The sequence below is a fragment of the Nitratireductor alexandrii genome (assembly GCF_004000215.1).
In the GTDB taxonomy this organism is placed as follows: domain Bacteria; phylum Pseudomonadota; class Alphaproteobacteria; order Rhizobiales; family Rhizobiaceae; genus Mangrovimarina; species Mangrovimarina alexandrii.
On the sequence record NZ_RBVY01000006.1, the window covers coordinates 1 to 57,671 of the forward strand.

Annotated in this window: 53 protein-coding genes and 2 pseudogenes (1 of these 55 running past the window's edge); 19 read left to right on the forward strand and 36 right to left on the reverse strand. The window is 61.6% G+C overall.

Going from position 1 to position 57,671, the window contains the following annotated elements:
* The 4 genes from EP380_RS23600 to EP380_RS14550 form a co-directional block, all read left to right on the forward strand.
* Positions 1-651, forward strand: a 651-nt coding sequence (locus tag EP380_RS23600; RefSeq protein WP_164749862.1) for a hypothetical protein, incomplete at its 5' end; no start/stop codon positions are given.
* Positions 641-3,529, forward strand: coding sequence for a site-specific DNA-methyltransferase (locus EP380_RS14540; protein ID WP_127599117.1), 2,889 nt, complete (start codon positions 641-643; stop codon positions 3,527-3,529). The genes EP380_RS23600 and EP380_RS14540, both read left to right, overlap by 11 nt.
* Positions 3,530-3,783: 254 nt before the next feature.
* A complete protein-coding gene (locus EP380_RS14545; protein WP_127599118.1) occupies positions 3,784-4,131 on the forward strand; it encodes a DUF4357 domain-containing protein in 348 nt (115 codons plus the stop codon).
* Positions 4,074-6,158: a UvrD-helicase domain-containing protein gene (locus EP380_RS14550; RefSeq protein WP_238719873.1), complete on the forward strand. Its 2,085-nt coding sequence runs from the start codon at positions 4,074-4,076 to the stop codon at positions 6,156-6,158. The genes EP380_RS14545 and EP380_RS14550 overlap by 58 nt, the downstream gene beginning before the upstream one ends.
* 48 nt (positions 6,159-6,206) lie before the next feature.
* On the opposite strand, the gene EP380_RS14555 is transcribed toward EP380_RS14550, so the two are convergent.
* On the reverse strand, positions 6,207-6,731 hold the full coding sequence (locus EP380_RS14555; protein ID WP_127599119.1) for a hypothetical protein: 525 nt from the start codon (positions 6,729-6,731) through the stop codon (positions 6,207-6,209).
* Positions 6,732-7,207: 476 nt separating this feature from the next.
* Here EP380_RS14555 and EP380_RS24005 point away from each other — a divergent pair, with 476 nt between their 5' ends.
* From EP380_RS24005 to EP380_RS23765, 4 genes are all read left to right on the forward strand, one after another.
* A complete protein-coding gene (locus EP380_RS24005; protein ID WP_476739143.1) occupies positions 7,208-7,555 on the forward strand; it encodes a helix-turn-helix domain-containing protein in 348 nt (115 codons plus the stop codon).
* Between the two features lie 56 nt (positions 7,556-7,611).
* Positions 7,612-8,382, forward strand: a complete 771-nt coding sequence (locus tag EP380_RS14565; protein ID WP_164749863.1) for a tyrosine-type recombinase/integrase — start codon at positions 7,612-7,614, stop codon at positions 8,380-8,382.
* A 600-nt stretch (positions 8,383-8,982) separates the two neighbouring features.
* Positions 8,983-9,462, forward strand: a complete 480-nt coding sequence (locus EP380_RS23760) for a helix-turn-helix domain-containing protein (protein ID WP_238719874.1) — start codon at positions 8,983-8,985, stop codon at positions 9,460-9,462.
* Entirely contained in the window at positions 9,414-9,923 is a 510-nt protein-coding gene (locus EP380_RS23765; RefSeq protein ID WP_238719875.1) for an IS630 family transposase, read from the forward strand. The genes EP380_RS23760 and EP380_RS23765 overlap by 49 nt, the downstream gene beginning before the upstream one ends.
* A 173-nt stretch (positions 9,924-10,096) precedes the next feature.
* On the opposite strand, the gene EP380_RS14580 is transcribed toward EP380_RS23765, so the two are convergent.
* From EP380_RS14580 to EP380_RS14610, 7 genes are all read right to left on the reverse strand, one after another.
* Positions 10,097-10,546 carry a PaaI family thioesterase gene (locus EP380_RS14580; protein ID WP_127599121.1) on the reverse strand — a complete coding sequence of 150 codons (450 nt, stop codon included), beginning with the start codon at positions 10,544-10,546 and terminating at the stop codon, positions 10,097-10,099.
* Positions 10,547-10,676: 130 nt separating this feature from the next.
* The gene (locus EP380_RS14585) at positions 10,677-11,387 is read right to left on the reverse strand and encodes a TetR/AcrR family transcriptional regulator (protein WP_127599122.1); all 711 of its coding nucleotides are present in this window, start codon (positions 11,385-11,387) and stop codon (positions 10,677-10,679) included.
* Positions 11,388-11,535: 148 nt separating this feature from the next.
* Positions 11,536-12,699 carry an aromatic ring-hydroxylating oxygenase subunit alpha gene (locus EP380_RS14590; RefSeq protein WP_127599123.1) on the reverse strand — a complete coding sequence of 388 codons (1,164 nt, stop codon included), beginning with the start codon at positions 12,697-12,699 and terminating at the stop codon, positions 11,536-11,538.
* 156 nt (positions 12,700-12,855) lie between these two features.
* A complete protein-coding gene (locus EP380_RS14595) occupies positions 12,856-14,043 on the reverse strand; it encodes an ABC transporter substrate-binding protein (RefSeq protein ID WP_127599124.1) in 1,188 nt (395 codons plus the stop codon).
* A 41-nt stretch (positions 14,044-14,084) separates the two neighbouring features.
* Positions 14,085-15,935, reverse strand: coding sequence for an AMP-dependent synthetase/ligase (locus EP380_RS14600; protein ID WP_127599125.1), 1,851 nt, complete (start codon positions 15,933-15,935; stop codon positions 14,085-14,087).
* 201 nt (positions 15,936-16,136) lie between these two features.
* On the reverse strand, positions 16,137-17,651 hold the full coding sequence (locus tag EP380_RS14605) for an aldehyde dehydrogenase family protein (protein ID WP_127599126.1): 1,515 nt from the start codon (positions 17,649-17,651) through the stop codon (positions 16,137-16,139).
* Between the two features lie 24 nt (positions 17,652-17,675).
* Positions 17,676-18,434 (reverse strand): SDR family NAD(P)-dependent oxidoreductase, encoded by a 759-nt coding sequence (locus EP380_RS14610; RefSeq protein WP_164749864.1) that lies wholly within the window; start codon positions 18,432-18,434, stop codon positions 17,676-17,678.
* 393 nt (positions 18,435-18,827) lie between these two features.
* Here EP380_RS14610 and EP380_RS14615 point away from each other — a divergent pair, with 393 nt between their 5' ends.
* The 5 genes from EP380_RS14615 to EP380_RS14635 all read left to right on the forward strand — a co-directional run bounded on the left by EP380_RS14615 (position 18,828) and on the right by EP380_RS14635 (position 23,627).
* Entirely contained in the window at positions 18,828-19,700 is an 873-nt protein-coding gene (locus tag EP380_RS14615) for a branched-chain amino acid ABC transporter permease (protein WP_127599128.1), read from the forward strand.
* Position 19,701: 1 nt separating this feature from the next.
* Positions 19,702-20,778: a branched-chain amino acid ABC transporter permease gene (locus EP380_RS14620; RefSeq protein ID WP_127599129.1), complete on the forward strand. Its 1,077-nt coding sequence runs from the start codon at positions 19,702-19,704 to the stop codon at positions 20,776-20,778.
* Entirely contained in the window at positions 20,775-21,533 is a 759-nt protein-coding gene (locus tag EP380_RS14625; protein ID WP_127599130.1) for an ABC transporter ATP-binding protein, read from the forward strand. The genes EP380_RS14620 and EP380_RS14625 overlap by 4 nt, the downstream gene beginning before the upstream one ends.
* 3 nt (positions 21,534-21,536) lie before the next feature.
* A complete protein-coding gene (locus EP380_RS14630; RefSeq protein ID WP_127599131.1) occupies positions 21,537-22,307 on the forward strand; it encodes an ABC transporter ATP-binding protein in 771 nt (256 codons plus the stop codon).
* Between the two features lie 69 nt (positions 22,308-22,376).
* Positions 22,377-23,627, forward strand: coding sequence for an NAD(P)/FAD-dependent oxidoreductase (locus EP380_RS14635; RefSeq protein ID WP_127599132.1), 1,251 nt, complete (start codon positions 22,377-22,379; stop codon positions 23,625-23,627).
* Between the two features lie 404 nt (positions 23,628-24,031).
* On the opposite strand, the gene EP380_RS14640 is transcribed toward EP380_RS14635, so the two are convergent.
* The 7 genes from EP380_RS14640 to pcaC all read right to left on the reverse strand — a co-directional run bounded on the left by EP380_RS14640 (position 24,032) and on the right by pcaC (position 29,549).
* Complete coding sequence (locus EP380_RS14640; RefSeq protein WP_127599133.1) at positions 24,032-25,513, reverse strand: aldehyde dehydrogenase family protein; 1,482 nt, start codon at positions 25,511-25,513, stop codon at positions 24,032-24,034.
* A 75-nt stretch (positions 25,514-25,588) separates the two neighbouring features.
* A complete protein-coding gene (locus tag EP380_RS14645; protein WP_127599134.1) occupies positions 25,589-26,245 on the reverse strand; it encodes an HTD2 family dehydratase in 657 nt (218 codons plus the stop codon).
* A 36-nt stretch (positions 26,246-26,281) separates the two neighbouring features.
* Positions 26,282-27,187: an NAD(P)-dependent oxidoreductase gene (locus tag EP380_RS14650; protein ID WP_238719876.1), complete on the reverse strand. Its 906-nt coding sequence runs from the start codon at positions 27,185-27,187 to the stop codon at positions 26,282-26,284.
* Between the two features lie 81 nt (positions 27,188-27,268).
* Entirely contained in the window at positions 27,269-27,589 is a 321-nt protein-coding gene (locus EP380_RS14655) for a 2Fe-2S iron-sulfur cluster-binding protein (RefSeq protein ID WP_127599136.1), read from the reverse strand.
* Positions 27,590-27,628: 39 nt separating this feature from the next.
* On the reverse strand, positions 27,629-27,982 hold the full coding sequence (locus EP380_RS14660) for a Rieske (2Fe-2S) protein (protein ID WP_127599137.1): 354 nt from the start codon (positions 27,980-27,982) through the stop codon (positions 27,629-27,631).
* A gap of 18 nt (positions 27,983-28,000) precedes the next feature.
* Positions 28,001-29,101 (reverse strand): amidohydrolase family protein, encoded by a 1,101-nt coding sequence (locus EP380_RS14665; RefSeq protein ID WP_127599138.1) that lies wholly within the window; start codon positions 29,099-29,101, stop codon positions 28,001-28,003.
* A 67-nt stretch (positions 29,102-29,168) separates the two neighbouring features.
* Positions 29,169-29,549 carry a 4-carboxymuconolactone decarboxylase gene (gene pcaC, locus EP380_RS14670; RefSeq protein WP_127599139.1) on the reverse strand — a complete coding sequence of 127 codons (381 nt, stop codon included), beginning with the start codon at positions 29,547-29,549 and terminating at the stop codon, positions 29,169-29,171.
* A 173-nt stretch (positions 29,550-29,722) separates the two neighbouring features.
* Here pcaC and EP380_RS14675 point away from each other — a divergent pair, with 173 nt between their 5' ends.
* Positions 29,723-30,619: a LysR family transcriptional regulator gene (locus tag EP380_RS14675; RefSeq protein ID WP_127599140.1), complete on the forward strand. Its 897-nt coding sequence runs from the start codon at positions 29,723-29,725 to the stop codon at positions 30,617-30,619.
* 211 nt (positions 30,620-30,830) lie between these two features.
* Here the strand turns inward: EP380_RS14675 and EP380_RS23770 are convergent.
* Positions 30,831-31,052, reverse strand: a pseudogene (locus EP380_RS23770) (integrase core domain-containing protein); the annotation flags it as partial.
* A gap of 7 nt (positions 31,053-31,059) precedes the next feature.
* Here EP380_RS23770 and EP380_RS23775 point away from each other — a divergent pair.
* Positions 31,060-31,221: pseudogene (locus EP380_RS23775) on the forward strand (DMT family transporter); the annotation flags it as partial.
* Positions 31,222-31,430: 209 nt separating this feature from the next.
* Here the strand turns inward: EP380_RS23775 and EP380_RS14685 are convergent.
* From EP380_RS14685 to EP380_RS14730, 10 genes are all read right to left on the reverse strand, one after another.
* Positions 31,431-32,534, reverse strand: a complete 1,104-nt coding sequence (locus tag EP380_RS14685; RefSeq protein ID WP_127599141.1) for an NADH:flavin oxidoreductase/NADH oxidase — start codon at positions 32,532-32,534, stop codon at positions 31,431-31,433.
* Between the two features lie 42 nt (positions 32,535-32,576).
* A complete protein-coding gene (locus EP380_RS14690; protein WP_164749866.1) occupies positions 32,577-33,758 on the reverse strand; it encodes a M20 family metallopeptidase in 1,182 nt (393 codons plus the stop codon).
* Positions 33,759-33,807: 49 nt separating this feature from the next.
* Positions 33,808-34,545 carry an ABC transporter ATP-binding protein gene (locus EP380_RS14695; RefSeq protein WP_127599143.1) on the reverse strand — a complete coding sequence of 246 codons (738 nt, stop codon included), beginning with the start codon at positions 34,543-34,545 and terminating at the stop codon, positions 33,808-33,810.
* Positions 34,542-35,522 carry a branched-chain amino acid ABC transporter permease gene (locus EP380_RS14700; protein WP_127599144.1) on the reverse strand — a complete coding sequence of 327 codons (981 nt, stop codon included), beginning with the start codon at positions 35,520-35,522 and terminating at the stop codon, positions 34,542-34,544. The genes EP380_RS14695 and EP380_RS14700 overlap by 4 nt, the downstream gene beginning before the upstream one ends.
* The gene (locus EP380_RS14705; protein WP_106571866.1) at positions 35,519-36,397 is read right to left on the reverse strand and encodes a branched-chain amino acid ABC transporter permease; all 879 of its coding nucleotides are present in this window, start codon (positions 36,395-36,397) and stop codon (positions 35,519-35,521) included. Before EP380_RS14705 ends, EP380_RS14700 begins: the two co-directional genes overlap by 4 nt.
* A gap of 15 nt (positions 36,398-36,412) precedes the next feature.
* Positions 36,413-37,234, reverse strand: coding sequence for a polysaccharide deacetylase family protein (locus EP380_RS14710; protein WP_238719884.1), 822 nt, complete (start codon positions 37,232-37,234; stop codon positions 36,413-36,415).
* 21 nt (positions 37,235-37,255) lie between these two features.
* Complete coding sequence (locus EP380_RS14715) at positions 37,256-38,401, reverse strand: C45 family autoproteolytic acyltransferase/hydrolase (protein ID WP_127599145.1); 1,146 nt, start codon at positions 38,399-38,401, stop codon at positions 37,256-37,258.
* 85 nt (positions 38,402-38,486) lie between these two features.
* Entirely contained in the window at positions 38,487-39,710 is a 1,224-nt protein-coding gene (locus tag EP380_RS14720) for an amino acid ABC transporter substrate-binding protein (RefSeq protein ID WP_106571868.1), read from the reverse strand.
* A 29-nt stretch (positions 39,711-39,739) separates the two neighbouring features.
* The gene (locus tag EP380_RS14725) at positions 39,740-40,498 is read right to left on the reverse strand and encodes an ABC transporter ATP-binding protein (protein ID WP_238719877.1); all 759 of its coding nucleotides are present in this window, start codon (positions 40,496-40,498) and stop codon (positions 39,740-39,742) included.
* Between the two features lie 136 nt (positions 40,499-40,634).
* Positions 40,635-41,444, reverse strand: a complete 810-nt coding sequence (locus EP380_RS14730; protein WP_275069007.1) for an IclR family transcriptional regulator — start codon at positions 41,442-41,444, stop codon at positions 40,635-40,637.
* Positions 41,445-41,578: 134 nt separating this feature from the next.
* Between EP380_RS14730 and EP380_RS14735 the strand changes: the two genes are divergently transcribed.
* Entirely contained in the window at positions 41,579-42,742 is a 1,164-nt protein-coding gene (locus tag EP380_RS14735) for a M20/M25/M40 family metallo-hydrolase (RefSeq protein ID WP_106572083.1), read from the forward strand.
* A 40-nt stretch (positions 42,743-42,782) separates the two neighbouring features.
* Here the strand turns inward: EP380_RS14735 and EP380_RS14740 are convergent, their stop codons facing one another.
* From EP380_RS14740 to EP380_RS14780, 9 genes are all read right to left on the reverse strand, one after another.
* A complete protein-coding gene (locus EP380_RS14740; protein WP_127599147.1) occupies positions 42,783-44,303 on the reverse strand; it encodes a CehA/McbA family metallohydrolase domain-containing protein in 1,521 nt (506 codons plus the stop codon).
* A gap of 46 nt (positions 44,304-44,349) precedes the next feature.
* Entirely contained in the window at positions 44,350-45,330 is a 981-nt protein-coding gene (locus tag EP380_RS14745) for a glucokinase (protein WP_127599148.1), read from the reverse strand.
* Positions 45,327-46,325, reverse strand: a complete 999-nt coding sequence (locus EP380_RS14750) for an SIS domain-containing protein (RefSeq protein ID WP_127599301.1) — start codon at positions 46,323-46,325, stop codon at positions 45,327-45,329. Before EP380_RS14750 ends, EP380_RS14745 begins: the two co-directional genes overlap by 4 nt.
* A 5-nt stretch (positions 46,326-46,330) precedes the next feature.
* Positions 46,331-47,383 carry a Gfo/Idh/MocA family protein gene (locus EP380_RS14755; protein WP_127599149.1) on the reverse strand — a complete coding sequence of 351 codons (1,053 nt, stop codon included), beginning with the start codon at positions 47,381-47,383 and terminating at the stop codon, positions 46,331-46,333.
* On the reverse strand, positions 47,380-48,444 hold the full coding sequence (locus EP380_RS14760) for a Gfo/Idh/MocA family protein (protein WP_127599150.1): 1,065 nt from the start codon (positions 48,442-48,444) through the stop codon (positions 47,380-47,382). The genes EP380_RS14755 and EP380_RS14760 overlap by 4 nt, the downstream gene beginning before the upstream one ends.
* A 79-nt stretch (positions 48,445-48,523) precedes the next feature.
* The gene (locus EP380_RS14765) at positions 48,524-49,558 is read right to left on the reverse strand and encodes an ABC transporter substrate-binding protein (RefSeq protein WP_164749867.1); all 1,035 of its coding nucleotides are present in this window, start codon (positions 49,556-49,558) and stop codon (positions 48,524-48,526) included.
* Between the two features lie 40 nt (positions 49,559-49,598).
* Entirely contained in the window at positions 49,599-50,372 is a 774-nt protein-coding gene (locus tag EP380_RS14770; protein WP_127599152.1) for an ABC transporter permease, read from the reverse strand.
* A complete protein-coding gene (locus EP380_RS14775; RefSeq protein ID WP_164749868.1) occupies positions 50,369-51,163 on the reverse strand; it encodes an ABC transporter permease in 795 nt (264 codons plus the stop codon). The genes EP380_RS14770 and EP380_RS14775 overlap by 4 nt, the downstream gene beginning before the upstream one ends.
* Positions 51,160-51,840, reverse strand: a complete 681-nt coding sequence (locus EP380_RS14780) for an ABC transporter ATP-binding protein (protein ID WP_158264374.1) — start codon at positions 51,838-51,840, stop codon at positions 51,160-51,162. The genes EP380_RS14775 and EP380_RS14780 overlap by 4 nt, the downstream gene beginning before the upstream one ends.
* A gap of 373 nt (positions 51,841-52,213) precedes the next feature.
* On the opposite strand from EP380_RS14780, the gene EP380_RS14785 reads away from it, so the two are divergent.
* On the forward strand, positions 52,214-53,329 hold the full coding sequence (locus tag EP380_RS14785) for a substrate-binding domain-containing protein (RefSeq protein ID WP_164749869.1): 1,116 nt from the start codon (positions 52,214-52,216) through the stop codon (positions 53,327-53,329).
* Positions 53,330-53,400: 71 nt separating this feature from the next.
* On the opposite strand, the gene EP380_RS14790 is transcribed toward EP380_RS14785, so the two are convergent.
* Complete coding sequence (locus EP380_RS14790; RefSeq protein WP_238719879.1) at positions 53,401-53,880, reverse strand: MarR family winged helix-turn-helix transcriptional regulator; 480 nt, start codon at positions 53,878-53,880, stop codon at positions 53,401-53,403.
* 115 nt (positions 53,881-53,995) lie between these two features.
* Between EP380_RS14790 and EP380_RS14795 the strand changes: the two genes are divergently transcribed.
* Complete coding sequence (locus EP380_RS14795) at positions 53,996-56,068, forward strand: hydantoinase/oxoprolinase family protein (RefSeq protein WP_127599155.1); 2,073 nt, start codon at positions 53,996-53,998, stop codon at positions 56,066-56,068.
* Between the two features lie 14 nt (positions 56,069-56,082).
* Positions 56,083-57,671, forward strand: the 5' portion of a protein-coding gene (locus EP380_RS14800) for a hydantoinase B/oxoprolinase family protein (protein ID WP_127599156.1). 172 nt of this gene lie beyond the right edge of the window; the window shows 1,589 of its 1,761 coding nt (coding positions 1-1,589); it begins with the start codon at positions 56,083-56,085; its stop codon lies off the right edge, out of view.

The window sequence follows — 57,671 nt, forward strand, 5'->3', positions numbered from 1 at the left end:
GGTGGAAACGCCGGGTCAGTTCTCAGTGGCAATCAACACCCCAGGTTCCGCGAGCCGCATCTCTCGGCGATCCGCTGGCTCAACGAACATACAGCCGACGGCTTTTCCTTCTTTGCCGTGCGGCTGCGCGTCGTTCGCATCGGCGACAGCGCGCTCGCCCCTGTCTTTGAGGTCGTGGAAAAACCGAACGACTGGGACCGCCTCGTCACACGCGTCTCGGCACCACGCGGCGAGCAGACCGAGTTGGGTCAGTTCCGACGTGCGTTCTGGACGGCATTCTCGGAGCGTCATCCGCAGGACGCCGAAATCGGCATGGCACCGCATGCGGCGAGTTCGAGCTGGAGCGAAGTCGGCAACGTGGTCGTCGTGTCCTGGGTTGGCACCACCAGGGTGGGTGTTTTTGTCAGGGGCACACGCGGCTCGGATGCTGCCGATGTTCATGCTCACCTGCTGCCTTATGGCGAGACGCTCGCCAACAGGCTCAATGCCAGGCTCGGCTCGCCCGGCGGTTCTCTCCTGGGCCAGGAAAGGAAGTTCGACATGTCGGAGCGCGCCAACTGGCCCGCCGCGATCGACTGGCTGCACGATGAAATCCATCGCTATCGCGCGGTGCTGCAGGAAGTTCTGGGAGGCAACCCCGATGGCGAATGACCCCAAGACTTCCGTCGACATCATCACGCATGACGAGACGCGCGCCAACATCCCGCCGGCGGAACTGGAGCCGGTGCTGGAGGAGCAAGACAAGGCGCCAATCCGGGTTGCCTATGAGCGGCGCAACCGCGACCTCGACCCGCAGCTCGTCTGGCGCGGCAAGGACCCCGACCAGGCCGAATTGACGGTCGATGCGCCGCCGATCTACCGCCAGGAGCATGTTCACCCGAAAGCGCTGATCGACGATCTGCGCAACGGCCGCGAGAAGGCCGAGGATCTGTTCGGCCATTTCGGGCTGACGGAGGAGGACCGCGAGGCGGAGGTGGAGTTCTACCGGCACAGCGCCCGCTGGTCGAACCGCATGATCCTGGGCGACGCGCTGCAGGTCATGTCGTCGCTGGCCCAGCGCGAAGGGCTGAAGGGCCAAGTGCAGGCGATCTATATCGATCCGCCCTACGGCATCAAGTTCCAGTCCAACTTCCAATGGTCCACCACCTCGCGCGACGTGAAGGACGGCAAGCTCGACAATCTGACGCGCGAGCCCGAGCAGGTGAAGGCCTTTCGCGACACCTGGCGCGACGGCATCCATTCCTACCTTTCCTATCTTCGCGATCGGCTGACCGTGGCGCGCGAATTGCTGACCGAAAGCGGAAGCTGCTTCGTCCAGATCGGCGACGAAAACGTGCATCGTGTTCGCGCGCTGATGGATGAGGTGTTCGGGGAAGGGAATTTCGTCGCTGAAATAGCATTTAGGAAGACCGGATCCTTTGAAACATCAACGCTTCAAAGAAACTTCGACTTTGTCATCTGGTATGCCAGGAGGAAGGATTCTTTGAAGTTCAGGCGCCTTCTTAAGCAGGCTGAACCTGAACCGCGTGATGCGCAGTTCTATGACACGATCGTCGACGCGGATTTCTCGGCCCGTCGGCTCACTAAGGATGAAAAAGACGATCCGTCAAATATCCGGGAAAACCTTCGACTCGCATCACGGAACCCTCTCGCGTCGGACGGCGCAGCCAGCGAAGGAAACCGTCCGCATCTTCATGAGGGTGTTTCTTGGCGGATAGCAGACAACAACCACTGGAAGACGACCCATGAAGGCCTTGTTCGACTCGGTCGAGCCGGCCGGCTCATCCCGAAAGGGAAACGTATTCGATTTTTGCGATACTGGGACGATCACCCCGCAACCGGGATCACCTCAGTTTGGAACGACCTCGGAACGGGAGGTTTCGTAGGGGACGACAAGGTTTATGTAGTTCAAACTGATAGCCGCGTCATACAGCGTTGCCTACTCATGGCAACTGACCCCGGCGACCTCGTGCTAGACCCCACCTGCGGTTCGGGCACCACCGCAGATGTTGCCGAACAGTGGGGTAGGCGCTGGATTACCATCGAGACGTCACGCGTTGCGCTAGCGCTGGCCCGTGCGCGTGTAATGGGCGCCAAATATCCCTGGTATCTGCTGGCCGACAGCCCTGAAGGGCAGAGGCAGCAGGCGCAGGTGACACGCTCATCACCGGTAACGCAGTCAACATATAGCGATATCCGTCACGGCTTTGTCTACGAGCGCGTGCCACACATCATGCTCCGGGATGTTGCCAGGAACACCGAGATCGACGTGATCTGGGAGCGGATGCAGCCGGCGGTGGAGGCGGCGCGGGTAGCCCTCAACGCCGCGCTGGCCGGCCACCGCACCCCTTTCAAGATCGAGACTGGCGGCCGCGCCGGCAAGTCCATCGACTTCACCGCATCCGGAGAGGTCGAGTTGCCCTCAGGCGAGATGGCGCCGGCCAACGGCTTCACGGAATGGGAAATCCCGCGCGAGGCGCCCGATGGCTGGCCAGATGAGGCTCGCAAGGCGCTCGACGATTTCTGGGAGGCTCGCATCGCCCGGCAGAAGGAGATCGACGCCTCGATCGCCGCCAAGGCCGAGCACGAATATCTCTACGACAAGCCCTATTTCGACAACAAACGCATCCGCGTCGCCGGGCCCTTCACGGTCGAAAGTCTGTCTCCGCATCGCATGTCGGCCGTCGACGAGCACGGCGAGCTGATCGACGAGATCAACGCCGCCGAGGGCCAGCGCGCGCCCGAGGAGCGTGAGGCCGACAATTATCGCAAGGCGATCATGGAAAACCTCGCCAAGGCCGGGGTGCACCAGCAGGACAGGAACGACGCCATCAGCTTCGACACGCTCGCCGCCTGGCCGGGCGATTGGATCGCGGCAGAGGGTCGCTATCGTGAAGGAGAAGGCGACGACGCCGTCGAGCGTCGCGCCGGCATCTTCATCGGCCCGGAATACGGCACGGTCAGCCGCGCCGATCTCGTCGCCTGTGCGCGCGAGGCGGCAGACGCCGGCTTCGACATCGTGATCGCCTGCGCCTTCAACTTCGAGGCCCATGCCCAGGAGTTCCACCGGCTCGGCCGCATCCCGATCCTGCATGCGCGCATGAACGCCGACCTGCACATGGCCGGCGAGCTGAAGGCCGGCGGCGGCAACCTCTTCGTCGTCTTCGGCGAGCCCGACATCGAGCTGATCGAGGAAGACGACCGCTTGCAGGTTGCGCTCAAGGGCGTCGACATCTTCCGGCCGGCTTCCGGCGAGGTGGTATCGTCCGAGCCCGACGACATCGCCTGCTGGTTCATCGACACCGATTATTCGGGCGAGAGCTTCTTCGTGCGCCAGGCCTATTTCCCAGGCGCCGAGGTGCCCTACAAGGCGCTGCGCTCGACGCTGAAGGCCGACATCGACGAGGAGGCCTGGGATTCGCTCAAGCGCACCGTCTCACGGCCGTTCTCCAGGCCGAAGAGCGGGCGGATCGCGGTAAAGGTAATCAACCACCTCGGCGACGAGGTGATGAAGGTGCTCTCATGCTGATACGAAACTATGGTCTGTTTTGGAGGCGCGAGGACGCATTTTGGGGACGGAAGTAGAATGCGGACACCTCAAGGGCATACCTACAAACGTCACAAATGCGGAACCCACCGATTTTCGCGAACAAGTCGGCGTCTACGGGCTCTCACAATAGCAGGGTGGCCGATCTTGAATTGAAGCTACATCGAAATACAAATGGAATCGATCATAGCAAGTCGTCGCGCAAGCGCCTATCAAACAGGTAAGGACTGGTGCCTATGACCGCTATTTACACACTCCGCCGGCAAAAAGCGACCGCAACCGGATATCCTGCTTCTTCTTCCAAACGCCCGCGTTTTCTAGTTCAGGCAGGATCAACAGCAATGCGCAACGGCAGCCCTAAAATAAAAAGGAAGCGCTGGCTAACCACGGAACTCGTTGGAAAAGGAATCCTAGTTCCCGATCATACCAACAAGGATCTCTACAGATTTTCCCAAGACTATGAATTTACCAGTGCAACAGCGGCAGGAGATGTTATCAACGACGGGAATCTAAGTGCACCACAATATTGGATCAATACAACAACCGGCAAATCACTAAAGGAGGAGCTGGCCAAGTCGCCATGACCGTCCTCATCGCCTCCAGCTTCACGAAGTCGCTCGACAGGCTGACCGGGCAGGAACAGGCGGCCGCCAAAATCACCGCCTTCGACATCCAGAGCAACCCGGACAGCCCCGGCCTCTCGCTTCACCGCATCAACAATGCGCGCGATCCCGATTTCTGGTCGGCGCGCGTCAACCGCGATATTCGCATCGTGCTGCACAAGCGTGGCGGCGACACGCTGCTTGCCTATATCGGCCATCACGACGACGCCTATGCCTGGGCGGAACGCCGGCGCCTCGAGCGCCACCCGAAAACCGGGGCGGCGCAGATCGTCGAGGTGCGCGAGACGGTCCAGAAGATTGTCACCCAGCGCTATGTCGAGGAAGAAATCCGCAAGCCGGCGCTCTTCGCCTCGGAGAGCGACGAGACACTGTTGAGCTGGGGCGTGCCCGAGGATTGGCTGGAAACGGTGCGTGAGGCGACCGACGACACCGTGCTCGATATCGCCGGTCACCTGCCGGACGAGGCCCAGGAGGCTGTGCTCGCAGCCGCGGTCGGCGAAGCGCCTACGGTGCGCATCGTCGCCCAGGAAGGCAGCGGCTACGCCCACCCCGACGCACAGCGACGTTTCCGCGTCATCGGCGACCAGGCCGAACTCGAAGCTGCACTCGACGCACCGTTCGACGACTGGGCGGTGTTCCTGCACCCTGCCCAGCGCGAATTCGTCGACCGCGATTTCAACGGCGCGGCGCGCGTCATTGGCTCGGCCGGCACCGGCAAGACGGTCGTGGCGCTCCATCGCGCCGTCCGCCTGGCAGACGAGGCGGCCGACAATCGCGTGCTTTTGACCACTTTCTCACCGGACCTCGCGAAGGGCCTGTCCCGCAAGCTTGCACGCCTCACCGGCGGGCGTCCCGACCTCGCACGACGAATCACCGTCGATACCCTGCCCGAGATTGCGCGCGGGCTAGTCCCGGAAGATCTCTTCGGCAGGCCGGCAATTGCATCGGAAGAGGAAATGGAGGGCCTACTTGCGGATGCCGCTGAAAAGGAAGGCACCGATATCAGCCCGGGCTTCCTGGCCGAGGAATGGCGCCTGATCGTCGACGCCTGGGATGTGCGCGACCAGGAGACCTACCGCGAGTTGCCGCGTCTCGGCCGCAAGGTGCGCATGGCGGCCTCGCGTCGCGACGAGCTGTGGCGCGTCTTCGCGCGCATGCGCAATGCACTGGAGCAGTCCGGAAAGGAGACCGAGGCTGGCTTGATGCATCGTCTGGCGCGCGAGCTCGACCGGCCGCCCTTCACCCACGTCGTGGTCGACGAGGCGCAGGACATTTCGGTGCCGGAACTGCACTTTGTCGCGGCGCTGGCAGGCGATCGACCGAACGGACTGTTTTTCGCCGGCGATATAGGGCAGCGAATTTTCCGCTCACCCTTTCCCTGGAAGGCGGTCGGCGTCGACATTCAGGGGCGCTCGCGTAGCCTGAAGGTAAATTACCGCACCTCGCACCAGATCCGGTCGAAATCCGATCTGCTGCTGCCGCCGCGCCTGCTTGAGGTCGATGGTGGCGAGGATCGCAGGCTTGGTGTCTCCTCGGTTTTCCACGGCCCCACCCCCGAGCTCCACGTCTTCGATGACGAAGCCACCGAAAGCGCGCGCGTCGGCGGCTGGATCGATCGCTGTCTGAGTGACAAGATTGATTCAACGACCATCGCCGTGCTTGTCCGCTCCGCGGCCGAATTACCCCGCGCCCAGGCAGCGATCGCGGCAGCGTCCATGGACAGCGCGGATGTTCGTGTCGGGCTCATGCACGACGCCAAGGGCCGCGAGTTCCGCGCGGTAGCCGTCATGGCCTGCGATACCGACGTGCTGCCAAGCGAAGCACGCCTTCTGCAGGCCTCCGACGAGCGCGCACTAAAGGAGATCTACGACACCGAGCGGCACCTGCTCTATGTCGCCGCGACGCGCGCGCGTGAGAGGCTCTGGCTTTCGGCCTGCAAGCCGCCGTCGGAGTTCTTGGAAGACCTGCTGCGGGAGGCAGCGGACTAAGGGCAGCGCCTCCTGCAACGAAGTTCCTGAGCGGTATGTCAACCATGATCACGCCGCGTTTCGTCGTTCGGGATATTCTTCCTGGTCAGACAGATCGAGTTCTTCGATCTCCTCGTCTTCAAGCTCTGCTAGTTCTTGATCAAGGTTCTTCGCCACATCATTGGTATCATCCGGCAAGGTGTGTCGATTTCGTTCTGACGTCGCCGGGGTGCCCTTAGATTCGGTCTCGGCGACAGCAACCGGCTGGATGACCGCATGCGGGCTTGGGCTTGACGGACCCTCATTTGCGCGCTGCCTAGCGGGGTCATCATTCTCCGTGCCTTTGTCAGACAAGAGAATGTCGAGGACACGTGCCGATTCCTTGTCAAAGCGCAGGCGTTCCGCGCGCCGGCCGGGATCCATGCGCATAAGACGCATGGCACCCCGCATCCCCTCAGCGGCCAACTTGCTGAAGTCACGCCGGATGCGCGCGTAGACCTGCTTCTTCTGTTCCTGAAGAGCATCGATCTTATCCTCGAGGTTACCGAGTTCCACTGCCCAGCTGCGATATTGCTTGCTCGAAACGTTAGTCATCGTTCACTCCTGAATAGCTTTCAGCTGCTGCGACGGCCGCAACCCTTCAGGATATAGCGAGATGGCAGAGGCGAAGCAGAACTGTTTTTTCGCTCTGCCTCTTGAAACTCTTTCAGCCCATTTCCATACGCGCGCCGCGCATGAGGAGACCTGCGTCAAAGCGTTTTCGCCGCCCCGGTCGAGCTCTCAGGGCACTGCACCTGTGAGGTCGATCAAATCATGCTGCAGCTGAGGCCAGAGAACACCCTCGCAAGCAAATACAGCGACAGCGGCAGATCAGTCTGCGTAAGGAAGTAAGTCTGAAACATACATTCAACTTACGGCCAAGTTGAATAACATAAACGAGGACAAAAAATCTGGATTTTTTTGTCGATTCCTATGCTTCTCCGTCAGCAGGTCGCTATATAGCCCGGCAACTTGTCGTCACACGAGGTGCCTGATGAAAAACAATAGAGAAGCAGCGGCAGGGGATCATCATGTCGAACGACAACAATGATCCCAGCGCGCTCCCGCCCGTATTGACTCCAGCGATGGCAGCCGAGCGCTGGGGATGTTCGGAAAGGCACGTGCGGAACCTGATTAACAATGGCGACCTGGCGGCGTTCAAGGTGGGCAGCAAGCTTGTCCGGATCAGATCCCAGGCAATAGAGGCGTTCGAATGCCAGAATGGCGTATCACCCGACTCCGCGGAAAGTATTGTGTCACATGGAACGATGGCGCCACTCGACGCCGATACGGGCTCGGAACAGCAAGCCATGATGAGGCGACCCGCCGCGCCCCGGCTCTCTACGCCGAACTCACGCGCCCTCGTGGCACGACGATAGAGGATCTGTGGCATGCCTATTGTCTCGACATGGCCGGTCGAGCGATCGTCGGAACGATGAAATATTCCTGGCGCGCGCTCAGCGGCCGCTTCGCGAAGATGGACGCCATGTCCATCTCGATCGCTGATTGTCGCGCACATACTGAGGCAAGACGCGCCGCCGGGATCAAGGACGGGACCATCCATACCGAACTCGGCCACCTTCGCATGGTTCTCAAGTGGGCTGAGAAACATCAACTTATCGAACGGGCACTTCCCGTTGAACGGCCCTCGAAACCAGAGCCAAGGGACGGATATCTAACTCGTAGTGAGGTTGCTCGGCTGATCGGGGCAGCGAAAGCGCATCACATCGGCCTCGCAATTCGCCTGATGCTAGGAACTGGTGCGCGCTCCACAGCCGCCCTCCAGTTGACTTGGAACCGGGTCGATCTTCATCGCGGCATCGTCCAGCTGCGTGATCCCAATGACCAAGCGCGCCGCAAGGGCCGCGCTACCGTGCCGATCAACGCTGGGCTGCTTGAAGCACTTCGCAACGCAAAGGAGGGCGCATTGACGGACTACGTGATCGAATGGGCGGGCAAACCCGTGCGATCGGTCAGGCGTGGTCTGAAAGCAGCAGGCAACGCCATAGGACGGTCGGATGTCTCGCCGCATATGCTGCGTCATAGTGCTGCCGTGTGGCTCGCTGAGGACGGCCACAGCATGGACGAGATCGCTCAGTTTCTGGGACATGGCGACAGCAAGATAACGGCTCGCGTCTATGCGCGCTTCTCTCCGACGTATTTGCGAAAGCTGGCTTCATCGCTCGAAATACGTAGTGTCCCTTAGGTTCACCGAACCTAAAGAACTTCCAGCTGGCTACTTCAGGCGCCGAAAAGCCGAATTATTTAGTGGTCTTTTCGCGGAATTCTGCGCATTTCACGAGCGGCGACGACGTTGACATCGTAGGGGTCACAGGTTCAATCCCTGTCACGCCCACCATCGGCCCCAAGAAAATCAACAGTTTACAGCCGCCTTCCTTCCTCCCTCTATCACCCGAAGACCCTCACTTGCAGGAAAACAGGGGACGGCGGGTCCAACATCCACGGCCATCCGACCGCGCCTGCGCGGGGCGCCACCGCCCGTCCGGGGCCGCGCAACCGACGACGCTCGAAAAACCGCCGTCTCACCCCCAGATCCAAACCGAGCCCCTGCCCGCCGCGCGATCTGGCCACGCCCCGCCAATGACCGTCACGAACCCTCCGCCGACCGACGGCTTAACACTAGTCGCTTGGCAGGATCGGCGGCGCCTTTATCCCCACTGGCCGGGCCAATGTCCGCGTGGACAACCTTTTGAAAGCCCACACCTAAAGCGTGTCGCGGGTGAGCTGCTTCAGGGTTTCCATTGATGGTTGGTCGTGATTCATTGCTGTTCGAAGGAGAAGCGCGATGGGCAAGCCGCTGCCGATGGCGTTGCGTGAGCGAGTTGCTGCGTATGTCGATGAAGGTCACGGCCACCGGGAAGCGGCACGGCATTTTCGGGTTTCACCCCGCTTCGTGAACGAGCTCATGAAGCGTCGGCGGGAGACGGGCTCACTGGAGCCGCGCCGGCAGGGGCACGCGCCGGGCTGGGGCAAGCTGGCGCCTCACGTCGGCTTCGTGCGTGGTCGGATGGCGCATGCCGCAGACCTGACGCTGGACGAGCTGTGTGTCGAAGAGGCGCGCGGCTGCGTCGTGCATCGATCGAGCGTCGGTCGGCTTCTGCACCGCCTCGGGCTCAGCCACAAAAAACTCTACGCGCAAGCGAGCAGCTACGGCCTGACGTCAAGGCCGCGCGGGAACTCTGGACGACGGGCCGAAAGCCGTTCTTCGCCAAGGCCTTGCCGCGCCTCGTCTTCATCGACGCGACCTCGACCAACACCAAGCTGACCAAGCGCACCGGCTGGGCGCCGAAGGGGGAGCGTTGCCTGACGCACGCGCCCTTCGGGCTTTGGCGCACGCAGATCTTCGTGGCCGGCCTGCGCAGCCATGGTCTCATCGCGCCCTGGATCGTTGAGGGCGCGATGAACGGCGAGATTTTCGAACGCTATGCCGAGACGCAACTGGCGCCGGAATTGAGCCAGGGCGACGTGGTCATCCTCGACAATGTCGGCTTCCACAAGAGCGAACGCGCCGCCGAACTGGTGCGCGAGCGCGGCGCATGGCTCCTGTTCCTGCCGCTCTACTCCCCCGATCTCAACCCGATAGAGATGGCTTTCTCGAAGCTCAAAGCCTTGCTCAGAAAGGCCGCTGCGAGAACCGTTGACGAATTTGTGGTTATTCGTCGCCGATTGCCTCTCCGCCTTCACCGCCGAGGAATGCCGGCACTATTTCGANCAGAACACGGATGAATTGCGCGTCGGGCTCACGTCGACCGACATCTCATAGTCGATCGTACCGCTTCGTGCGGCGACCAACCTGGACAACCACAGTTTTCCGATCCGGCGCAAGGAACAGGCCACATTGCCGCACGCGAGCCACTACAGCGGTGCTCGCGGTAGAACTTAACTGCAGAGCCAGCGGCTCACGACGACCGTTTGCCTGACCGATTGAGGATCTTCCAAGTGCCGTGCGCTTGCAGCACAACCTTACTGCCTTGCGTGACCGAGCCTGACATGAAGACAAGCGCCGCAGTTTTGCGAATCACCACCGGCTCAATCTCCAGAAACGATCCGATCTTGGCTCCCGAAGCAAATTGGGCACTGAATTGAACCGTGGCACAGGGCGCCCCGTCAGCTGCAGCCCACGCCTCCAGACCCATGGCGCGATCCGCGAAAGTCATCAACATGCCACCCTGCACGACAGACAGCAAGTTGATGTGACGCGTTTCGGCACTGAAACCGTATTTGACGCGATTGTCTGTTGTGACCTTGCGCCAGAAAGGCCCGACCAGACTGATGAAGCCGTGATCCTCCTGGGCGATCCATCCACATGTCGACGGATCGAAATTCTGCAGATTCACGTTTGAAGCCATATGTGACTGTGTCCATCGTCAGTCGGACGCAGGGGGTGAATGCTCACCCCAGGCGCCGAAATATAATCCCTAATACAAAGCTCGAAGCACCCTGCAATCTGCATTCGCGCCTATTCAGGCGCGGCGCATATCACGGTCGTGTGTCCAATTTTTCGGCTTCCCTGTCGCCGTCTTTTGATTCAGGCGACGCAAATTCCTCGTTATACCAAAATCCGCCGCAAACTATGCGCATGTAAGCGCGGATGACGAAGTCGGGTATCTCCTTAGTAGATCCTTGCGCATGCACGTATCGCCTCGAGAGATACCGCCGCATGCCCATCAGCATATGGGCAATGGCCTCATATTCTTGCGGGTCGACTTCTCTGGCCTCACCGTCCGAGGACGCCCGCCTGAGTGTGCGCGCATAATTCTTTGCAATGAGGTCAATATGTTGCTGGAACGCCTCCGGCGCAAACTGCTCGGACTCATAAAGAATGCGATAGAATTCGGGACGCTCTGCCAGATAGGCGAAATAGGCTTCAAAGCTCCGCTTCTCCCGGTCTGCGTGCGATGTCGCCACCGATGCACGTTCTTTGATGAAAGCCAGCATATCATTACTCATGCTGGGGAGAAGTTGGTTAAAAAGATCCTGCCTTGATTCGAAATAATTGTAGAAAGTTCCTTGAGCTACACCGGCCCTCTTTGTAATAGTCGAAACCATAGCTGCAGAATAACCAACTTCTCCAACAATATTTGCCGCAGCATCCAACAAAGCTAGACGAATTTTCTTTTGCTTCGCCGCCCTTGTAAGCTTTTGAGGTCTAGACAGTTTTTTTACGAGCGCAATATTACGCGATTTCATAGTTTAGCTTACCCGATTAGACTGACTTTTAATGTCATTAGTTTGACATAGATTGCAGATAAATCACAACCAGATGCGTCAAATCGATTCAAGCTTACACCGGATTTCTGAATGACAGTCACCCCACCCCAAGTGATGTAAACAGGCATCACCTAGCGGGCGCCTCCTTCAAGCCGAGCGCCGAACGCATATTGTGGTGATAATGCGTCAATCCCGGTTCATTGCGACCAAAGGTGATGTAGCTCTGGGCGTTGGCCTCGAACCCACGCTGGATATCGAGACAAACCGGGAAGTCCTCATCCTCAACGGTCGCCATCAGCAACGCCATGTTCTTGTCCCAATGATTCCTGGCTTTGTCAGACGTAATTGGCGTAGGCGTATAGAATCCCGCCTCTGCGATGCACTCGTGCGTTGATAAGCCATCGGGGAACGAACGCCACGTCTCAATGTGATCGCCCTGCCAGACAATAAGCGTGTTTGGAAATAGCAGATAAATGATCGCCGAATGGGTCAACAGGTCCCATTCTTCCTCGGGCTTGTCTTGGAGCTCGAGAATGCTTCGCCGGGGTAGGATGAAGCGGCCGTTTCGCCCGAATGCGTCGAACACGTTGATATTGGGCTGAAAGATCGGCGCGACGGTCTGGCGATGCAGCGTCCCGATGTGCCAGGTTTCAAGAAAGGTATCGATCACGAGCTTCCAGTTCATCTTCTTGTGAAGCCTGGGCGTCTGGTAGTGGTGCATCGTCTCGAGCTTATATGATGCAAGCTCGGGCCCCAGGCCCTGGAAAAGATCATCTGTGTTGATCTCGCCGCCTGGCGTGACCTTGACCCAGACAATGCCATGTTTCTCGGCCGCGGGAAGGGAGACAAGGCTTGCATTATCGGCATCAATATCCGGAAACGCCTCATTGGACCCACGGTTTCGCAGCCGCCCGTCAAGGTCATAGGTCCAGGCGTGGTAAGGGCAAACAAAGAGCTTCTTGCCCTGACCGCAACCGCTCGCAACGGCCGCGCCACGGTGTCGGCAGACATTAAGGAACGCCCGAACCTGACCGTCCGAATTTCGGGTCACAAGAACCGGGACCCCAGACAGTTCGTCCGTGATGTAGTCACCGGGACTGGCAATCTGCGAGGAAAGGCACATCACCAACGGGTAATCGCGAAAAAAGTGCTTCTGCTCCAGCCGCAGTTGATCGGCACAGGTATAATCTGAAACAGGATTCCTGTATATTTTCTCTCCCATTGATGTTGACTTTGCTTCAAACAAAGCAAAGACACGCTTTATCAATTCCACTTGCGTCGAATGTTTCATTTCATTGCCTCATGCTGACGCCGCGAGCGGCACTCGATCTAGACCAGCTATGGATCGGGGTGCTTTACGTGGCAGCCTGGCCGAACGCGCAAATCGAGATAACAGCGCTTCCGATCTGCGCGCTCCTGCCCAACTCACCGGATTTGACGCCCGTTGTTATTTCGACGCGGCGTCCGCGTCGGCTATCCGAACCCAGCGTCCGTTCTCAACTCTGTAGATGACAGAGTCATGCGAAGAAACGTGGTTCGTAGCCGTGAAGCCCTGGGGCGGACCGTCAAAGATGTCTTGGTAGCCCGCGATCTTCTCCATACCCTGAACAAACGACTGCGTCGTCAAATCTTGCCCAGCGTTGTCAATCGCCTTCATCGTGAGATCGATGATTACCTGCCCGACCGCGGCCTGAATGGTCGGATCGACGTTGTAACGCGCCTTGTATTTTTCGATCCAGGCGGCCGCCGCAGGGCTGGCGGTATCCGGATAGGGAGCATCGAAGAACCCGACGGAATAGTAACCTTCCGCGAGGTCTCCCTGCACGCCAGAGATGGCCAGATCATAGCTAGCCGAGGTGCCGATCATGTCGACGTTCCACCCCATTTTGCGAGCCGTCGAATAAGGGATCAGGGTATCGCGAACGATCGTGCCCATGACGATCAGGTCGCAGTCTGCAGCACGCAGTTTGGTAAGCTGCGCTGTAAAATCCTGATCGGCGGGTTTGTGGGTTGTCACTTCCGCGAAAGCAAGCCCAAGCTCATCGAGTTCTTTTTTCGCGCCGTTGAAAATCTCAATGCCAAAATCAGTGTCCTGATGCATTGCACAAATGGTTTTCTTGCCCTTCTGCTTAACCATGTATCTGACACCTGACCGGATCTGGTCCGAGTAAGGCGCATAGATCGCGAACTTGAGTGGATGGAATGGCTGCGACATCGATTCCGCCCAGGAAATAGGGAACACATTCGGTACATGCGCCTTCAACTGGGCTGGAAGAACGGCGTTGTTCTGCGGAGTACCGAGATTGCCGATCATGGCGAATACACGATCGCGATTAATTAGTTTGTTGGCGGCCTGGACCGCTTTGGGAATTTGATAGTTGGTGTCTTCAACGACCAGGCGGATCTTACGGCCGTGAATTCCGCCGGCGGCATTTGTTTCGTCAATCTGCAGGCGAAACGAATTGACGACACCGACGCTGAACGTTGCCGCGACGCCGGACAGGTCTGCATGCACGCCAAGCACAATCTCATCTTCGGAGACACCCTGGGTTTTCCAAGATGTCTCCTGCGCAAAAACAGGCGCAGACATTGAAAGCAAGGCAATTGCTGAGTATTTCCAGAACACGGACTTCATTCTTTCCTCCCTTGAAATTTTGTCTTTCTTACCGAACTAAATCATTGATACATTCCGTCAATCAACTCTTTATATTTTTCATTGACGAATTTTCTTTTTAGTTTCATAGTTGGAGTTAGCTCATCATCTTCAGCAGATAGCAACTGATCTATAAGTGCGAATTTCTTTATCGTTTCAACTCTTGCAAAATTTTTGTTAACCTTAGAAATTTCGCTATCAATAAGATCTATAATCTCTTTTGCGGCACAAAGAGATGCATAATTAGTGAAAGGAACTGCTTTATCTTGCGCATATTTCAAAACATTTTCATGATCTATCATAATTAGGCAACTAAGATATTTTTTCTTGTCACCAATTACGACTGCGTCAGAAATATAAGGTGAGAATTTTAATTGGTTCTCTATTTCTGATGGCGTGATATTCTTTCCTCCTGCGGTGACGATGATGTCCTTCATCCGGTCGGTGATCTTGACGTAACCGTCTTCATCTATCGCGCCGACATCTCCCGTGTGCAGCCATCCATCGATGACGGTTTCATCGGTCCTGGTCTGGTTGTTGAGATAGCCAAGAAACACGTGAGGGCCGCGCACGATGATCTCGGACTGCGGGGAAAGCGCCACTTCGGTTCCTGGCAGCGCTGTACCGACAGTACCGAGCTTCATTCGCTTGGGCATGACCGTGGAGATGCCAGTGTTTTCGGTCTGCCCGTAAATCTCGCGCATTTGAAGACCCAGCGCGAGATACCAGACAATGAGGTCCGGCGATATCGGCGCAGCTCCCGTGCCAAGAATGCGGGTGCGGCTTAAACCGAGATAGACCTTGATATTGTTCAGGATAAGCTTGTCTGCAAGCCAGAACGCAACATTCAGGTGAGGCGGGATCCTCTCGCCATTCAGCGAACGCTGTGCGCGGCTTTTTCCGATAGCGATCGCCGTATTGTAGGCGAATTTCCCGATACGCGTCGCATCTGACATCTTGATCGTGATGTCGGAGTAGAACTTCTCCCAAATTCGGGGGACGGCAAAGAACCAGGTGGGAGCCACCTCCCGCGCGTTCTCCGGGACGGTGTCGAGGCTTTCGATGAAGTTTATGACCGCGCCAGTTTTGAGGGGATAGAAGACGCTGAATTTACGCTCTGCGATATGACACAAAGGCAGGAAGCACAAAAGTTCATCGCCGGGCCGGCTCTCGCAGAACACATCTGCGTTGGAGATATGGAACATGATGTTGCGGTGACTGATCATCGCGCCCTTCGGCGGGCCGGTTGTCCCCGATGTGTAAATGAGCACCGCCAAGTCGTTTGGCTTGGAAAGAGAAATCTCATGCTCCCATGCTTTGGGATGAGACGATTCATACTCGGCACCGAGCTGCAGAAGTTCGTCAAACGACATGACGCCGGGATCCTGGAAACGCAGCAGACCCTTCATGTCGTAAACGATGATTTTGATCAGCGTAGGAGAGTTCTGGCGGGTGAGAAGAACCTTGTCGAGCTGCTCTTCGTTCTCGACAAAAACAAAACGTGAGCGGCTGTCGTTGATGATGTATTCGACCTGCTTGGCGGAATCTGTAGTGTAGACACCGTTGCTTACGCCACCAACGCCCAGCGTCCCCATGTCAGTATAGAGCCATTCCGGAATGTTCTCGGAGATGATCGAGACCACATCCCCCCGCTCGAGACCAAGCTTCTTCAATCCGAGCCCTGCGAGCTTTGCCCGCTCACCGTATTCTTCCCAGGTGATCGGGTTCCAGATTCCGAAATCTTTCTCTCGCATCGCAACAGTGTCGCCGCGCTCCTGCACCTTGGCCCAGAACAATTTCGAGACCGTGTCGCTTGCGTCAATCAGCAACGGCGCAAGGGTGGATTCAGAGGACTTCGTTGCACGTTCAAGCATGGCTATCCGTCAATCCCTTCATTGAGGTTGCGACAAGCGCTCAAGTGAAACCTGAAATTTTTCGACTCACATGACCGAGCGAAACCCCTATTCATCAATCCACACATTTCATCGAAATCGAATAGTATTATTTTCTCAATTATTATTAATCATAAAACAAGATTTTATATACTATAATATAATTCAATCAATTATACTGAACTAAATTGCCATGCAGACTGATTTTGTTTCTGTATACATATCGATCACCGCGCGACCCATTTCCCTGCCGATTCCAGAATGCTTGAAGCCGCCGAACGGAAGTGCTGGGTCAATCATGTTGTGGCAATTCACCCAGACGGTACCTGCTTTGATTTTTGGTATCAGACGGTGAATTTTGTTGAGGTCGTGCGACCAGATGCTTGCGCCCAGCCCATAAGGCGAGTCGTTGGCCATTTCAGTGACCTCATTGAGGTCCTCGAACGGAATGGCGACCAGGACAGGGCCGAAAATCTCTTCCTGGACAATGCGCATCTTCTGGTCGGCGTCGACAAAAACTGTCGGCTCGACGAAATAACCGGAATTGTCCGGACGCGCGGCGCCGGCAACAGCCTGCGCGCCCTGCGCCTTACCGGCTTCTATATAGCTCCAGACCCGGTCACGCTGCCGTTCGGAGATCAGCGGCGCAATTTGCGTTGCCGGATCGAGACCCGAACCAAGTTTCATTTTGGCCGCCTTTTCAGCAATTCCGCCAATCACCTGGTCAAACAGCTTCTTATGAACGTAGAGTCGAGATCCGGCCGTGCAGGCTTGCCCCTGATTGAAGAAAATTGCGCTGGCCGCCCCACCGATCACAGCACGAGGGTTGGCATCCTCAAGGACAATAACCGGTGATTTGCCGCCCAGTTCGAGGGACGTACGCGTCATGTTGTCCATTGCCGCCCTGCCGACGAGCTTGCCGACTTCGGTCGATCCGGTGAAGGCAATCTTGTCGATGCCCGGATGGGCAGCCAATGGCGCGCCGGCGTCGATTCCCGTGCCGGTCACGATGTTTACGACACCCTTGGGATAGCCGACCTTTTCCAGCAGTTCACCAAGCCGCAAGGCGGTCAGTGGCGTCTCTTCAGCCGGCTTCAGCACAACGGTGCACCCCGTTGCGAGCGCAGGGCCGATCTTCCAGGCCGCCATCATCAGCGGAAAATTCCAAGGGATGATGGCGCCGACAACGCCAATTGGCTCCTTACGCGTATAGGCGAAATACTCTCCGTCGCGAGCACGCGGCAGCGACACGTCAATCGTGCTTCCCTCGATCTTCGTCGCCCAGCCGGCGATATAACGCAGGAATTCGACGGTATTCTTGATATCAACCCGCCGGGCGAGCACCAGGCTCTTTCCATTGTCGAGACATTCAAGCTCTGCGAACTCATCGCCATGCGCCTCAACCTCGTCAGCCAGACGCAGCAGCAGAAGCTCTCTGTCGACCGGTCGAAGATTTCGCCACTCATCGCTGTCGAAGGCACGTCGCGCCGCTTGAACTGCGACGTCAATATCGGCTGCGGCAGCTGCCGGCACCGAGGTGATGGCATCGCCATTCGACGGATCGAAGGTCGACAGCATCTTTCCGGAAATGGCGTCGACCCACTCGCCGCCGATCAGCATCTTGCGGGGCGCGGCAAGGAATGCACGCGTCGCTTTCGAAATAGACGCCACCGCAGCAGCTTCAATGTTTGTCGACATCAGTGTTTCCTCGTCAAAAATTGGTCAGTTCATGACCGTGCCGCCGTCGACCGATATGGTCTGCCCAGTCACAAAGGCAGACGAGTCGGCAAGCAGCCACAGGATCGTCCCGGACAGATCGCGGGGATGCAGGTTGCGTTGAATTGCCTGGCCGGCCTTCACCACATCAAGCGCCTTGTCGAACTTGTTGGCGAAGAACTCTCGCGTGCCTTCGGTAATGACAGCGCTCGGAGCTACGGCGTTGACACGAATGCTGTCGTGCCCAAGCTCACGCGCCAGTCCGCGCGTCATTCCAATGACCGCTGCCTTAGACGTGGTATAGTGCAAGACAAAAGGCGTTCCGAACGTCGCGGCGAGCGAGGCAACGTTGATGATACTGCCGCCGCCGCTTGCCCGCATGGCCGGAACAACCGACTTGCAGCAATTCCAGATGCCCTTGACATTGACGGACATCGACGCATCCCAGTCGGCCTCACTGATCGATTCAAATCGCCCACCGCGAAGACCGCCGTAAAGAGCGGCGTTGTTGACAAGGCCGTCGATCCGACCGAATGCCTCGAGCGCAGAGGCGGCCATCGCATTGGTTGAATTCGCGTCGGTAATATCGCAGCAGACCGACAACGCCTGACCGCCTGCGGCCTTGGCCAGGTCGACCGTCTCTGCACAGTCATTGACATCTGCAGCAACCGGCAGTGCGCCAGCTGCAGCCAGCGCCCGCACATATTCCTGGCCAATGCCGCGCGCTGCTCCCGTGACGATGACGACCTTGCCTTCAAGGGCCATATTTTCCTCCGCGTTAGAACCGCTTTCCATGCCCTGACTATGGACATAAAAAAAATGACTCGCAAGTCATTTTTTTATGATCTCTTCTCGATCAGATACGCCTTCAGGAGAGATACCCGGATAACTTCTTCCAGAACGCCTAGGAAGCATTGAATTTTATGCGATTTCATAGCTCGAAAAAACGAGGGTCAAATTTTCTAAGTTGACTTGTCAGTCATTTTTCAAATAGCGTTCCGTAGGCATCAATTATCGGTCGCAGGAGGGCGACTCTGATGCAGACTCACGAAAAGTGAATGGAAGGGGAGGTGCATGAAAGCCTGGGATTCTTCAGATCGTTTTGCCGCAAAGGGAATGCAGCCGCGCCACGACCTCACTCCAAGGTGGGGACGTTAGATGGACATGTTCTTTCAACTAGTCATCAACGGATTAGCCGTCGGCTGCATCTATGGACTGGTCGCGCTTGGCTTCGTCTTGATCTACAAGGCTGGTGAGGTCGTCAATTTTGCACAGGGCGAGTTGATGATGCTCGGCGCCTTTGTCGCCTTCACTTTGATCGTTGATTTCAACCTCAACTACTGGCTCGGGCTCGCGCTTGCCGTATTAGCGATGGCTGCTTTCGGGTGGCTTCTGGACTCAGTTGTGGTTCGACGCATTATCGGTCAACCGCAATTCTCAACCGTCATGCTCACAATCGGGCTCGGTGTGATGATGCGCAGCGGCGTATCGATAGTATGGGGTCCCGAAACACGCAGCTTGTCAACGCCATTTGATCAAATGGTCTTTCAGGTCAGTGGAGTTATGATCTCCCCGATCTATCTATCCATATTAATTACCACTGTCGTCTTGTGCGCTATTCTGGCGCTCTTCTTCCGGTTCACCCGCATCGGGTTGGCCATGCAAGCCGCATCGCAGAACCAACTCGCAGCCTATTGCCTCGGTATTCGAGTCAAGCGCGTCCTCTCCAGCGTCTGGGCTCTGTCAGCAGGCGTCGCCACGATCGCCGGCGTGCTGCTGGCCCCTATCAGCCTGATCGACGTCAATATGGGCGCCATCGGTCTAAAGGCCTTTGCCGCCGCAGTCATCGGAGGATTCGGGTCGATCACCGGCGCGTTGCTCGGCGGCGTTCTGATCGGGCTGATCGAGCTGTTCTCGGCCGTTTATCTCCCTGAAGGCTTCAAAAACGTAGCGGCCTACGTCGTTCTTCTCGCTGTTCTCGTCGTGCGCCCCCAGGGTCTGTTTGGCACTGTCGGACGAAAGAAGGTGTGACATGCGATTTATCTTCAAAACGCATTACGACCAGGACATCGACCTATTCCCCCATGCGGGCGCGGTCTTCTGGTACTCATTACTGGCAATCGCTGCAGTCTGCGCACCATTTTTCCTGGATCCATTCTATCTGGGTGAACTGAGCTTCCTCTTCATCTGGTCGCTGGCCGGGCTCTCACTGATGGTTCTGACAGGCTATACTGGCCTGATTTCAATCGGTCACGCAGCATTTATCGGCGTTGGCGCTTATGTGCATGCCTTTCTGACCAGAAATGGCATGCCCTTTGTCCCATCCATCATTTGCGGCGGGATCGTTTCCGCCCTGGCGGGCATTATCATTGCCATTCCGGCAATTCGCATGCGCGGGCTTTATCTCGCAATTGCGACTCTGGCGTTCAGCGCAATCGCTGAGGAATTATTCGTAAGATGGGAGACGTTGACCGGAGGCTCCAGAGGCGTCGCCGTGCCAATGCCGGTCCTGTTTGGAAACGAGTTGGATGGCGAAGTCGGCTTCTACTATCTCTGCCTCGCCGTTCTCGTGATTTGCATTCTCGGCGTCCTCAATCTACTGCGCTCACCGACCGGGCGCGCATGGATTGCAATTCGCGATAGCGAGATCGCGGCGCAAAGCATGGGCGTCTACCTAGCGGGCTACAAGACGCTTGCATTTGCCACAAGCGCGTTTCTGGCGGGCGTGGCAGGTGGCCTGTTGGCCCACAAGGTAGGCTATCTGACCCCGGATATCTTCACGCCGATTCTATCAATCCAGCTATTGATGCTCGTCATGGTCGGCGGCCTCGGATCCATTCGTGGCGCGATCTTCGGCGCGATCTTCCTTGTCCTGCTGCCAACCCTGATCGCGATCTTGCGAGACTATCTGCCAAACGCGATCGGCCAGCAGCCTGCGCTCGAGCCTGGCATTTTTGGCCTCGTTCTGGTGCTCGTCGTCCTGCTCGAACCGCAAGGACTCAATGGAGCGTGGATGAAAGTGAAATTCTTTTTCTCGCAATTCCCGATGTACAAGAATGCAACCTTCAAACGGCAGAAAACCTACATGCGAACGGAGCGGCTACAATGAATATGCTCCAGGCAAACGAACTGTCTATCAATTTCGGGGGAATCAAGGCCGTCGATGGCATTACATTTGATATCAACAAGGGAGAGATATTCACGATCATCGGGCCAAACGGGGCTGGCAAGACGACAATTTTCAACCTGATCAGTCGAATATATGATTCCTCTGGTGGAAATCTTGTTTTCAACGGCGTCGACATTACGCGTTTCGCGCCGCACAAGATAGCAGGTCTTGGCATCGCCAGAACATTCCAGAACGTTGAACTTTTCGAGCACGCGACCCTGCTTCAGAATCTGCTTGTCGCCCAGCACGCGCATCACACGACGCGGATGTGGGAAGAGGTTCTGTTTCTGCCGCGTGTGCGCGAATCCGAACGGGAGATCCGCCGTAATGTCGAGGAGATTATCGATATCCTGGACTTGCAACGTTATCGCGACTCCATCGTGCACAACCTGCCCTATGGCGTTCGCAAGAATATCGAACTGGCGCGCGCGCTTTGCAGCAAACCCAAGCTTATCCTGCTCGACGAACCATCTTCCGGATTAAACGTCGAGGAAACCGAGGACCTGTCCTTCTGGATTCGCGATATTCGCGACGACCTCGGCGTGACCGTGATCATTATCGAACATGATCTGTCGCTGGTGAACGACGTCTCGGATCGAGTGATGGCAGTCAACTACGGACGACTATTGGCCCTCGGTTCCCCGGAACAGGTGCAGAATCATCCCGACGTTATCAAAGCGTATCTCGGAGGATAAACGATGAGCCACTTGTTGGAGGTACGCAACATTGAAACCTACTATGGCGCGACGATTGCGATCCGGGGCGTCAGTTTTGATGTCACCGAAGGGCAGATCGTAGCAGTTCTCGGCGCCAATGGCGCCGGGAAAACCACGGTGCTCAAGACTGTCAGCGGCCTGATGGATCCGCAAAAGGGCTCCGTTACGTTCGAGGGTCACGACATCCAGAAGTTGGACCCAGACCGGGTGGTCCGAATGGGGATCAGTCTTGTGCCCGAAGGTCGAGAATTATTCCCTTTCCTAAGTGTCCGTGAAAATCTGCAACTCGGCGCCTATACGCGACGCAATCACGCGGAAACCATATCCGATCTCGAACAGGTCTTCGACTACTTCCCGTCCCTGAAATCGCGGGCCAGCCGGCCAGCCGGCATGCTTTCGGGCGGTGAGCAGCAGATGGTGGCGATCGGGCGGGCCTTGATGGCCCGACCCAAGGTCATTCTGCTTGATGAACCCTCCCTCGGCCTGTCGCCAAAGCTGGTGAAGGAGATTTTCGAGATCATTGTCAGGATCAATCGGGACAGTGGCACAACGATCGTTCTGGTCGAGCAGAACGCCAATGTAGCGCTACAGGTCGCTCATTATGGGTATGTGCTGGAAATGGGGCGCATCGTCATGGCCGACAGCGCCCAAGCCTTGCTCGAAAAGGACGACGTTCGCGAATTCTACCTTGGCATCAAGGACAAGGGCGTCCGCGGTGTCCGACGGTGGAAGAAACGCAAGACATGGCGATGAGAGGCGCTGTTTCCGGCGCCATCCTTCCCGTTGAAATCCATCACACGACCAGGTGATTGGGAGGACCTATTGTCTACAGAGGAAACAATCGTCGTGGTTGGGGCGGGCCATGCCGGGGTTCAGGCGACAGCCTCACTTCGTGAAGAAGGGTTCGCCGGCCAAATCAAACTGGTCAGCGGCGAGCACGCCCTGCCCTATCAGCGTCCGCCGCTGTCAAAGAGATTCATGAAGGAGCAGATGGGCCCGTCAGACCTTCTGCTACGCGGCGAGCGATATTACACTGACAAGGATATCAGCCTGCGGCTCGGCGACAGAGTGCTGGCAATCGATCGTGCCGACAAACGCATCCAACTCGCCTCGGGGGACCGCCTAGCCTACGATCACCTCATTCTGGCGACGGGATCAAGGCCACGCAGCACCGACTTGCCGGGTGCCGGGTACGCTGGCGTACAGCGGCTTTGTGTGATGGACGATGCCATCAGGCTGCGTCAGGCATTGAGGCGGGGCGGCAATGTCGTCATCGTTGGCGCCGGCTTCATCGGGCTCGAGATTGCAGCAACGGCAATCGAAATGGGGACTTCCGTACATGTCGTTGAACTGGCAGACCGCCCGATGGCGCGTGTCGTCTCAGAACCGGTGTCATCGTTCTTTGCCGAGATGCATCGCGCCGCCGGCGTGCAATTGAGCCTTGGCGTTTCCGTCACTCGAATCATCGGATTAGACGGCCGGGTGAGCGAAATCGAACTGTCGGACGGCCGCCGGTTGCCGGCGGACGTCGTGGTTCTTGGGATCGGCGCGCAAGCGCGTGATAAACTCGCTCGCGCCGCAGGTCTTGCGTGCGGCAATGGCATCGAGGTCGACGCAAGAATGACCACGTCTGACCCTAGTATTTCGGCCATAGGCGACTGCGCATCGCATCACAACAGTTTTACCGGCGGCCGCCCATTCCGGCTGGAATCGGTTCAGAACGCTGTCGATCAAGGTCGCGTCGTCGCCCGCAAGCTCGTCAGGAAGCCTGCGCAATACGACTCGGTTCCCTGGTTCTGGAGTGACCAGGCCCATTGCAAACTGCAAATTGCAGGGCTGTCGCTGGATTGCGACCAAGTCATCATTCGGGGCGACCAACGCACCGGTGACTTTGCGGTGTATTCGTTCCAGGGAAAGCGGCTGCGTTGCGTTGAGACGGTCAATCGATCGGGCGAGCATATGGCGGCGCGCCGCCTGATCTCTTCAAACGCATCGGTGATGCCCGAGCAGGTCGCAGCAAAGGATTTTAATCCCCGCGAGACGGCAAGAACGGTTCAGGTCATGAACTCATAAACCTGGTCCAAGTGGTGTGAAGCCATCCGGCAGGATACGAGCAGCGGAGGCGCACGACATTTCTGCTTATCTTTAGTTGTTCGCGGCACTGTTGCCTGTCAGGGCGACGAAACCGTCTCGCCCGCCTCGAAACTCCCCGTGATGATGGGAACCTTGTGTTCCGTAGTCGACTGTCGCCGCCGCGCCTTCCCCGTGATCACCCGGATCTGCGGAAACTCGACCGACACAGCCCTGTCCTCAAAGATATCCTTGGACCTTTCCGCTTACACCGGGTGTTCGGTCGAAATGGGGGCAGTTCAACGTCAAATCAGAGTCCGATTACGCCCCAGCATAAGGTGAGACCCGCCTGAAATCCGGCCGGCCGAAGGGTGCTCCTGTAGATCGAAAAGTTTGCGACATAACCGTCAATCATGCTTGATGATGATCGTCTTGAGCGTGGTGAAGTCATGCAACGCGGCCATGCCCTTCTCACGGCCATGCCCGGATTTTCGGATTCCGCCAAATGGCAGTTCAATGCCGCCTCCGGCCCCATATGCGTTGACAAAGACTTGGCCGCCATGGATCTGGCGCGCGACCCGGGCGCCCCGCTTCGAATCCTGCGTCCACACGCCTGCGATAAGCCCAAAATCGGTTCCGTTGGCGAGCGCCACGGCGTCGGCTTCCTCGTCAAACGGTATGACCGAAAGAACCGGACCAAACACTTCCTCCCGCGCCAGCGTACTTGCGCGCGGGACGGGTCCAAACAGACGAGGAGCAACATAATATCCCGAGGTCGGCGCGCCATCGGCAATGCTGCCCTGAGCCAACAATGGGATGCCCGCTTCCTGCGCCTGCGCGATGAAGGTCTCGACACGCTTCTTCTGCCGAAGGTTGATCAAAGCGCCCAGATCAAGATCCATCTCCGGGGTTCCCGCCTGCAGTGTCGAAAACCGGTCGACCACCGCCTCGATGACACGGTCATAGGCAGCCCGCTCCACCAACAGACGCGATCCGGCCGAACAGGTCTGGCCAGCGTTCTGGACAATGGCGTTCACCAGGGACGGCAAGGCGGCGTCAAGATCAACGTCAGCGAAGACGATCTGCGGTGATTTTCCGCCCAACTCAAGCGTGCAGGAAATGTGGTTTCGGGCTGCCTCGGTCTGGACCAGAACGCCAACTTCGGGCGATCCGGTGAATGACACAAACCCGACACCGGGGTGTGAGATAAGCGCCGCGCCGGCCTCTACGCCAAGGCCCGGTACGACATTGATTGCGCCTTCGGGAAAGCCGACCTCCGCTGCAAGTTCTGCCAGACGCAGCGTGGTTAGACAGGCGTCTTCAGCCGGCTTCATCACCGTCGCATTGCCGGTCGCAAGGGCTGGCGCCAGCGAACGGCCGAACATCTGGGCCGGATAATTCCAAGGAATGATGTGCCCCGTCACCCCATGTGGCTCGTGTTCGGTCGCCACCATATAGCCCTTCATGAATGGTATGGTTTCGCCGTGAAACTTGTCCGCGGCGCCGCCATAGAATTCGAAATAACGCGCGCATGCCAGGATATCGGCCCGCGCCTGCGTGATCGGCTTGCCCGTATCTCGAGCCTCAAGATGTGCGAGCTCTTCAGCATGGTCGAGGACGGCAAGCCCAAGCTTGGACAAAAGCCGTCCGCGTTCGAATGCTGCCAATCTGCTCCAGACGCCTGTTTCGAACGCCCGCCGCGCCGCGGCAACGGCCAGATCGATATCGGCCGCATCGCCGGCCGCGATTTGCGCGAACGCAACACCGTCGCCAGGCGCATAGACGTCGATTACCTTGCCCGAATTTGCCGGTCGCCACTGATTGTCGATAAAAATGCCTTTGGCCCTGGCTGCTGCTGGAACAGCACCGGAATTTCCGTTGTCAGTCATAAAAAGTCTCCCTGAATTCGACATCATGCGCCAGCTCGATTGGGTACCCATCCGGGACCCTCGACAATCGGCGCATCAATCATCTATCCGTCGATAAACTGCGCAGTGTCGCCTTGATCGGCGGCAATCACCTGGTATGCTCAGCCGAGTTCGCTTTGCTTTGACGAGAATGACCGCCTCACCACCTTTGTCTGCGAGGGGTGGAGGCACAGGTTCCCTCCAATCGTCATCACCGCGCCTGACCAACAGCGACCGGCCTGCACTTGCAGGCGACAATCCGCGATGGGAAAACTTGCGGGGCGGGTCCGATGGCGCTGACATCGCAGCGAAATTCAACCGCAGCGTCCGGGGCGTTTCTATCTTGCGGCTTGCGCTGCCAGGATCGTCTTTGGAAGCTGCAGGCGTGGGGATGCCCTTGCCCGTCGACCGATCTGCTGCCTCACAATAGACGACGTCGCGCCGCTCGCAGATGCTCAAGCTGCGCGTTGCTTCATGTTGATGACCAAGCATCACAAACCACATATCGCTGGCCCGTTCCTTCTTGTGGACGGCATCCGGGATGGTCGATGTTCTGCGCATGTGGTTGCCGATACGGAACGGATTGAGCAGTTTGAGTTCGCCGCGAGCGCAGATGCGGCTTGGCAGCGGCACGGGCGTCCCCGACAGCTTCATGACCGATTGATCTAGACAACGGCCATGCAGGGACGCCAAAGCCTGGAGCGCAACGGCCATGGCACAATCGAGTGGTCCAATTGTCATGAAAGGGCTTTATGAGCCTTTGCCAGCCACCGCGCGAACCTCGGCGTTGGCCCATTGTTCGTAGGGGCGGATGACGCTGGTGAAGTCGGAGTCGGCGCCAAAAAGCGACTGGGTAATCTTCAGGATTTCGCGTACGGCATTGCCGACCGGGGTTGGAATTCCAAGCGCGTCCGCCTCATCCAAGCACAATCGAACGTCCTTGTAGGCGAGGCCGGTCGAAAATCCGAAATCGAACGTGCCCGTGAAAACCGAGCGCGGAAACTTGTCGACCGTTGCTGTGTTGCGGCCACTGCTCTGGTTAAACACATCGCTCATGATCTGAGGATCAAGACCGCTCTTGACGCCAAAAACAAATGCCTCCGACGATATCGCCAGCGCACAGGCGGCCAGCAGGTTGTTGGCAAGCTTGAGTGACTGCGCTGCGCCGGGAGACTCGCTGACAAATGTCGGTCTGCCGAGAATTGCAAGCAGGTCCTGAACCTGTTCAAAGGCCTGCCTCGGGCACGAGACCATCAGGGCCAGCTTGCCGCTTTGGGCACCAACCATGCCTCCGCTGACAGGACAGTCAATTGCGATCATGCCCCTTCGAGCCAATCCCTGTGCGACAACCTTCGCAACCCTTGGGCCTGTAGTTGAAAGATCGATAAAATATTTTCCGGCAACATCCGGACCTATTCCGTCATCGCCAAACGCGACCGATCTGACGACGTCGGGTGTCGGCAGACTTGCGAAAACAATGTTCGATTTGTTCGCAAGATCCCGGGCGCTTTCGGCAACCGTCGCGCCCTTGTCCGACAACGCTGAGACGGCCTTCTCATTTGTATCGAACACGCAGAGCGTGTGGCCAGCGCCAACCAGCCTAGCGGCCATGAGGGCGCCCATCTTGCCGAGACCAATAAAGCCCAGTTTTTGCATTGCTTGCATGCCCTCGATCTCTCTGTCAGAACCACAGCCAATGTTTCTTTTTCGACTTCAAGGCGCGCCACCATTACAGGCCTATACTTGGGCTTTGGGCAAACCCAAAACGAGGCCATCCAGCTTGTCGGTCATCTTGATCTGACAGCTCAATCGGCTGCAGGGCTGCCGGGTCTCGACGGTGAAATCCAGCATTTCATCCTCAGTCGGGCTCAATTCGGGGATTTCGTCACCATGCGACAGAACGAAAACGTGACAGGAGGCACAAACCATCTCGCCTCCGCATTCGCCAACGATACCGTTGAGGCCCGCCACGATTGCGCCGTGCATGACGCTGTTTCCCTTGGCAATATCGATCTCGGCAATCTGTTCGCCGTCGCGGTAAAATCGAACAACTGGCATCTGGTCATTTTCCTAAGACGTCCCGGGCTGACCCGCAAATTACAAGTCTACATAGACCTCGTTTTCTTTGATCGTGACCGGATAGAGCGTGAGCTTTTTGTGCTCGTCACCACAGAGCGTCTTGCCGGTGGTTAGATCGAACTCCCAGCCATGCCAGGGGCATCGCAATATCTGTTCCTGCATGCCGAAAACAAAACTGTCGGGATCACTTGGCAGCATCGTGCCGCCGAACGTGCCGCGGCAGATGGGCGCGCGCTTGTGGGGGCAGACATTGCGTACCGCATAGACGGCTCCATCCGTCTGGATCAGACCGATTGAGCGCCCGGCAACTGAGTAAAGTTGACACGTTGAATCCTTTAGTTCGTCCAGCGCCGTCACGAAATGAAGTGCCATAAGTATCTCCGAGGCTTTTCAGTCGAACTTAAAAAGCTCTGAAGCATTTTCAAATAAAATCCTACGCCTAAGATCCGAAGAAATACCTGATAATGTATTATTGGGAAAATCATTGTCCCAATGTGGATAGTCAGTACTAAAAATCAATGTTCGATCAGCATGGATCATTTCCAGAATGGCGTGCATATATTCTGGATTTTCAGGCTCTTCGATTGGCTGGGATGTGAACCTGACATGATCAAGCACGATGGCGCTGGGATCCCGTTTGATCCAAGGCACCTCTTTTCGGAACTGGCGCCAGTTCTGGTCCATTCGCCAGAGCAGATGCGGGAGCCAACTGAACCCGAATTCAGCAGCCAGAAGCTTCATTCCCGGAAAGCGGGAAAACACGCCCTGGAAAACTAGGCTGGTGATGGCTGATATCCCGATCTCCGGGAACATGGTGTGTCGCTCGATATAGGTGCTCGGAATGCCGCCGGCGAAGGCGACCGCCGTCGGGAAGCCGCCTTCCGTACCAGTCGGATGGATCAGGATCGGCAAGCCAGCCTCTTCAGCCGCATCATAGATCGGATAATAGTAGCTGTTGCCCATCATGATGTTGAGGAGCGGCAAGAACACCGCCACAACGCCGGGCAAGGATCCGATCCTACGAATTTCGGCCGCTGCGGCGAGAGGGTCATTCGCAGCCACCACCATTGCGAGCTTGAAGCGGGGATCCACAGCGACAAACTCGTTGAGGAAATATTCGTTGAACGCGGTTGCCAGCGTCACCGCTTCGTTGGGGGTGGGAAGTGAAGCAAGTTTCCCTGCCTGAATCGATGACAGCACCGCGTAAGAAATATTGTGCTTGTCGAGGTGTTCCTCTTTCATAAAGAGAGGGTCCGAACCCGGCTCCATCCCCTCGGCGGGAATGGCGTCGATGCGGTTGGAGGAAGCGCGCGCAAGCGGTGGTCTCAGCCAATGATTGGGCAGCGTATAGCGACCGTCAAAATGCTCCCACCAGTCACGCGACAGATATTTCTTCAGCCCTTTGATATCACCATTGATCCACGGGTGAACATCGGCATCAATAATCTTGTCACGTACTCTTGCAGGCGCACTGGTCACGGTCTCCGACATCAAGTTGTCTCCTTACCAAAGCAGCGTCGCTCAGTGCATCTGTATGATGCGACGTCTCGATGAACGATCAGGACCCGGCTTCTTCTGCGAACATCTCGCGGGCGACCCGAAACGAATCCACTGCTGCGGGCACGCCGCAATAAATTGCGACCTGGAGGAACACCTCACGGATCTCGTCCTTTGTCACGCCGTTGCGCAGGGCGCCTTTCAAATGAGCCTTGAGCTCATTGGGCCGGTTCAACGCACTGATCATCGCTAGGTTGAGCAGGCTGCGCGTCTTGCGCGACAGGTCTTCACGCCCCCACACCGCGCCCCAGCAATATTCGGTTACCAGCTCCTGCATCGGCTTGTTGAAATCATCAACTGACGCCAGCGCCCTGTCGACATATTCAGAACCCAGGACTTCCCGACGAATTTCAGCTCCGCGTTCGTAAACCGGTTTACTCACTGCCATTTCCTTCTCTCTCCACGCATTGCGGGGAGGGATTGCGCAATCCGGGCGCCTCCCCGGACCGCATGGAGACTGTTGTTTCTATGATTTATCTAGACGGAATGGCTCTTTGGCTCTAGCGCTATAATTCGAACTATTCTTCGAGAAAATTGAACAATCCGAGACCAGCGGTGTCACAGATCAATTTCAAGCTGCTCTACGTTTTCGTTGCCGTCGCCGAGACTCGCAGCTTCAGGCTTGCGGCTGAGCAATTGAACCGATCACAATCGGTCGTCAGCATGCAGATCAAACAACTCGAGGCTCAGATTGGCGTCGCCCTGTTTCATCGAACGACGCGCCGGACCGATCTCACTCCCGAAGGCGCCAAGCTTTTGTCCTATGCACGGCGCGCACTTGCGGAATGGAACACCGGCCTGATCGAGATCAGGGACGCAGTCGATATGCAGCAGGGAACCTTATCGTTTGCCTGTATTCCTACGATCGCGGCGACCATATTGCCCAAGATCCTGCACGAATTTCAGAAGAGCTATCCAGGCATCAATATCAGCCTGCGTGAATTGGCCGCTGAGGATCTGCTGGGCAGCATTCGCCAGAAAGACGTCGATTTCGGTATCGGGGTCACGGTGCCGGGCCGCAGCGATTTCAGATTCGATCATCTTTTCGACGACCCGATTTACGCTGTCGCCACGCCTAATTTTCGGTTCCGCAAGCGCAATTCAGTCGATCTTAAAGAGCTAGGTAATTACCCGATCCTGCTGAACTCGAAGTCAACCGCACTACGGAACTTGCTGGAAAAGACTTTCGCCCCCGAGGGGCTGCAATTGGACATCAAGTTCGAGGTGGCTCACACTCATACAATTGTAGCGCTTGCAGAAGCCGGTATGGGCGTGGGCATCCTGCCGAAAATCGCGTTGCCTCAAGCGACCAGAAAAACACTGACAGCGCTACCGATCGGAACGCCCGCCTTGAGCCGATCCGTCTCGGTGGTGAGCCTAAAGGGCCAATCCCTGCCTCCGGCGGCACGCGCCATGATCGAAATTTTCCAAGCATGCGACCCAGATAAGTAACGCCCCGAGTCGACCGAGTCTTCAATCTGTTGTCGCGGAGCTGCAAAAAGGTCGTCCCGCTTGGTGTAAGCTACTTCCCGGAAATCGGACACTGACATAAGCTACGATTTGTTGTCTGCTGGTCTTCGACGAGAAGGAGCTCAGAGATGTCGAAACGCAAGCAGCATTCGCCGGAATTCAAGGCGAAGGTCGCTGACCTGCCACTGAACTGTCATCCAGTGGCGATTAGAGCCTCGGCTGTTTGTGTTACGCCGTGGGGCGCGGGTCGAGCAGCCGGCGGAGACGCGTAGCCCTTGTCGAGCGAAGCGTCGTAGCCGGTTGCGGTGAGGATCTCGGCGAAGGCCGCCGGGGTCTCGTATCCGAGCGAGGAGTGCGGTCTCGCGGTTTTGAAGTCCCGCCTTCATTCGGCGATGGCGCTTCGGGCGTGATCGAGGCCGAAGCTTGAAACGGTGCTCACGCCGGTATGGGTGTGGATGATCTTCGCCGAAGTGCCCACCACCGCTTCGCTGATAGGCGGTTCGATATTGGTGATGACACTGATCGCCCATTCGGTCTGGGCACTCGGCCCAGGCAAGGAAATTCCCGCAAGAGCGGCCGGTTAGAAAGACCGTCATGGGCAAAATCGCCGATGACGGTGAACATCCTGAACGCCCTTTGCGCCGGAACCTGGCCCGCTTCGACCGCCTTCGGAAAACCCTTGGCGCTTCACGGCTGCCACCGGCGCCTTGCGTCACCTCCGATCCCGGGTCGAAACAACCGCTGGATACGTCCGTGGCAGCCGAGCGCCGACCGGCCGATGAGCGCGAGCGTCTCAGTCGGCGTCGGAATAGGCCGCGCCGGGCCAAACCGCGTCGGCCGCGCGCTGATACTGGACCGGCCGCTCGACATCGGCACCGAGGACCCGCGCCGCTGCCCAGCCCCAATGCGGATTGTCGAGAAAGGCGCGGCCGAGCGCGACCATGTCGGCGTCGCCGGCCACGACGATCCGCTCCGCCTGCTTCGGCCTCGTCACCAGGCCGACGGCACGCACGGCAAGGCCTGTTTCATCACGCACCCGCTTCGCCAGCGCGACCTGATAGCCGGGCCCGATCCGCGGCGCCGCGCTCGGCGTCACCCCGCCGCTGCTCACGCACACGAAATCGACGCCTTCCGCCTTCAGCCCGTGGGCGAAACGCACCGCCTCGTCGAGGTCGATACCGCCCTCAACCCAGTCCGAGCCGGTCATGCGCACCCCGAGCGGTCGGTCCCGCGGCCATGCCTTTCTGACCGCACGGACCACCTCGAGCGGGAAACGCATGCGGTTGTCGATGCTGCCGCCGTAGTCGTCGGTTCGCCGGTTGGCGCGCCCGGACAGAAACTGATGCAGCAGATAGCCGTGCGCGGCATGCAGCTCCAGAAGGTCGAAACCGAGCCGAGCCGCGCGCCCGGCGCTTGCCGCATGCGCTGCCTTCACGCGCTCCAGGTCGGCCCGCTCCATGGTGCGCGGCACGTGCCAGCCCTCTCCGAAGGCCTCCGCCGAGGGCGCGATCGTCGTCCACGGCTTTTCGTCCGCCCCGAGCGCCCGGCCTCCCTCCCACGGCCGTTGCGCGGAGGCCTTGCGCCCCGCGTGGCTGAGCTGGATGCCGAGCCGCGCCGCCCCATGGTCGCGGCAATGCGACACGATGCGCGCCAGAGCGTCCTCGCTGGCCTCGTCGTAAAGCCCCAGATCGCCGTGGGTGATGCGTCCTTCAGGCTCGACAGCGGTCGCTTCGACGACCAACAAGCCGGCGCCGGAGGCGCTCAGCGTGCCCAGATGCGCCAGGTGCCAGTCGGTCGCCGCGCCGTCGACGGCGCTGTATTGGCACATCGGCGATACCGCGATCCGGTTGGCAAGGGTCAGACCTCGCAGGGTGATCGGCGAAAACAACGCGCTCAAGTGCCGCTCCTCGATAAGAGATGAAGACTGGATGAAAGGGGTTTAGCCGGTCGCGAGGCTCTGGAAATGCCGCGACGTCAGCATGGCGTACAGCAAGGCGGCGCGTGGGGCTATGGTGGACACGAGAATATGCTCGTCGACGGCATGGGCGCCAGCCCCGCCGCAGCCCAGGCCGTCCAGCACCGGCCGGCCGAGCGCGGCGGCGAAATTGCCGTCCGACACGCCGCCGCGCGCCGTCTCGCCGATCGGCAGGCCGAGATGGGCAGCGAGCGCGCGAGCGGCCGAATAAAGCCGTGCCACGGCCGGCGAGCGGACGAAGGGCGGCCGATTGAGTCCTCCGTTCACCTCCAGGCGGATATCGCGGTCGACCGCCCGCCGCGCCAACATCGCCGCGACGAGACGCTCGGCGGTCGCCATGTCGTCGACGCGCATGTCGACTTCGATGCCGGCCTTGTCCGGCACGACATTGGCGCGCGTGCCGCCATGCACGGTTCCGACATTGAACGTCGCCGCACTCTCGCTATCGTTCATCGCCTCGATGGCAAGAACCTGGCGCGCGATCTCGCGGATCGCGCTGCGCCCGTCGTCGCGGTTGCCGCCGGCATGCGCGGACACGCCGTGCGCGGCCAGGTCGAAACGCGCCCAGCCCTTGCGGGCGGTCACGACGGTTCCCGGCGCGCCGTACGAGGGTTCGGGGACCAGCACGAAGGCCGCGTCGCCCACCAGGCGCTCGATCGTGCCGCGCGAGACGGGGCTGCCGATCTCCTCGTCGCCGTTGAGAAAGACGCGCACCGGGCGCGGCGGCACGATCCCCTGCCGGGCGATGCGCCGCAACGTCTCCGTCGCCAGATAGGAGCCGGCCTTCATGTCGAAGATTCCGGGCCCGAAAAGCCGGTCGCCCTCGCGCCGGACCGGCCGTTCGGCCAGCGTCCCGGCGCTCCAGACCGTATCGACGTGCCCCATCAACAAGGCCGCGTCGCCGTCGCAGCCTTCGGGCCGGTAGTCGATCACCATCTGGCCGCCGCAGCCGTCGCGCGCCGGCAGACGCCGGATTTCGACCGGCAGGCCATCGAACGCGCTCTCGACCCGGTCGAGCATCCGGTCGATCAGGTCGGGCCGATCGGACGGCGTCTCCATCTCCACCCAGTCGACGATCCCCTCGGCCAGCTTTTCGCCGTCGAAGGCCTGTGCCCGCAGCAGCGCGGGCTCGAATTCTTCTGCCATGAACCCCGTCTCCGTCCGGCCTGCGCCGCGCTGAAGCGGCATGTCCGCCTCAGCCGGCTTTGTCCTCGAGCGGCTCTCCGAGATAGGCGGCGATCACCTTGGGATTGGCGACAACCTGCTGCGGCGTGCCCTCGGCGATCTTCTGGCCGGCATCGATCACCACGATGCGATCGCATACGCTGGTGACCGCCTTCATGTCGTGTTCCACCAGCCATACCGTGGTGCCCAGATCGCGCACCTTGCGCAGGCAGCCGACCATTTCCTCGGTCTCGGCCGGATTGAGGCCGGCACACGGCTCGTCGGCCAGCAGCAGGGACGGCCTCGTGGCATAGGCACGCGCGACTTCCAGCTTGCGCAGCGAGCCCACGGTCAGCCCCTCCGCGGTGCGGTCCGCAAGCTCTTCCAGACCGGCGATGGCCAGCGCCTGATCGACCACGTCCTCGGCCGCGCGCGCGCCGGGGCGTCCGAACATCGCGCCCACCCGTACGTTCTCGCGCACCGACAGGGCCGGAAAGGGTTTCGATATCTGGAACGCCCGGGCGATACCTGCCTGGTTGCGCCGATAGGTCGGCAGCGGGGAAAGATCCTCGCCCTTGAAACGGATTTCGCCGCCGGTCAGCGCGTAGTAGCCGGTGATCAGGTTGAACAGCGTCGACTTGCCGGCGCCGTTCGGGCCGATCAGCCCGAAGATCGCGCCGGCGGGAATGTCGAAATCGACGTCGCGGATGGCGGTCAGCCCGCGAAAGGACTTCGTCACGCTGCGGCCGGACAAAAGAATATCGCTCATGAGCCGGTCTCCGTCGCCGCCGCCCCGCCGCCCGCGGCCGGGCGCCGCCACGAGCGCAGCGCCCCGATGATGCCGCCGGGCATGAGAAGGATGATCGCCACCACGATGGCTCCGGTGATCAACAGATGGATATCCAGGAACCGCGACAACAGCACCTGGGTGATGAAGAGCATGATCGCGGTTCCGATGACCGGTCCGGCCAGCGTGCCGATGCCGCCGATCAGGCAGAAGACGATCATGTTCAGCGAAAAATCGAGCCGGAACACCGTATAGGTGGTGAAATAGCCGACGCTGTAACCATAGACCGCGCCGAGCGTTCCCACGAGCACGGCCGACAGCACGAAGGCCATGATCTTGTAGCGCTCCGTCGCCACGCCGAGCATCATCGCCGTGTCCTCGTCCTCGCGGATCGACAGCAGCGCATAACCGAAGCGGGACTTGCGCACCGCGACCGCGATCAGGATGGAGGCGAGCAACAGCGCGCCGAACAGGTAGTAGAAAAAGTCCTCCGGCGCGGTGCCGGCCGGCAGCGGCGTTTGAAGAAAGACGCCGACCCCGCCCTGGAACCACGACAGATTGTTGACCAGCTCGCCGACGACCTGACTGACCCCGAGCATAGCGATGGCGAAATAGATGCCGCGCAGTCGCAGGATCGGATAGGCGATGATGGCGGCGAACAGGCCGCAGATCAGGCCGGACAGCAGGATCGGCAGGACCATCGACAAAGGCCCGTCGCCGAACGGCCCCAGCCTGGTGACGATATGCGCGGCGCTGAACGCCCCCATGCCGATGAAGACGGTGTGACCGAAGCTCCAATAGCCGGCAAAGCCGCCCAGAAGGTTCCATGCGACCGCCAGGCCGGCGGAAAAGAAAAACAGCTGGATGACGCGCGTGTAGAAGGGACCGATCCACAGCGGCAGCAAAACGGCCGCGAGGACGACGGCTATGGCCGCGAGGAGGACGAGGGCGCGGTTCATCGGCTTTCTCCGAACGCGTTGCCGAGCAGCCCGCTCGGCCGTACCAGCAGCATGAGCACCAGAACCAGGAACATCGCCGCCTGCGTCAGCGAGGGACCGACATATTGCGCGGTATAGGCGTTGATGAGGCCCAGAAGCAGGCCGCCCACCAGCGCCCCGGCGGGACTGCCGATACCGCCGAGCACGACGACGATGAAGGCGTTGAGCGTCCAGGCGACCTCGCTCGCCGCCGTGAACGGCTGCACGATGCCGATGATGGCGCCGGCCGCCCCGGCCATCGCCGCGCCGAGCCCGAATGTCAGCCCGTGCAGATTCTTGACGTTCAGCCCGCACAGTTCCGCGGCCAGCGGCTGCTGGGCCGTGGCGCGGATCGCCCGGCCGAAATGCGTCCTGGCCAGGACCAGCGCCAGAACTGTCAGCAGCACAAGGCTCGCGCCCAGGGCCACGATGCGCACGACGTCGATGCGCAGCGGCCCGAGCGGAATGCTGAGGAAACTGTAGCTCGGCGTGATGGTGTGGACGTCCGGCCCGAACACGAGCTGGAGGCCGTTGCGCGCCATCATCGCCACCCCGAACGTCACCACCAGCGAGGCGACCAGCGAGGCGCGCGAGACCGCCCACTGGATGATCGTGCGCTGATACACATACCCGACCGCAAACAGGGCCAGCCCGATCGGCACGATCCCGACCAGCGGATCGATGCCGAGCTCGGCAAACAGCACCAGCGCGCCATAGGCGCCGGCCACGACGAAGATGCCGTGCGTCAGGTTGACGATGCCGAGCACGCCGAAGACCAGCGAGAAACCGACGGCGGCGAGCGAATAGATGCCGCCCAGCACGAGGCCGTTCAGGGTCGTTTGCAGGAAGAGGGTCATGAGGCCGACAAGCTCCTAGCCGTTTTCCTTGGCGGCCCAGGCCGACGCCACTTCCGCGCCGGTCGCGAACCACACATCAGGAAAGCGGCGCACGAAGGCGATGAACTCGCGCAGCATGGCGAGCCGCGACGGCCTGCCGATGATCTGCGGATGCGTGACGACGTTGACCAGCCCGCCCCAGCGGTAGATTTCCGTGAATTCCTGTTTCCACACATTCAGGATGTGGTCGTTGGTGTGGATCGGGCGCGGCGACTGGATGGCGAACAGCGCGAAGGGCGCATCGTCCATGCTCCAGTGCCAGGGCAGTTCGACCGGACCGGGCGTGCCGTCTTCCAAAACATGCCGGTAGGGACTGACCTGGTCCATCAGCGAACTGTCGTATTCAAAGCCGTATTCGTGCAGCAGGCCGATCATGTTCTGCGAGGTTTCGCCGGCCGGCGAACGATATCCTTTCGGCTTGACGCCGACCGTTGTCCTCAGCGCCTCGAGGCCCTTTTCAAGCGCTTCGCGCTCCTTGTCGGGGAAATCCGGATCGATCCATTCGTGCAGATAGCCGTGATGGCCGATCTCGTGGCCGGCGGCGGCGATCGCGTCCATGCGGTCGCGATATTTTTCGGCCGTCCAGCCAGGCACGAAGAACGTGCCCTTCAGGCTCTCCTCGCGCATCAGCTCGAGTATTTTGGGCACGCCGGTCTTGGCTCCGTAAATGCCCTGGGAAAGCACGCCCGGGCGCCGGGCATTGTCGGGATTGCGCGACAGCCACAGCGTCTCGGCGTCGAAGTCGAAGGTCAGCATCACGGCGCAGCGCGCACCGTTCGGCCATTCGATAGGGCTCATGTCGTCCACGGCAAGATCTCCTCAGGCATCATCGCAACGGCGCTCATCGGTATCGAGCGGAAAGGCCTGGAACGGGGCCTCGCAGGGCGGGCCGTCGGTCGCGTAGAGAATGCGCTCGTCCAGGTCGAGAACAATGGCCGCCACCGTGATGACGCGCTTTTCGGGCCGCAGCAGCGGGTCGGCGTGGCGGCAGATCGCGGCCGGCGCGGAAAAATGATCGCGCATCACCTCTTCGAGCGCCGGGCGATCGATCCGGCCGAGATGGCGCCGCAGGAGGCGCTCGGCGCGCGGCCCGCGATAGAGCGTGTTCGGGGCGATCCGCTCCATCTGCGAGATCGTTCGCGTCTCCTTCACCAGATGGTTGGCGTGCACGACAAGCCCGTCGGCCGGCGACAGGTAGGCGCAATGCTCGGGCGTGGCCTCGATATCGAGAATCTCGCCGTCGCTGTGGCCGATCAAGAAATTGCTCGAGGCGGTGCGGTCGGTCTCCACGACCGGCGCCAGCGCCTGGTCGAAACGCCAGGCGTCGAGAATCTCCTTGCAGCGCACGTGAAAAGGTTTGCGCATGCCGGTCGTGCCGTCTCGAGGCGTCACCAGCCCGTTGACGCACAGGCCGATGCCGGCCGCGTTGACGCCCATCTTCGATCCGACGATGCCGGCCTCGCTGAAACCGACGAAATCGGGCTTGCCGTCCTCCGGCCGGGACGCGCGCCGGACACGCTGCACGAAGGTGCGTCCGCGCACATTGGCCAGCCAGTCCCAGTTCTGCGCCAACATTGTATGCCCGTCGGCGGTCGCTTCGGGCAACATGCCGAAGGACGTGCAACCTTCCTGCTCGAGGCGCCCATTGGCGGCTTTCGCCTCGGTGCCGAAGGCGAGATAGGTGATTTCGTAGCGCGCGTTCAGCATGGCGATCTCGGTCGCCGACAGGCCCGACGCCGCCGCGATCGCGCCCATCTCCTCGCCATATTCGCCATTGTCGGCAACGATGAACGCGAGCCAGGCCTCGCTCTGCTCCAGGATCGTCGCGCGCGTGGCGCCGGCCGCTTCGAAGCGGGCGAGATAGGTCGCCACGTTGTCGCGGATGGCGCCGGCCAGCGTGGCGCCGTGGATGCGGCCGCGCTCGCGCGGGTCCGCGCCGAGTTCCAGAAGCGGGAGGTCTGCCATATTATGCTCGTCGACTAGCGAAACAGGATCGCGGCGGCCGGAAAGCCGGGGGCATGCCGGACGCCGCGTTCGTTGCAGCGCGCGGTCAGGCGCGCTCCTGCCATGTCGGGGCGGGATAGACGGGCTTGGCCGAGGCGCCGTCCGGCGGCGCCACCACCTCCATCTCGCCATTCTGGCGCTGGATCAAAAGCGGGCCGAGCAGGTCGGGATCGCCGTCGCCGTCCTGCGTAAAGCGCACGCGCCCGTAGAAGCACTCGAAATCGAGCGCATCCAGCCCATCGCGCACGGCATCGAGATCGAGCGAACCGGCCTGCTTGGCCGCCTCGACATAGGCCACGATACAGGCCGCGCCGCTGGCCATGTGATAGGTCAGATCCCGGTCGAAATTGGCACGGAAATATTTGGCGAAATCGGCCGCCGACCCGAAATAGCTGCCCGAATAGGGCGCGCGCTCGGACCAGTAGGCCTGGGTGACGACACCGTTTGCGTAATTGCCCAGCGCGTCGCGGAACGCCGCCGTCTGCGGGCCGAGCGTCTGGTAGAGCATCGGCACGTTGGTCTCGGTGGAGACCATCTGGCGGGCGATCAGGATCGAAGTCTGGTCATGGGTGGTGCAGACCAGAATGTCCGGCGCGCTCTCGCGGATCGTGGTGAGCACGTTCGACACGTCGCTGACGCCGGCTGGCAAGGCGATATAGTCGACCACCTCGATGCCGGCCTGCTCGATGGTCTGGCGCGCGCCCTTGGCCTGGAATTCCGAGAAGGCATCGTTGGTGTAGATGATCGACACCGTCTTCACCGCCGGGTCGAGGCTGGTGAACATGTTGACCGACGATACGAATTGCTGCGAGGCGCGCGGGAAGATGCCGAACACGCGCTTGCGGCCCTGGGTGAAGATCAGGTCGGACCCGCCGCCGGCCTGCACCATGATGCGGCCGGCCGCTTCGGTGATGGAACAGGTGGGCAGCACGATGTTGGAGCCGAACGAGCCCAGGAAGAAGCTGATGCCTTCATCGACCTGGCGCTGAATCAGCGTGGTGGCGCGCGCCGGATCGGACGCGTCGTCGAAAATGTTGAGATCGAGCTGATAGCTCTGCCCGCCGATCTCGGCGCCACCCATTTCCTCGTTGATGTATTTGACCGCGCACTGGTAGCCCTGGAGCACGTTCTGGCCGGTTTCCGCGGCGGCGCCCGTCATCGGCACCGATCCGCCGAAGGTGATGGTGTTGTCCTGGCCGAAAGCCAGTTTCGGCATCGCGCCGGCAGCGAGCGCGGCGGTCGTCGCTTGCAGGAAGGTGCGTCTTCTCATCTTTCGTCTCCCATTTTGAAATCCGGCATTCAGACCAGCCCGAGATAGGCTTCCTTTACCTTCGGGTCGTTGAGCAGGCGGCGGCCTTCGCCCTCCTGGACGACGCGGCCCTTTTCCAGCACGTAGGCGTAGTCGGCGATGGCAAGCGTGTGGTGCACGTTCTGCTCGACGAGCAGCACGCTGATGCCTTCCGCGTTGAGCTTGCGCACCAGCTCGAAAATCTGCCCGACGAGAATCGGGCTCAGACCCAGGGACGGCTCGTCCAGGATCAAGAGGCGCGGCATGGTCATCAGGCCGCGGCCGATCGCCAGCATCTGCTGCTCGCCGCCCGACAGCGAGCCGGCAAATTGGGTCTGGCGCTCCTTGAGGCGCGGAAAAAGCTCGAAGACCCGCTCCAGCGATTGCGAGCATTTTTCCCGGGCGCGGCGCACGTGGCCGCTCAGGATCAGGTTTTCGCGAACCGTCAGATGCTGGAACACGAGACGACCTTCCGGCACCAGCGCGACACCGAGTTCGACGACCTTGTGCGCCGGCAGTCCGCCGATCTCCCGGCCGTCGAGCATGATCGAGCCGGACCTGCTCCTCAGGGCGCCGGCGATCATCTTGACGCTGGTGGACTTGCCCGCACCGTTGCCGCCGATCAGCGCCGCGATCTTGCCGCGGCGAAGTTCCAGCGAACAGTTCGAGACCGCGCTGACGCCGGCATAGTCGTAGGCCAGGCCCGACACGCGCAGCAGCGCCTCGCCTGCCGAATCCATCCCATTCTGCCCGCCGGGTGTGGCCGTCATGCGACTTCCCTTTTTGCGTATTGCTAAGCGATACGGTCGAACTGTATTTGACAATTTACGGACCTGCCGTCCGATTTGTCAAGCGAGCGGGCGTTCGAGCGGGAATATGGCGTCGCGGCGGAGGCGGGCGACCGACTCAGGAAGGGCGCAGTCCGGCCGCCGCCGCGGTGACCAGCGGGCCGGCGCGCGCGACGAATTCATCCGGCTGCCACTCGGCCAGGGAAGCGGCCACATGAATCGCGCCCACGGGATGGCCGGCTTCGTCGAGCACGGCCGCCGCCACGGCGATTTCGCCGACCAGAACCTCTTCGATCGCCAGCGAATAGCCGGTTTCGCGCACCTGGACGATCCGCTCCATGATCTGGTCGATCTCCACGGTGGTGCGCGGCGTCAACTTGCGCCTCTGCGAGCGCTGGAGGATGTCGAGAACGTCTTCCTCCGGAAGGTGGCTAAGGACGGCACGCCCCCCCGACGTGCAGTAGGTCGGCACGCGCCGCCCGATCAGATGGGCGTAGAATGTGTCGCGCTTGCTTTGCATGCGCACGACGTAAAGCATCGTCAGATCGTCGAAGAGGCTGAGATCGACGCGTTCCTTGATGGTCCTGCGCAGGTCGGCCAGAATGGGGATGGCCCGATTGATGAGCGGATTGGACCTCAAATAATCGAACGAGCGGTCCAGGATGCGCCGGCTCGGCGCGACGCCGGCAGCCGTCTTTTCCAGATAACCGATCGAGACCAGCGTATGCACCAGGCGCTGGGCCGCGCTTTTGTCGAGCCCGCTTGCCGCCGCGATTTCAGCAAGCGACATCGCCGTCGGCCGGTCGGCGAAGGCCTCGAGCACGCGGAACCCTCGCGCCAGCGCCTCCACGAACAATCGGTCGGGCTTTGGGGCGGCGCCGTCCGGTGGCGTCGATCCTCTCGGGGGGCGTGGTCTTGCTGCTGCCACAACGTCCTCTCTGTGCGGGTGTTCGGGCGATTTGCGGATGTAGCGTGATCCTGTTTCGGGATGGTTTGACCGCCGCGAAAATCTCGATTTATGATAGCGTCGATTTAAACACATTGCAGAGCGATACGCAAACGATGCATGCTAATGATTTCGCTGGTCTCGATGTCACGAAACTCGGGTTCGACAGCGGCCGGATGGCGGCCGGCCTGCGCGCCTGGGTCGAGACGGAAAGCCCGACCTACGAGCGCGACGCCGTGAACCGGATGATGGACCTCGCCGCCCACGATCTGGCGCTCCTGGGCGCGGTCGTCCAGCGCATTCCGGGAACGCGCGGCTTCGGCGACTGCGTCAAGGCCAGCTTTCCGCATTCCCGGGCCGGACAGCCCGGCATCCTGGTCTTGGGACACTTGGACACCGTTCATCCTCTCGGCACGATCGAGCATTTCGCCTGGCGCGAGCAGGACGGGCGCTGCTACGGACCCGGCGTGCTCGACATGAAGGCGGGCAACTATCTGGCGCTCGAGGCAATCGGCCAATTGATGCGCATCGGCCACCAGACGCCGCTGCCCGTCACCGTGTTGTTCACCAGCGACGAGGAGGTGGGCAGCCCGAGCACCCGCGCGCTGATCGAAGCCGAGGCGGCCAGGCACCGCTACGTGCTGGTGCCCGAACCGGCGCGCCGCAACGGCGGCGTCGTGACCGGCCGCTACGCGATCGCCCGCTTCGATATCGAGACGCGCGGCCGGCCGAGCCATGCGGGACTGCGGCTCGGCGAAGGTGTATCGGCGATCCGCGAGATGGCGCACCAGATCATCGCCGTGGAAGCGATGACAGATGCCGAAACCGGCTACAGCGTCGGTGTCGTCCAGGGCGGCCGCTGGTCGAACTGCGTGTCGACGACCTGCAAGGCCAAGGCGCTGGTATCGGCCACCACCGACGAGAAACTGGCCGAAGCAATCGCCCGGATGGAGAGCCTGAAGCCGGTCGGCGGGGACGCCCAGGTGATCGTCAGACGCGACGTCGTAAGGCCTGTATGGACCGCAAGCCCGGCCTCATGGTCGCTTTACGAACATGCGGCGCGTCTGGCGCAGGCAATCGGCCTGGAGATTCCGCATCAGGATTCGGGCGGCGGTTCGGACGGCAATTTCACCGGCGCGATGGCCATCGCCACCCTCGACGGGCTCGGCGCGCGCGGAGACGGCCCTCACACGCTGGAAGAATATATCGTGACGGAAAGCCTGGCCGAAAGGGCGCGCCTGGTCGCCGCCCTTCTGGCAACGCTGGACGGCTCGGTCTGAAACCTGAAACGGCACAGGTTACGGCCGCAGGCGAACGGCGTTATCGGCAAAAAACCGGGCTCGTCCAGGCCGATTGGCCGTTGGCCTGGCGCATACGCGCCATCACCCATTCCCCGCGCCGCAGCGCGCCGAGCCGCACCGTGCCCGTCCATTGCCATTGCTGTGGCCTGGGCAGTGGGTGAAACCGGAACGCGGGCGAATCGATCGGGCCGATATTGCCCGACACGGCCCCTTTCAAAAGACGATCGACATCGACCGACACATGCTCGCCGGACAGTTCGGCGACGATCCGCGCGCCCGGCCGCAACCGCACCCGCGCCGCGATCGCCTGCGTGGTGGCGGTGAAATTGTTCGGATTGGCATGGGCGCGCAGCGAAAAGGCAACCGCGCTACCGTCGTGAACAATCCGGCTTTCGTGCGGCACCGGTGCGCGCGCCTCAAGCGGCGAAACGATCTCGGGACCGCGCAGGCGCGGTTCGACGGCCAGGATCTCGCCGTTTTCGAGCTTGAGAACGCCGTCCCAGTCGTGATGGCTGCCGCGGGCGCCCCAGCCCAGTTCGAGCACGAGCAGTGTCTCCAGCGCGTCCGGGTCGCTCGTCACGGCCGATGGACGCAGCGCCGGCGTGATCCGCTCGAAGAGCGCGCCGTTCCTGACGATGTCGATCTGGTCGATGAAGCTGCCGCCGACCGCCTCGATCGCCATGTCCGCCTGGCTTGCCGGCGCCACGACGTCGCCCTGGATCGCGCCGCCGATCGACAAGAACAAATGCGCGTTGTCGCCGGTCAGCGCGTTGGTGCGGCGCGAAAACAGGCTTTGCCACAGCGCCTCGGGACTGTTTTCGGCCACGTAGACGGCCGAGCGTCCATGGCCATACGAGCCCGGAAAGCCGCTATGGTGGTCGGTATTGCCGAGCACGCCGAACAGATGGCCGTCATTGAGGCCGGCATGGACCGTGTTGACGCCGTCGCACGGTCCCATCGAATGCAGGAACGGCCGGTCGGTCAGCGATGTCTCCGCGCAACCGTGCATGGAGATCATTTCTAACACAGGCGACAGATCCTGCTCGAAGCTCGACCAGTTGATGCCCCGCGCACCGGTCCGGTAGCCGATATGGTGCGGAAAGGCGAAGGCGCGCGTGCCGTATCGGCCGCGCAGTCGCTCCAGCAGCGTATGCGGATCGTCGGCCTTGAGAATCTCGCGCTGGTCGAGATCGCGCAGCACGATCGTGTAGTCGCCATGCGCGCAAGAATGGATCTCGTAGCCTGGAAACACGGTGAAGCGGCCGGGATCGTGGAACGCGGCCAGCGTGTCGAAATGGGCCGGCCAGGTCCGCTCGAGCCGCGAAAACCCCTTGACGTGGAAATCGACGATATGAGCGACGCGCGGGTCGTCGACCGGCATGTCGGGCCAGTAGGCGTGGCCGGTGATGGAGACGAAGTCGAGCTGTCTGCGGGCGTTCTCCAGCGCCGCCTCGAGCTCGCCGTGCCCGTAGGACAGATTGCAGTGATTGTGCAGATCGCCATAAAGCGGGCGCAGGCCGGCGGCAGCGGCGAGCGGCATCAGACGTTCTGGGAGCGGTTGTGTCGGCAAGACGATCCTCCGCCGGTCAGGTCGGTCCGGCGGCGCGACCGCCGCAGACCGTGTTGCAGGGAAGGTCGGGCCAGGCGAGACAGCCGACGAGGGCGGCGCTTTGGTCCATCACCAGGTCGAGCGTGAACCCCCGCATCAACTCGCGCATCCGCCCCTTGGCCAGGAAGGCACGCGCGAACGGGCTGTCGGGGCCCTGGATGAATGGCGCCAGCGCGCCTGTCACGCCACCTGTCAAATAGATGCCGCCGCGCGGCAGGAAGGTGAGCGCCAGATCGCCGGCCGTCCGCCCGAGCATGCCGGCGAGCGTGCCGCAGGCGAGAACCGCGTCGGCGTCGCGACCGGCCGCGCCTTCGGCCGTCACCGCCGCCGCATCGCCGAGCGCCGCCGCCCGGCCGGAGCGGTCGCATGCCACCCGGTAGAGCGCGACGAGTCCGGAGCCCGACAACACACGATCGAGCGAGCAGCGGCCGAAGCGGCCGGCGAAATGGTCGCGCAACGCCGTCTCAAGTCCCGGCTCGGGCGCAAAACCGGTGTGGCCGATCTCGGCGGCGAGCACATGGCCGCCCTCGATCAGCGCGCTGGCATTGAAGCCGGTGCCGGCGCCGAGCACCAGCTTGACGCCCCGCCCCGCCGCGCCCGGCAGGACCGGCCTTGTGACCAACGCCTCGGCCCGCGACAAGGCCGCTCCGAGCGCGACGAAATCGTTGATCAGCACGACGTCGCCAGTGCCGGCGATTTCGGCGATTTCGGCACGCGCGATCGTCCAGTTGCGATTGGTCAGACAGATCGTGTCACCATCGATCGGGGCGGCCAGCGCCACGACGGCGCGCTCGACCCGACCCACCCGGACCTGGCCGAAATAGTGTTTCAGCGCCGTGCCGAAATCGGAAAATCGCTCGTTGGGAAACTGTACGACCGTTTCGGGGTCGAGGCGCCCGTCGACACCGAGCCCGAAGCGCACATTCGTCCCGCCGAGATCGCAGGCCAGCGCCCTCATGTCGTCACCGTCACCTTGGCGAGCCGGGCCGGCCGGTCGGGATCGCGCCCCAGCAGCAGCGACAATTGCTCGGCGAACCGGTAAAAACTCACCACTTGGCAGATCGGGTCGAGCAGCACGTGACCGGCTTCGACCGTCGGCAGCGTCTCGCGCGGTCCGGCGACGAACACGGCGGCACCGGCCTGGTGCAAGGCGCGCGTCGCCTCGCCGATGCCGGCGGCGGACCGGTCGCGGGCCGCAAACACCAGCGCGGTAAGATCGTCTCCCGCCAGCTCGATCGGCCCGTGGCGCAACTCGGCCGCACTATAGGCCTCGGCATGCAGCCGGCAGGTTTCCTTGAGCTTGAGCGCGGCCTCGCAGGCGACCGCGAAGCCTGGCCCCCGCGCCACGATGTAAAGACTGCCGCCGGCCGCAAACGGCGCCATCGCCGCCGTCCAGTCCGTTGCCGCGGCCTCGGCAAGCCTGGCCGGCAGACCGCGGATGGCGGCGGCGAGATCGACATCGTCGAGCCAGCCGGCGACGAGCGCGGCCAGCGCGACCAGCGAGGACACGAAGGTTTTTGTGGCCGCAACCGCGCGTTCCTCGCCCGCATGCAGCGCCAGGCAGATTTCCGCCTGTCGGGCCAGCGTCGACCGTGCCGTGTTGGTGAGAGCGAGCGTCGGCGCCCCGCCAGCGCGCGCGGCGCGCTGCAAGGCGACAATGTCAGCGCTGGCGCCCGATTGCGAAATGCTGACGAGCGGCACATTGGCCATTTTCAACGGCGTCTCGTAGATCGAGGCGACCGAGGGGCCCATCGAACCGACCGGAATGCCGATCCTCGTCTCGACCAGATATTTGAAATAGGTCGCCGCGTGATCGGAACTGCCGCGCGCGCAGGTGACGACACAGGCTGGCGCGCGCCGGCCGAGCATGCGGCCGGCCTCCAGATAGTGGTCCATCGCCAGGGCGAGCTGGCGCTCGACCACGTCGGGCACGGCGCTGATTTCGCGCGCCATCCAGGTCACGGCCCGACCTCGGGATAGTCGATCGGCACCATCCGCTCTTGCCGGGCCGCCTCGTAGGCCGCCTCGATCATCGCCGAGGCGTAAAGACCGTCGCGCGCGCCCGTCGGCATCGCGGTGCCGGCGGCAAGCGCATCGATGAAGGCCCAGGCGACATGCTCGTGGAACACGCCGGTCTTGAAATGCGGCACGATGTCGGAGACCTGCCAGCCGCGCGCGGTTCCGTCACGGCGGAAGACCTGCAAAAACGCCTCTTCGCGCGTCGGCCGCGAGGCGATGTCGACGCCGCTGACCAGCACGGTGCCACCGGTGCCGTAAATCTCGATCGAATGGTCGGCGGCGGCGAAACACCAGCTCGTCGAGACTTCCGCCAGCAGGCCCGATCGATAGGAGAACGTCGCCAGCGCCGTGTCCTCGACCGGCAGGCCCAGCGTGTGCGCCGACAGCGCCGCGAACGCCCGTTCCGGCTCGCCGAACAACAACCGCAGCAGGTCGGCCGCGTGCACCCCCTCGTCGAGCAGGGTCCCGCCGCCGGATTTCTGCGGGTCGACGAACCAGGCCTTGCAGAAATCGTCGCTCAGCCCGTGGCTGTGACCGTGCCGTATGCGGCACAGCGTGACCGTGCCGAGATCGCCGGAGGCCACGATCTGGCGTACGGCCTCGCTTATCGGGTCGAACCGCTTCGGGAAACCCTGCATGAACGGCACCGGCGAAGCGGCGAGCATGCGGCAAATCTCGAGCCCCTCGCGCACGTTCACCGAAAGCGGCTTTTCGCACAGGATCGGCTTGCCGACGTCGAGGGCCGCGGCGATCAGCTCCTTGTGCTCGACCGTGGTCGAACAGATGGCGACCGCATCGCAGGCCTGCAGCAGGGCCTGCCGATCGTCGAACGCGGTCAGGGCGTAGGCGTTGGCGAATTTCCCGGCCAGCGCGGGGTCGCTGTCCCAGATACCGGCGATGGCGGCGTCCTTTCGGGCCAGGATCGCCTTGGTCCAGAAATTGGCATGATAGTGCTGAACGCCCAGAAGGGCGATGCGGATCGGATGTGTCATCGGTCCTCGTGCTCCTCGGGCGTTGGGTCGGCAACCGCGACCCGTCGCCCTTCGCCGGCGGCGCGATAGATCGCCTCGGCGACAAGAATCGAGGCCAGGCCGGCGGACGCGCTGTCGTCGGGGCGCGCCTGCCCGCGCACGATGTCGAGCCAGTGCCGGTGATGGGCAGCTCCCAGCGTCTCATCGGCAAGCGGCGGGTTCACCCAGCCGTCCTGCCCGGTTATCTCGGGCGCGTAGATCGCCGCCGGCCCGCGTTCGCTGCGAAGCCAGACCGTGCCCTTGTCGGCGTGGAGTTCGAGGCGAAACCGGTCGCAGCCGGCGATCTCGGTATAGCTCATCTCGTGGCTGACCAGCGCGCCGCCGGCGAGCGTGTAGCTTGCCACGACATTGTCCTCCAGCGCGGTGGTCACCACGCGCCCGTCGGCCAGCCGGCGACGCGGACGGGCCGTAGCCAGGCCGGCGGTCACCTCGGCGATCGGACCAAACAGATGGCCGCACAGATCGATGCCGTGCACGCCGAGCTGCATGACGACGCCGCCGGATACGTTGTCGGGCGAATAGAACCAGTCCGCCCAGTCGGCGCCGGGCGTGGCGTTGCGGATGCGCACGGAATGGATCCGGCCGAGCGTACCGTCCTGGAGCAGGCGCTTGAGCCAGCGCACTTCCGGGAAATAACGATGCATGAAGCTGACGGTCAGTGGCGCGCCGGAGGCCTCCGACGCGGCGATGATCTCGGCGCATTGCGCCGCATCGAGCGCCATCGGCTTCTGCAACAGCACGGCCTTGCTCCGCGACAGCGCGGCGATGGCGTGGTCGCGATGCAGCCCGTCCGGTGTCGCCACGACGACGCCGTCGATGGCAGGGTCGGCAAGCACCGCGTCGAGGTCGGTCGCAGCGCCCTCGATGCCGAACTCGGCCGCGCGCGCCCGGGTTCGCGCCGGATCGCGGCCGACCAGGCAGGCGATCGTCACATCGCCGGCCGCCGTCAGGCCGCGGACGTGATAATCGCTGATGAAACCCGCGCCGAGAATCGCGATGCGGGGTTTGGCCGGGCTGACCATGTCGATCGGTCTCCAGATAGTGGTTGGAACGATGCCGCCTGGCGGCGCCCCGGCGAAACCGGGGCGCCTGGGAGGAGCGTCAGGGCTTCCATTGGCCCTCGACGGACACGAGCGCGCTGTCGGCGGCCGCCAGCGGCTCGGAATAGGTGAAGCTCAGCGCGTCACGCCGATCCTTGATCCTGTTGGTGGCTTCCAGGAAATCGGTGATCGCCGCCATGTCCTCGACATAGGTCTCGTCGATCGAGGCGTCGAACGTATAGTTCGACAACAGCGCCTGGTTCATCTCCAGCGGCTGCTCCTGGAAGTCGGAAAAGATCGTCAGCACCTCGTCGCGGTTGGCCGGGTCGCTCACATATTTCTGCGTGCGCACCAGGACCTCGACCAGCGCCTTGGCCGCATTGGGATTGTCGCGCACCCAGTCCTGCGAGGCGACCCACACGGAGCGGTTGTTGGAAACCTGAACTTTTTCGCCGTCATTTTGGGCGAAGCCGCTCACCGTGCCGGTGTGCACGACCTCGGTGTCGAGCTCGGTCAGCGCGCGATACGGCCACGGCTCCCAGAACACGATGCCCTGGATCTCGTTGTTGGCGAGGCTGGCCATCGCCTCCGGCGGAGCCAGGTTGACCGCCTGGATCTTGTTGAAGTCGAGGCCGTAATGCTCGGCGACATTGCCCAACAGCGCGCCCGAGGTCGAACTGACCAGCAGGCCGAGCTTGACGTTGTAGAGATCCTCCGGCTTTTCGACATTGGCGTCCTTGCGCACGACGATCTTTTCCAGACCGTGGCTGACCGCATTGCTACCCAGGATGACGACCGGCACGCCATTATGGGCCATGGCGATCGGCGGCAGATTGCCCGGCGTCCAGAGCTGGATTTCGCCGGCCAGCAGCGCCTCGCCGGCGAGATTGCCCGACTGGAACTTCTTGAACTCGACATTGGTGAAGCCGGCCTCGGCCAGCCAGCCCTTTTCCTTGGCCACGACATGGACCAGGAACGGCAGGTCGACGCCGATGCTGATCGACAGCGTATCGGTCTCCACGTCCGCCGCCGCGGCATTGGCCGCAAAGGTCGCCACAAGCGCGGCCAGCGCCGCGCCCTTCAATCGTTTCATCATGACTAGTCTCCTTCCCTGTTGATTGTGTCTCGCACGGTTCCTACACGCCGCTGCCGTGCCAGCGGCCGATCCATCGCTGGATCGCGCTGCCGATGGCGGCATCGGTGAGCAGATTGAGAAAACCGATCAAAAGAATGCCGACGATGATGACGCTGACCGATCCGCCGGTGTTGCGCTCGTTCATGATCATGTAGCCGAGCCCGCGATCGGCAGCGATCAGCTCGGCGGCGACCAGCACGCCGAAGCTCAACCCCCAACCGATGCGAATGCCGGTCGCAAGATCCGGCGAGGCCGCCGGCAGGACGATGCGGGCAAGCAGCGACCAGCCGCCCACGCCGAACGTGCGCGCCGCGCGCACCAGGATCGGGTCGACATTGGTGACGCCGTGATAGGTGGCGGTGACGACGGGAAAGAACGCGCCCAGGAAGATGATGAAGAATTTTGACGGCTCGCCCAGACCGAACCAGATGATCGCCAGCGGGATCCAGGCCAAAGGCGGAATCGGACGCAGCAATTCGATCAACGGTCGGGCGATCAGGCCAAACCAGCGATACCAGCCGGCGAGAACGCCGATCACGACGCCGGCGGCAACACCGAGCGCGAAACCGGAAAACACCCGAAACAGGCTCCAGGCCATGTGTTCGCCGACGGTATCGGCCGACAGCCGGCCGGCGGCCTCGGCTATCGCGGTGACCGGTCCGGGAAAGACGCGCGGGTCGATCGCGCCGAGCCGCGACGCCGCTTCCCAAACCGCAACCACGATCAGCGTGCCGATCAGCGGCAGGGCGATATTGGTCAGGCGCTCCCGGTTCATGCGCGCGCCCCCTCCCCCGTCGCGCCCCAGGGCAAAAGAACGCGCTCCAGCGCGGCCAGTCCCGTCGAGATCACGAAGCCAAGCACGCCGATCACAAGCATGCCGATAATGGTGATCTCGCTGCGGTAGAAGGTGCGCGCCTCCATGATCAACGCGCCGAGCCCCTCGATCGTGCCGATCATCTCGGCGCCGACAATGACCATGAAACCGACGCCGAGCGCCATGCGCGCGCCGGCGAACATGCGCGGCAGCGCTGCCGGCAGCACGACCTCGCGATAGAGCGCGACGCCCTTGAGGCCGAAGGAGCGACCGGCCCGGATCAGCACCGGATCGACATAGACGACGGCGGCGATCACGTTGGACAGCATCACCCAGAAGCAGCCATAGGCGATCAGGATCACCTTGGTCAGCTCGCCGGCCCCGAACCAGACGATGACCAGCGGCAGCAGGCTGAGCGTGGCGATCGACCGGCAAAACACGATCACCGGCTCCAGCATCTTGTTGACGAGCGGAAAGGCGCCGATCACCAGCCCGACGGGTATCGCGAGCGCAAGCGCGGCCAGATAACCTTGCAGGATGCGCGTGACGGTCGTCAGGACATGCGACCAGATGGTGATGCCGGTCGGAAAGCCGGTCGTCGCGATCTCGACGAAACCTTCGGCGATCCTGCTGGCCGGCGGAAACTGGTAGGCCTTCAGATAGCCGGTCTTAACGCCGAGCTCCCACAACGCGATCGCTCCGACAATAACGGCGGCCGACACGGCGTATTGGAGGACGAGGCGGCCCCTCATGACGACAGGCCCTTCCAGATTTCCTCGTGCAGGGCGATGAAGCGCGGGTCGGTGCGCAGACGCGGACGCGGCAGATCGATCGCCAGATCGCGCTCGATGCGGCCGGGATGCGGCGCGAGCAGGATGACGCGGTCCGACAGCGCCAGCGCCTCGTTGATCGAGTGCGTGACGAAGACAACGGTCTTCTTGCGCGCCTCCCATATGCGCAGCAGCTCCTGCTGCAACTCGATGCGGGTCAGCTCGTCCAGGGCGCCGAACGGCTCGTCCATCAGCAGGATTTCGGGGTCCAGAGCCAGCGCCCGGGCGATCGCCACACGCTGCTGCATGCCGCCAGACATCTCGCGCGGGTATTTGTCGGCGGCCGCCGACAGCCCCACCAATTGCAGCAATTCGCGGGCCCGCTCCTGCTTGTCCGATTTGGACAAGGACGCGTCGCGGAAGCCGAAGACCACGTTCCTGAGTGCCGTCATCCACGGAAATAGCGCATGCTGCTGGAAAACGACGCCCTGGCCCTGCCCCGGTCCGCGCACCGCGCGACCGTGGATTTCCACCGTGCCGGAGGTCGGGCGCTCCAGCCCGGCAATGATGTTGAGCAAGGTGGTCTTGCCGCAACCGCTGCGACCGACCAGCGAAACGAATTCGTTCTCGCGCACCGTCAGATCGATCGTTCGCAGCACGGTCGGGCCGTGCCCGGGAGCGCCGAAGGATTTGGTGACGTTCGAGATCCGGATGGCGCTCCCCGCAGACGGTTCCGCTTCGACCCGAGTCGCCGCGCCCGATCCAACCTGAGAATGCCCTTCCCGTCCGACAGTCACATCTTCCTCCCCAGACCACCCAGCCTGCCACCGTCAAATGCAATCACAGATACAATATGATTGTAAAGGTCCAGATACAATTTTTGTATTTTTTGTATCTTGCGCGAAATAAAATATTGATATTAATGAATTTTTTTCAAAGCTCGCCACATAGAATCACTTGTTTTCTGGGCCGATAGGTTGGCTTGCAAGATTGTATTCGGCAATGTATCTATCGAACGAAAGGAGACGACCGTTGCGGGCAGGTTCCTCGGACATGATCGCGCAATCGCTCATCGAGCTGATCGATGCAGCCGACGATGGCGCACGCCTGCCGACCGTACGCGAACTGATGGCCCGGCACGGCGTCGGCCAGGCGACCGTGCAGGAGGCCTTCGCGCGATTGCGCGCCTTGGGGCTGATCAGTTCGCAGGTTGGCCGCGGCTCGTTTGTCGTCAAGCCGCACGGCCGCGCCGCGTCCCGCCCCGCCGTTGCCGCGCCGGCCCGGCGGGTTGGGCTTCGCAGCCTCCTGATCCTCGCCAATTCCAGCATGAACGAGCGTTGCTCGCTGGTACAGAACCGGATCGTCGAGGTCGTCGGCGCCGATGGCGGCAAGGTCGTGCAGATGTCCTACCACGACACCGATCATCTGCTCGACATCCTCAAATCGATCCCGACCTTCGACGCGGTGATCCTGCAGTCCCATTACGAGGTGATACCGGTTCGGCTGCTGGCCATGCTGCAGAGCAAGACGCGCGCGCTGGTGGTCGACGGCCACACGGTTTCGGGCGTCGACATCGACCGCATGGGCATCGACTGGGAAGAGGCGCTCGACCACGCGCTCGACCATCTGACCGGTCTCGGTCACCGGCGCATTACGCTGGTCTCGCTCGACAGCTCTGCGCAGCCGATCCTGGGCGGGCGGCGCTATTTCGCCCGCATGAGCCGCTGGCGGGGCCAGGAGATCGACGGCCGGCTGGTCGTCCTGGAAGGCATGAAGCATCCGACCCAGGGCGTCGCCTCGGCACTCGAAAAAGCGCTTGCGCGGCTACGCGCTGACGAGACGCAATCCATGCCGACAGCCCTGATCTTCATCGGCTTTTCCGACTGCATGGGAATTCGCGAGGTCATGCGCGATATGCGCATCGACATCCCCGGCGAGCTCAGCATCGTCATTCTGGGGCACCCCGACGTAGCGACGGAACATCTGGGCCTGTTCACGATGGTCGGGGGAACACACGAGGATGGCGCCGAGGCCCTGATCGAGATCATGAAGGCCCGGATCGAGGACCCGGGGCAGCCGCCGCAGATTGTCTATCTCGATTGCAGGATGCACGTCAGGGACAGCACCGGCCCGGCCCGCACGGACTGAAGGTCCGGCTCCCTGCAAGCCCCGCATTTTTTCATCTCCGCCGGCCGGCGCGGCCCGCGCGCGCAAAAACGTCAGGACCGCATCACCGCCGAACGCAACAGGTCGGGCCCGGTCGCGATCTTCTGCGCCAATTCGAAGAACACGGCTCTCTCCTCGCTCGACAGCGGCCCGAGCAGCTCCTCCTGGCGCTGGCGCGAAACCTCGATCAGGTCGGCAAGCACCGCCGTGCCGGCCTCCGTCGTAAACAGGCGTTTCTCGCGGCCGTCCGAAGCGGACGGTTTCTGCACGATGAAGCCCCGCGTCTCGAGCAGGGAGACCGCGCGGCTGATCGTGTTTTGCGGGCGCGGGAAGAGGTGGCGGATCTCCTTGGCGCGGATGCCGGGAAATTTGTCGATCGCGTAGAGCGCCGACCAGGCCTGCACGGGCATATGGAACCTGCGCTCGATATAGCGGGTGGTCACCGCATTGTTGCCCAGCACGATGTAGCTGATCACCATCAGCTCGCGCAGATTCCCGGCAAAAATGGTCTCAAGCAGTTTGTCCGCGCTCACGTCCGATCAACCTCCGTTGCCGTGGATCGGTCCTAGCTCCTAAACCCATTTGGATTCAACTTGCCATTTCAATCCAAATGGATCAATGTTGCCTCCAGGACTTGTGGAGGCAGGAATGATTGCACTGGGCGTCGACGTCGGCGGAACGTTTACCGATCTGATCCTGGCGGATCTGGCGAAGGGAGACGTCACCATCCACAAGACGCCTTCCACGCCCAGCGATCCGGCCCAAGGGGTGATCAACGGCGTCAGGGGTATTTGCGAACTCACCGGTACCGAACCGGGCCGGATCGACGCCATCTTCCACGGCACCACGGTCGGCACCAACGCCATGCTCGTCCACGACGGCGCCGTGACCGGCATGATCACCAATGAGGGTTTTCGCGACATTCTCCATATCGGCCGCCACCAGCGTCCCCAGCATTATTCGATCATGCAGGATCTGCCCTGGCAGAGCCGACCCCTGATCCGCCGCCGCTTCCGCAAGACGGTGGCCGGGCGGCTGGACGCCAAGGGCAAAGAACTCGTTCCGCTCGACGAGGAGGCCGTCGCCGAGGCCGCCCGCGACCTGGGCGAGGCCGGCGTCGAGGCGATCCTGGTCGGGTTCCTGTTCTCCTACGTCAATCCCGCGCACGAACGGCGCGCCGCCGAGATCGTGCGCGCCGCCCTGCCCGACGTGTTCGTGACCACCTCGGCCGAGGTCTCGCCGCAATTTCGCGAGTTCGAGCGCTTCACCACCGCGGCGATGTCCGCCTTCATCGGACCGAAAGTGCGGCGCTACGTCAGCAGGCTCTCCGACGAACTGCGCGAGATCGGCGTCCACGGCGAATTGCGGGTCATGACCTCGAGCGGCGGACTGGCGACACCTGAAATGATCGCCGAACGCCCAGCGACCACCCTGCTGTCCGGCCTGGTCGCCGGCGTGCGCGGCGGTGCCTGGGTCGGCTCGCATGCCGGCACCGACCGGCTGGTGACGCTCGATATCGGCGGCACCAGCGCCGATATCGGCATCATCCGCGACGGGCGGCTGGCCGAAGCGGACGCGCGCAGCGCCAAGATCGCCGATTTCCCGGTGATGCTGCCGATGATCGACATCCACACGGTCGGCGCCGGCGGCGGCTCGATCGCCCATATCGACCGCGGCAAGGCATTCCGCGTCGGACCGCAGAGCGCGGGCGCAGATCCCGGCCCGGCCGCCTACGGACGCGGCGGCACCGTTCCCACCGTCACCGACGCCAACCTGGTGCTCGGCCGGCTGGTCGCCGACAATTTCCTCGGCGGGCGCATGGCGCTCGACGCCGAGGCCGCAGCGCGCGTCATCGGCGAGCTCGCCGAAAAACTTGGCCGCACGCCCGAGGAGACGGCGGAAGGTGCCCTCACCGTGCTGAACAGCAACATGGCCAACGCCATTCGTTCGCGCACCGTCCAGAAGGGCATCGACCCGCGCGACTTCACGCTGTGCGGCTTCGGCGGTGCCGGACCGCTGCACGCGGCCGAGGTGGCGACCATGCTCGACATGAAAAACGTGCTGATCCCGCCGCATCCGGGCATCACCTCCGCGGTCGGCCTGCTGACCGCCGATCTCGAATATCACGCGCTCAGAACCGCGTTCGCGGTCAAGGGCGCGCTCGACATCGCCCGGCTGCAGGCGCTCTACGACGACATGGAGCGCGAACTCGGCGCGATCTTCGCACGCGACCGGGTGCCGTCCGACAAGATCAAGATGCTGCGCCAGGCCGATCTGCGTTATGTCGGCCAGGGATACGAACTGAAGATCGACGTGCCGGACGGCCCGCTTTCCGACGCCGCGCTCGACCAGGTCTGGCAGGCGTTCCACGACCGCCACCGCGAGGAATACGGCCACGCCTTCGAGGCGAGCCCGATCGAGATCGTGACGGTGAAGCTGCGCGGCCTGGGCACGGTGGACAAGCTCGCCGAACCGCCGGCCTACGCGGTGTCGTCGGAGCCGAAGCAGGTCGGCGCCGGACGGTGCGTGTTCCGCGTCGACGACGCGCTGGAAACCCACGACACGCCGCATATCGAACGGAACTCGCTGCCGGTCGAGCGCAAGTTCGCCGGCCCGGCGATCCTGCTTCAGACAGACACCACGACCGTGGTACCGCCCGGCTGGACCTATTGGGCCGACCGGCACGGCAATGTGCGCATGACGCGCGACAACCAGGCTTGAAGGGGGACAGAAAGATGCAAACACGCGTTGATCCCTTCCTCGCAGCGGTCATCCACGGGGCGCTGGAAAACATCGCCATCGAAATGGGTCACAAGCTCATGCGCATGAGCTATTCGAGCATCATCCGCGAAAGCGAGGATTTCGGCGCCGCGCTGACCGACGCGACCGGCCGCCAGCTTTGCGAATGCACGATGAGCACGCCGCTCCAGTCCGGCCCGATTCCCGGCTACATCGCCGGCATTCTGCGCGAACTGGAACATCGCGGCGACCGGGTGAAACCCGGCGACGTGTTCATGCACAACGACCCCTATGGCGGCGCCTCGCACGGCCCCGACGTCGGTTTCGTCGTTCCGATCTTCCACAACCAGGAGCTCGCCGGCTTTTCCGTGACGACCGCGCACCATCTCGACATCGGCGCGCTGACGCCGGGAAGCTGCGGCATCGTCGACGCGGTCGACACCTACGCCGAAGGGCTCCAGTTCAAGGCGGTGCGCGTCTACGAGGACGGCCGCAAGGTCGAGCCGGTCTGGCAGATCCTGCGTAGCAATATCCGCATCGCCGACCTCGTCGTGGGCGACATGGAGGCCCAGGTCGCCGCCGCGCGGATCGGTGCGGAGCGCTACTCCGCGCTTCTCGACCAATACGGTCTCGACACCGTCACCGGCGCCTACGAGGACCTGCTCGATTATTCCGAAAACCTGATGCGCGACGCCATCGCGCACATTCCCGACGGACGCTACAACGCCCGCACCTTCATCGACGGCTATGTCGACAGTCCCGACCCCGCGCTGAAAGACCTGCCGATCGAGGTGACGCTGACGATCTCCGGCTCCGACATCCATGTCGACCTGACCGGAACCGCACCGCAGACCCCGAACAAGCCGATCAACATGCCGCTGGTCGGCACGGTCGACTGTGCCGTGTGGCTGACGCTGCGCTCGATCCTGCTCGACAGCGACGTCTACGGGGCGATCCCGCAAAACAGCGGCCTGACCCGGCCGATCACGATCCACGCGCCGGAAGGCTGCCTCGCCAACCCGACCTTCCCGGCCCCGGTCATCGCGCGCTTCTGCCCCGGCAACGCCGTCGCCGACACGGTGATGAAGGCGATCGCGCCGGCCGTTCCAAAACAGGTCAGCGCCGGGATCGGCAATCTGCGGGTGATGGCGTTCAGCGGTGTCACCAACAACGCGCCCTGGGTCCATATGGAGATCATGGAGGGCGCCTATGGCGGCCGTTACGGCAAGGACGGCATGGACGCCGTCGACACGCTCTACGCCAACACGCGCAACAATCCCATCGAGGACATCGAATCGCATCTGCCCCTGCGTGTGCTGAACTACGAACTGCGCGAGAACGTCGCCGGACCGGGCGCCTCGCGCGGCGGCATCGGCTCGATCCGGTCGTTCGAACTGCTCGAGGACGGCGCGGTCTCGATCGAAGGCGACGGCCAGCGCTTCGATCCCTGGGGGTTTCTGGGCGGCGCCGACGGATCGCCGGCCAAGGTCGAGTTGGTTCAGGCGCGCGGCGCCACTGTCGAGCTGCCCTCGAAACTACCCTATCGGCAGCTTTCGAAGGGCGATCGCATCACCGCCTACGGCCC

Excerpts from the sequence above, each read along its gene's own strand:
- EP380_RS14540 (WP_127599117.1), top strand. The coding sequence starts at position 641 with ATGGCGAATGACCCCAAGACTTCCGTCGACATCATCACGCATGACGAG.
- EP380_RS14545 (WP_127599118.1), top strand. The coding sequence starts at position 3,784 with ATGACCGCTATTTACACACTCCGCCGGCAAAAAGCGACCGCAACCGGA.
- EP380_RS14555 (WP_127599119.1), bottom strand. The coding sequence starts at position 6,731 with ATGACTAACGTTTCGAGCAAGCAATATCGCAGCTGGGCAGTGGAACTC.
- EP380_RS24005 (WP_476739143.1), top strand. The coding sequence starts at position 7,208 with ATGTCGAACGACAACAATGATCCCAGCGCGCTCCCGCCCGTATTGACT.
- EP380_RS14565 (WP_164749863.1), top strand. The coding sequence starts at position 7,612 with ATGAAATATTCCTGGCGCGCGCTCAGCGGCCGCTTCGCGAAGATGGAC.
- EP380_RS23760 (WP_238719874.1), top strand. The coding sequence starts at position 8,983 with ATGGGCAAGCCGCTGCCGATGGCGTTGCGTGAGCGAGTTGCTGCGTAT.
- EP380_RS14580 (WP_127599121.1), bottom strand. The coding sequence starts at position 10,546 with ATGGCTTCAAACGTGAATCTGCAGAATTTCGATCCGTCGACATGTGGA.
- EP380_RS14585 (WP_127599122.1), bottom strand. The coding sequence starts at position 11,387 with ATGAAATCGCGTAATATTGCGCTCGTAAAAAAACTGTCTAGACCTCAA.
- EP380_RS14590 (WP_127599123.1), bottom strand. The coding sequence starts at position 12,699 with ATGAAACATTCGACGCAAGTGGAATTGATAAAGCGTGTCTTTGCTTTG.
- EP380_RS14595 (WP_127599124.1), bottom strand. The coding sequence starts at position 14,043 with ATGAAGTCCGTGTTCTGGAAATACTCAGCAATTGCCTTGCTTTCAATG.
- EP380_RS14600 (WP_127599125.1), bottom strand. The coding sequence starts at position 15,935 with ATGCTTGAACGTGCAACGAAGTCCTCTGAATCCACCCTTGCGCCGTTG.
- EP380_RS14605 (WP_127599126.1), bottom strand. The coding sequence starts at position 17,651 with ATGTCGACAAACATTGAAGCTGCTGCGGTGGCGTCTATTTCGAAAGCG.
- EP380_RS14610 (WP_164749864.1), bottom strand. The coding sequence starts at position 18,434 with ATGGCCCTTGAAGGCAAGGTCGTCATCGTCACGGGAGCAGCGCGCGGC.
- EP380_RS14615 (WP_127599128.1), top strand. The coding sequence starts at position 18,828 with ATGGACATGTTCTTTCAACTAGTCATCAACGGATTAGCCGTCGGCTGC.
- EP380_RS14620 (WP_127599129.1), top strand. The coding sequence starts at position 19,702 with ATGCGATTTATCTTCAAAACGCATTACGACCAGGACATCGACCTATTC.
- EP380_RS14625 (WP_127599130.1), top strand. The coding sequence starts at position 20,775 with ATGAATATGCTCCAGGCAAACGAACTGTCTATCAATTTCGGGGGAATC.
- EP380_RS14630 (WP_127599131.1), top strand. The coding sequence starts at position 21,537 with ATGAGCCACTTGTTGGAGGTACGCAACATTGAAACCTACTATGGCGCG.
- EP380_RS14640 (WP_127599133.1), bottom strand. The coding sequence starts at position 25,513 with ATGACTGACAACGGAAATTCCGGTGCTGTTCCAGCAGCAGCCAGGGCC.
- EP380_RS14645 (WP_127599134.1), bottom strand. The coding sequence starts at position 26,245 with ATGGCCGTTGCGCTCCAGGCTTTGGCGTCCCTGCATGGCCGTTGTCTA.
- EP380_RS14650 (WP_238719876.1), bottom strand. The coding sequence starts at position 27,187 with ATGCAAAAACTGGGCTTTATTGGTCTCGGCAAGATGGGCGCCCTCATG.
- EP380_RS14655 (WP_127599136.1), bottom strand. The coding sequence starts at position 27,589 with ATGCCAGTTGTTCGATTTTACCGCGACGGCGAACAGATTGCCGAGATC.
- EP380_RS14660 (WP_127599137.1), bottom strand. The coding sequence starts at position 27,982 with ATGGCACTTCATTTCGTGACGGCGCTGGACGAACTAAAGGATTCAACG.
- EP380_RS14665 (WP_127599138.1), bottom strand. The coding sequence starts at position 29,101 with ATGTCGGAGACCGTGACCAGTGCGCCTGCAAGAGTACGTGACAAGATT.
- EP380_RS14690 (WP_164749866.1), bottom strand. The coding sequence starts at position 33,758 with ATGGCAGAAGAATTCGAGCCCGCGCTGCTGCGGGCACAGGCCTTCGAC.
- EP380_RS14695 (WP_127599143.1), bottom strand. The coding sequence starts at position 34,545 with ATGAGCGATATTCTTTTGTCCGGCCGCAGCGTGACGAAGTCCTTTCGC.
- EP380_RS14700 (WP_127599144.1), bottom strand. The coding sequence starts at position 35,522 with ATGAACCGCGCCCTCGTCCTCCTCGCGGCCATAGCCGTCGTCCTCGCG.
- EP380_RS14705 (WP_106571866.1), bottom strand. The coding sequence starts at position 36,397 with ATGACCCTCTTCCTGCAAACGACCCTGAACGGCCTCGTGCTGGGCGGC.
- EP380_RS14710 (WP_238719884.1), bottom strand. The coding sequence starts at position 37,234 with ATGAGCCCTATCGAATGGCCGAACGGTGCGCGCTGCGCCGTGATGCTG.
- EP380_RS14715 (WP_127599145.1), bottom strand. The coding sequence starts at position 38,401 with ATGGCAGACCTCCCGCTTCTGGAACTCGGCGCGGACCCGCGCGAGCGC.
- EP380_RS14720 (WP_106571868.1), bottom strand. The coding sequence starts at position 39,710 with ATGAGAAGACGCACCTTCCTGCAAGCGACGACCGCCGCGCTCGCTGCC.
- EP380_RS14725 (WP_238719877.1), bottom strand. The coding sequence starts at position 40,498 with ATGACGGCCACACCCGGCGGGCAGAATGGGATGGATTCGGCAGGCGAG.
- EP380_RS14735 (WP_106572083.1), top strand. The coding sequence starts at position 41,579 with ATGCATGCTAATGATTTCGCTGGTCTCGATGTCACGAAACTCGGGTTC.
- EP380_RS14740 (WP_127599147.1), bottom strand. The coding sequence starts at position 44,303 with ATGCCGCTCGCCGCTGCCGCCGGCCTGCGCCCGCTTTATGGCGATCTG.
- EP380_RS14745 (WP_127599148.1), bottom strand. The coding sequence starts at position 45,330 with ATGAGGGCGCTGGCCTGCGATCTCGGCGGGACGAATGTGCGCTTCGGG.
- EP380_RS14750 (WP_127599301.1), bottom strand. The coding sequence starts at position 46,325 with ATGGCGCGCGAAATCAGCGCCGTGCCCGACGTGGTCGAGCGCCAGCTC.
- EP380_RS14755 (WP_127599149.1), bottom strand. The coding sequence starts at position 47,383 with ATGACACATCCGATCCGCATCGCCCTTCTGGGCGTTCAGCACTATCAT.
- EP380_RS14760 (WP_127599150.1), bottom strand. The coding sequence starts at position 48,444 with ATGGTCAGCCCGGCCAAACCCCGCATCGCGATTCTCGGCGCGGGTTTC.
- EP380_RS14765 (WP_164749867.1), bottom strand. The coding sequence starts at position 49,558 with ATGATGAAACGATTGAAGGGCGCGGCGCTGGCCGCGCTTGTGGCGACC.
- EP380_RS14770 (WP_127599152.1), bottom strand. The coding sequence starts at position 50,372 with ATGAACCGGGAGCGCCTGACCAATATCGCCCTGCCGCTGATCGGCACG.
- EP380_RS14775 (WP_164749868.1), bottom strand. The coding sequence starts at position 51,163 with ATGAGGGGCCGCCTCGTCCTCCAATACGCCGTGTCGGCCGCCGTTATT.
- EP380_RS14795 (WP_127599155.1), top strand. The coding sequence starts at position 53,996 with ATGATTGCACTGGGCGTCGACGTCGGCGGAACGTTTACCGATCTGATC.